Source organism: Marinobacter sp. V34 (assembly GCF_055524115.1).
Genome location: NZ_JBUPZY010000001.1, coordinates 112,922 through 170,592 on the forward strand (window position 1 = coordinate 112,922; position 57,671 = coordinate 170,592).

A 57,671-nucleotide genomic window follows, 5' to 3' on the forward strand; every position below is an offset into this window, starting at 1 on the left:
GAGTAACGGTTTGACTGTCGCCATCGAAACCCACGGTGGAAGCGCGGTGGAGCGCATCCGCAAAGAGCAGCCGGACCTGGTCGTGCTTGACCTGATGTTGCCAGGTGAGGATGGGCTGTCTATCTGCAGGCGTGCGCGACCTTTTTATCCGGGGCCCATTATCATGCTCACCGCCCGTACGGACGATCTGGACCAGGTGCTCGGCCTGGAAATGGGTGCCGACGATTACATCGGTAAGCCGGTTCAGCCAAGGGTGCTGCTGGCGAGAATTCGCGCCTTGCTGAGGCGGGTGACCGAGAATGGCTCGGTGGCTGCCGAAGAGGGTAGCGGTGAAGAACCGGTCAGACTGCAGTTCAACAATCTGGTGGTGGACAGGTCAATGCGCGAGGCGTGGTTGAGCGACGAAAGTATTGATCTCACCAGCGCTGAATTCGACCTGCTTTGGCTATTGGCGAGTAATGCCGGTCGCGTGCTCAGTCGTGAGGAAATCTTCACCGCCCTGAGAGGGATCGAATACGACGGTCAGGACCGCTCGATCGATGTCCGGGTTTCAAGGATACGTCCAAAAATTGGCGACGATCCCATCCACCCGAGGCGCATTAAAACCGTACGCAGCAAAGGCTACCTGTTCGTAAAGGAAGCCTGACTGTTCAGTCTCTGGCGCTGGCCCGGCGGGGCCGGCGTTCATTGCCAGGGTTATAGCAATGCCCCTCAAGTTTTTTCTCAAGCTTTACGCCCGGCTGATTGGTCTTACCTTTCTGATTCTCCTGTTTTGCGCCGCGTTGTTCCTGGGTGTGAATTCCGTCAGGGAGCAGTATTGGCAGGAGCGTTTTTCCGAACCGCTGTTACGTTGGCTCGTTGCGACACCCTATCCTCAGCAGCAGTACCCCTGGCTTGAGTCTTTCTACGATTTTCGGGTGACGCCGCCCGGTAACCTGTCGGTATCCGATGTCATCATGGAGCGTCTTTCCTACGGGCAGGTAGTGTCGATGGACACCAGTATCGGCCAGCAGGTTATGGTCCAGAACGATAGCGGTGGGATCATCGATTTGCGATTCCGGGACATCTACAGTGATGTGGCCGAAGCAACCGCTCTCATCGCGCGCCTGCATCTTGATAGCATGTCTTCTGACGGTCGGGAAGGTGCCATGTCGCAGCTTTCCGATACGCTCGGGGTAGAGCTGATGCCGGTTCGGGATCAGGCTGAACTCCCGGATTCCGAGGTTCTGGAACGGGTCTCCGAGCGGGGTATCTCGCTGTACCATCATCCCTCCCGGGATCGTGCCCAGGTGTTGATCCGCCTGGAAGACGGCACTCTCGTGGACATGGCCATGCCTTCGCTCTTCAATCCCTGGGCGTGGCCGGTAATGCTGCTACTGCTCGTTGTCGCGGGAAGTGTGCTCGCACTGGCTCTCTATCTGGCGCTAAGGGATGTGGACAGCAATCTCCGGGCCGTGGAGTCGGTGGCAATCCGTATTGCCCGGGGCGAGATGGGCGCGCGGGTGGATGCCGGCGACAGTCGCCTTGTGTCCCGGCTGGCGGCCGCCTTCAATAGTATGGCGGAGCATATCCAGCGTCTTGTGGGAGTTCAGCGGGAAATGATCCACGCGGTTTCTCATGAATTGAGAACACCGGTCGCCCGTATTCGATTCGGTGTCCAGATGATCGAAAGCGCCAACTCTCCGGAGGCGCTCCAGAAGCAGCTCGACGGCATTGACGGCGACATCCAGGAGCTCGATGAGCTGATCGATGAAATCCTTACCTACGCCCGGTTGGAACAGGGTGGCCCCGTATTTGCGCTTCAGGAGCAATCGGTGAGTGATATCGTTCGTCAGGTTGTGAGCGAACAACAGATGATCCGCCCGGATCACATCATCGCGGCAGGCATTGACGATGAGTCCGAGCGCTGGTCGCTGTCTGACGTGGAGCCGCGATATCTGCATCGGGCGGTTCAGAATCTGGTAGGAAATGCCGCCCGTTACGCGGCCGGGCGCGTGAATGTCCACTGCCAGTTTGATGAGGATAATTGCCGCATCGATGTGGAGGACGACGGTCCTGGTATACCCGAAGAGGATTGGGAAAAAGTGTTTACCGCCTTTGCCCGCCTTGACGACAGTCGTACCCGAACTTCGGGCGGTTATGGTCTCGGCCTCTCTATTGTCAGAAGAATCCTCTACTGGCATGGCGGGCAGGCGTTTGTCAGCCGCAGCGACGAGCTAGGTGGAGCCCGCTTCAGTCTGGTCTGGCCGCGTAAGAAGCCGGTGGAGCACACTCTGTGAGCGGTTTTGTGACGCGACTCTCAGCCCCTAACCTGATGTAACAAATGCGCAACACAACCTCAACTGAAGGCCTGGCAATCTGAGCCGATACTAAGAGTGTAAGGGATGACTTTAGAGGTTGTAGTTCTTACGAACTTTCCTTGTTTCATTCGTCATTTGAGGGCCGGTTTTCCGGCCCTTTTTTTATGCCCGGCTTTTGCCATAGCGTTCTTACCAATCCTTTGAGAAGATTGCAGCATTGAATAGAACAATGCTGAAGCACCTGAAAGGACGCCCCATGACCCAGCACCTGCTCGCCATCGATCAGGGGACCACCAGTTCCCGCGCGATCATTTTCAATGCCTCAGGCCAATCTATCGCCACGGCGCAACAGGAGTTCCACCAGTACTTTCCGAAAGATGGCCAGGTGGAACACGAGGCCGACGAAATCTGGCAGAGTACATTGGCGGTGTGCCGGGAAGTCCTCGAGTCGTCAGGGCTGGATGCTTCAACCCTGGCAGGTATCGGCATTACCAATCAGCGGGAAACCACGGTGATCTGGGACCGGAAAACCGGAGAGCCAATTCACCGCGCGATTGTCTGGCAGGACCGGCGCACGGCGTCTGTTTGCACCAAGCTCAAATCCGATGGTCATGAAGGCACAGTGGTTGAACGCACGGGCCTCTTGATCGACCCGTATTTCTCCGCCACCAAGATTGCCTGGATACTCGACCATGTCGACGGTGCCCGCCGGAGGGCGGAAGCCGGCGAGCTTGCCTTCGGTACTGTGGACTGCTGGCTGCTCTGGAATCTGACCGACGGACGCTCCCATAAGACCGATGCCACCAATGCCTCGCGCACGGCGTTGTTCAATATCCATAATCAGCAATGGGACGACGAATTGCTGGCTCTGTTCCGGGTTCCTCGGGCTCTGTTACCGGAGGTGCTCGATTCCGCAGCGGACTTCGGTACCACCGACAAGCAATGGCTGGGAGCCCCGGTGCAGATCGCCGGTATTGCGGGCGACCAGCATGCGGCACTGATCGGACAGGCCTGTTTTGAGCCCGGCATGGCGAAAAGCACCTATGGCACTGGTTGTTTTCTGATGCTGAACACCGGCGAAAAGGCGCTGCGCTCCGAAAACCGGTTGTTGACAACCATGGCCTATCGTTTGAACGGAAAGCCGTGCTACGCCATGGAAGGCAGCATCTTTGTCGCCGGCGCCGCCATGCAATGGCTCAGGGACGGGTTGAAGCTTATCAGCCACGCCAGTGAATCCTCAGATTATGCATCGGAGGTGGGGGCGGAGAACCCTGTTTACCTGGTGCCGGCCTTTACCGGGCTGGGTGCTCCACACTGGGACCCCCATGCCCGTGGGGCAATTCTCGGCCTTACCCGGGATACAGGAATCGGCGAGATTGTCACGGCCGGCCTACAATCTGTGTGCTATCAGACCAAGGACCTGATCCGCGCCATCCAAAACGATGGTGCGTCCCTGCAGGCACTGCGGGTAGATGGTGGCATGGTGGTCAACGATTGGGTGATGCAATTCCTGGCGGACATCCTCAACGTGCCGGTGGATCGCCCGCAAGTGATTGAGACCACGGCACTGGGCGCGGCCTATCTGGCTGGTTTGCAGACCGGTGTTTACCAGGGGCTGGATGAGATAGCGCAACTTTGGGAGCGTGAGTATCGCTTCGAGCCCGCCATGAAGCCGGCATTGCGGGAAACCCTATATGCCGGTTGGCTGGATTCCGTGGAACGGGTTTGTAATAACTGAAGTTCTGGTGTCAGGTTCTCTCGAAGGCGATCAGGTGGTCTGCCTCCACCCGGACTGGCACATGTTCACCCAGATGAAAGTCCAGATGGCTCCGGAACAGAGCTTCGAACTCGGTGTCTTCCGAGCAGCGAAAGCGATAGAGTGTGGAGGTGCCGGCAAAGGTCTTTTCCACCACCTTTGGCTTGAGCTCAGAGCTGGCATCGTAAACGATGTCGTCTGGCCGGATCAGCACGTCGACCAGTGTGCCGGGTTGCCAGGTGTAGGCGCGGTTGCCGCGGATAACCCCCAGCTCGGACTCAATCGTGTCCGGCCCCAGCGCTTTTCCTGGGACGAACCCTCCCTGGCCTACAAAGCCCGCAACAAAGCGGTTGGCGGGTTCGTGGTAGAGGTTGTAGGGCACGTCCCATTGCTGTATTCCGCCATCTTTCAAAACCGCCACCTGGTCACACATGGCGAAGGCTTCCTGTTGATCATGAGTGACCAGGATGGCGCTGATGCCGAGTGTCTTGAGGATTTCCCGCACATCCAGGCTGAGTCGGCGACGCAGGTCTGCGTCGAGATTTGAGAACGGCTCGTCCAGCAGTATTAACGTGGGTTCCGGTGCCAGGGCACGGGCAAGCGCCACCCTTTGTTGCTGTCCACCCGACAGCTCATGGGGGTAGTTGTCGGCGAGGTCCTGCAAGTGAACCACCTTAAGCAACTCGGTGACTTTCTGATGTTTTTCCTCGCGATCCTCTCTGCGCAAGCCGAAGCCGACATTTTCGGCAATCGTCAGGTGTGGAAACAGGGCGTAGTCCTGAAACACCATGCCGATTCTGCGCTTCTCGGGGGCGAGAGTACGGCCGGGCAGGCTGATGGAGCTGGACTGCAGGCAGATTTCACCGGTATTGATGGGAAGAAACCCTGCCAATGCCCGGAGGATAGTGCTTTTTCCGCAACCGCTGGGGCCCAGCAGGCAGCCGATATCGCCGTGGCTAAGAGCAAAGTTGACGTTCCTGACCACTGAGCCATCGCCATACCCGCAGGACAGGTTGTTTACTTCCAGCAGCCAGTCAGCAGGCTGAACCAGGCTATCGGTCATTCGGTCAGTCCAGTCGATTGAGGATCAGGAATTCCAGCAGCGCTTTCTGGGCGTGTAAGCGGTTTTCGGCTTCGTCCCAGACTACAGAGCGCGGGTGGTCCATCATGTCTGCGGATATTTCCTCGCCACGGTGCGCGGGCAGGCAGTGCATGAAGAGGGCGTCCTTGTCCGCCATCTTCATCAGTGAGGGATTGATCTGGTAGTTCTGGAAGGCTCTTTGACGGGCTTTCTGTTCATCTTCCTGCCCCATGGAAGCCCAGACATCCGTGACCAGGAGATCGGCGCCTCTGGCAGCTTCAGCCGGATCATGAACCACAGACACCCGTTCCTGGTGGGCTTTCAGCAATTCGCTGTCAGGTTCGTAACCCTCCGGGCAGGCAACGCGGAGCTTAAAGTCGAACTGGGTTGCTGCATTGATGTAGGACTGGCACATGTTGTTGCCATCGCCAATCCAGGCAACGGTGCCGCCGCGAATGCTGCCGCGATGCTCCCGGTACGTTTGCATATCGGCCAGTAGTTGGCACGGGTGGAAGTCATCTGTCAGGGCGTTGATAACGGGTACCCTGGAGGCCGCCGCGAATGCCTCGACCGTATCGTGAGAAAACGTCCGGATCATGACAGCGTCCACCATACTGGAAATCACGATGGCGGAGTCTTCAATAGGCTCTCCTCGTCCGAGTTGGGTATCACGAGGAGAGAGGAACAGGGCAGCGCCACCGAGCTGGGTCATGCCAGCCTCGAAGGACACCCGTGTACGGGTTGACGACTTCTCGAAGATCATTGCCAGGACACGATTCTTCAGGGTTTCGCGCACTGCGCCCTGGCGCCAATCGTTGCGTAGTTTAGTGCCGTGGTCGACCAGACTTTCAAGCTCGTCGGAGCTTAAGTCATTGAGTGTGAGAAAATGTCTTACTGCCATGGGGTGGCCCTTAATTAATCGATAACCCTATCCATGAAATCCGGGATCTATTCGTGGTTACAACCGGCCCGTGGTGGTCATTGTCCTGAAACGGCAATACGCCAGCGCGCGGTGAGGGCCGCACTGGCGGGAAATACGGAAACGGAGGTTGCCTGATTGCCTGAAAGGCAGGGGCTCAAGTCTAGCCCGTCAAGGGGCGGAAGACAACGCCAGAGCATGCGCAGGTGCCAGGTGGTGTTTGGTGAGCGTCCCGGGACGTGTACAATAGTGCCAGGTATGTCGCAACCGGGCGACCCCGTTTCCAATGAGAGGTGAGAGTTCATGGACATCAACGAAACCATCAAGAGCCAGCTTGAGGAAAACGCCATCATCCTCTATATGAAAGGCACTCCACAGGCTCCGCAGTGCGGTTTCTCAGCGAAAACCGTTCAGGCACTAATGGCATGCGGCGAGCGGTTCGCTTTCGTGAACATTCTTGATAATCAGGAATTGCGTGAAGGCCTCAAGGTCTATTCCAGCTGGCCCACTTACCCGCAGCTTTATATCAAAGGTGAGCTGGTGGGCGGCTGCGACATCATTCTTGAAATGTCAGAAAGTGGTGAGCTGACCGAGCAGGTCAAGGCCGCTGCGAAACAGGCAGAAGCCTGAGTTAACTGCGTTTAAAGTCGTTCCGGGGCGAAAATGAGTTCGACCCGGAACTGCTTCCTTCCTGAGTATTCTTTCGGTGGTTTTGGGTAAGGGCTGGCTAAAAGGGCAGCCTGATAAATCGCTCGGTCTATGTCGTTGAAACCCGTCGATTTGGTGACCTTGGCGCCAGTAAGTGCTCCACTTGGCAATAGTCTCAGATCGAGCTGACTGATCACCGGCTCGGTAACACTGCGGCTGGAAGGAACCGGTCGTTTGCCGAGTTCCTCGCCAATGTGTGCGGCCAAACTTGCCATATACGGGTCCACATCTCGTGGAGACGGTGTTGTCCGAGTGATCCTTTCCGGCGTGTTTTCCACCGGTTGCTCCGGGCTACCTGCGGTAGTAGCGACCGAGTCCCGCGAGGGCGTTGAGCGTACAGTTGGTTCTTTGTTCCGGGGATGACTGGTATCAATTTGAGGTGATTCCACAGCCACGGAGTCACTCTGGTTGCTGATAGGCGATGGTGCAGTCGGGATGGTGTTGCGGTCAGGAGCGCTCTTGCGAGTCGGCGATGTAACGCTGGCGACGGATTCGGGCAAGGGAGCACTGCCAGGGCTAACCAGTTCCACTTTCACGGTCTGACGATGGCTTTCCACGTCTGGAGCCGTAAAAGGAATGCTGGCCATTATCAGGGTATGAAGCAGCAGGGCAACCGATATCGCCAGGGTGATTCGGTATTTGTCCGGGAGGCCGGTAACGCTGCCATACTCCAGCATTGTTGCTCAGGCGCTCCCGGTGCTTATCCTGCCTTGGTTCGCAGGCTGCCCACAACGGCGTCCAGCGCCCGGTCAATCAGAGCTCCCTGCTCAAGGACGGTCAAGCGGCCGCGCCGCATCTCATGGGCCAGATCGGTGCGGGTTTTCTCGATCACCTTGAGCCCCATGCGATTCACGAACACAAAGCAGTCTGCTTCCTCAATGATGGCGGACAGCTTGCAGCGGAAGCTGGCGCCATTGACCAGATTGAACTCCACCCAGTTGCCGATTTCAATAGCATCAATCTGTGCCACGTATTCGGCGATGGCGGCGTCCTCAAGCTCCTGTTGACGCTCGATGGCGGTCTGATGGGCTGTGGGGATGTCTTCTTCAGGCTCCGGTTCGGGAGCGTCTTCCATGGCCTCGGCCAGCGCGTTGGCCCGGAAAGCTTCCGTTAACTCGTGTTTGAGATCCGCCATCATCTCATCCAGCTTGGATGAATTGTAGGAAACCTCTTCAAGCCCGGCCCGGAGTGACTTCAGCAGGCCGGGAACCACGCGAACCCACTGATCCCGCTCTTCATCTTCCTGATGCGGATGTAGGCACCAAATGAGGTCGTCCACTACACGGACGGTCTGTAGCCAGCGGTGTTCCACATCGTCCCTCAGGTAGGCCAGGAACATCACTCGGCTCCAGCCGTTGATCAGAATGTTCCGAACCGGTTCCTGAAGCTTGTATCGGGCCAGCTTTTTCTGCAGCAGCTGATCGACGGTTTCCTGAGCCTTTTGCGACTTGATGCGTCCGCGCTCGGATTCCCGGGTGCGCTGCTCCACCAGGGAGGACTTGCGGTTTTCCCTTGCCAGGAACTGTTCGAACTCCTCGCCCAGGGTCTCAAAGAGTGTTACGTCGCCATCGAATTCGTTCAGTATGCGAACGACTATGGCGTGGATCTGTTCGTACAGCTTGTCGCGGGTTTTCTCGTCACTCTCGCTCCAGCCAATGCCAGCTCGTGCCAGGGAGTTCAGCAGGCGGCGGGCTGGGTGAGTTGCTTTGCTGAAGAATGACTTGTCCTTGATAACCACCTTGAGGATGGGGATCTGCAATCGGCTGATCAGGACCTGCACGGGCGCCGACAGGTTGTAATCGTCGAGAATGAATTCAAACAGCATGGACACGAGGTTGATCAGGTCCTCGTCCATTTCCGCCAGTGCCGGTTTTTTGCCATCGCTGGTCGTTCCAGCCTGTGCCAACAACTGTTGGACAACCTGGTGCAGGTCAACCATCACCGGCTCGCCGGCACTCAGGTTGCCGCTGATCTGTTCACCGGGGGGCTGTTGGGGAAGTGAGCCGAGCATGCTTGCCAGTTCCGCTCCTCCAACGACATGAATATTGGGGTCGGATGCCCGCGGCGGAATACCTGCGTTGGCGCGCTGGAGAGCCAGCATCTGCCGAATCTGGTCAAACATGGCACCTTCGTGGTGCCCTTGCTGACTTTCTGCAGCAGAGGGTTCGATGGTCGCTCCGGCGTCCCCTGTTTCGTCAGAGTGGGTGCCGGGTGCTGTCTTGCTCTGCTGCTTGCCAGCCTTACCGTGGTAGCGGAAATTCGGAATCACGCCAGCCTGGATGAGAATTCGGTTGGCTTCGTCCAGCAACATGCCCAGGTTGGAAACAACGTACCGATCAAATTGCTTGAGCAGGATCAGGCGCTCGCGAATCTGGATTTCCAGAGCCTGGATGGCTTCCACAAAGGCGCCGCAGAGATGCTCTGGCGCCATGGGATTAACCGGTGCCTCATCACTGGCGCCCGGATAAACCACGCTGAAGCGGGTCTGAAGTTGCAGCAGGGGGCCCTGAAAGTGCACCTTGGACTTGGTGATCATGGCATTGAGGGCAACCTGTTCTTCCAGGTCATCGTCGCCAACCAGCGACAGACTGTCTGAATTGGTCTGGCTGGCAAGGCTTTCATCGGCTGCCACGCTGCCGCTTTGAGGTGGATCGGCAAACAGTTGTGCTACCGCATTCTGAAAATGGCGCTCTACACCCTTCCGCTTGATGCGGATTTCGCGCATAGCCTCGAAATAGCGGTTCTGCTCGTTGTTGCTCCTGGCATTGTTTGCCAGTTCGAACAGCGAGTCATCAACTGCATCAAATGCACCCTGCAACAAATCCCCCAGTCCAGCAACGACAGTGTCGCGAATGCGGACCACCTGCGCAGGTACGGGATTTGAGCTCCCTGCCTCCCGGTGCTCGCGGAGATAATGTATGCCGGACTGCTTATTCATGGCCGACTCCTGTGTACGCCTCAACCGGATACATGACCGAGCTTACAGCTGTATTTTTTCTTTATACGTTAAACTTACCGCATTTTAACACACGGTAACATGACCAAACGCTAACAAAACCCACTAAAGTTCCAAAGCACCCTAAGGAACGGCGGATCGTATGCCTTCCGGCATGTCGTTATTTTTTCGCGTGACTTCAGTCTTGGGTGGAACCGCATTTCGGTCAAGAGAAATATTAAAATTTGATCTTTCTAAACAGTCAGGCGTTATAGCCAGATGATCTAGCTCGTAGCGCGCTTTTTCTTCTTTTTAGGATGAACGATTGCAGCCTTGACCACATTGTCCTTGATTTGGAGCACCTCGACGCGGTGCCCACCTACTTTCAGGCACACGTTGGTGTCCGGGATGTTTTCCAGTGTTTCGGTGATAAGGCCGTTGAGTGTTTTGGGTCCGTCAATGGGCAATTTCCAGCCAAGGGTTTTGTTAATGGTCCGTACGGCGGACGTGCCATCGATTATGTACGTACCATCGTCCTGGGGAATGATGTCGGGGCTGGTGGCGGCGTAATCGGTGGTGAATTCGCCAACGATTTCCTCAAGGATGTCTTCCAATGTCGCCAGGCCGAGCACCTCTCCGTATTCATCAACAACGATACCGAAGCGTCGTTTCTCCTTCTGGAAATTGATCAGCTGGGTGTTGAGGGGGGTGCTTTCCGGAATGAAATAGGGCTCACGGCACAGCTGCATTAGCATGGCCTTGTTGATTTCATCGTGAAGCAGGAGTTTTGAGGCGTTGCGCAGGTGAAGTACACCCTGGATGTTGTTAATGTCCCCCTTGAACACCGGCAGACGGGTATGCTGGCTGCTTCGCAGTTGGCGCAGGATGGTGTCCAAATCATCGTCCAGATCGATGCCGACCACCTCATTGCGTGGCACCATGATGTCGTTCACGGTCACTTTTTCAAGATCCAGGATGCTGACCAACATATCTTTGTGTTTTGCTGGGATAAGCGCACCCGCTTCATTAACGAGGGTTCTCAGTTCTTCGCGGCTGAGGTGCTCGTTGGCGGCATCGTCGGCGGACACGCCGATGATCTTCAGGATGGCGCCCGTAAACAGATTGACCGCCCAAACTACGGGATAGAGTATTTTGAGTAGCGGCCCGAGTACGTGACTGGCTGGAAAGGCAATCTTTTCGGGAAACAGCGCAGCGAGGGTTTTGGGCGTGACTTCCGCAAAGATCAGGATGACGATGGTCAGCAGGACGGTGGCGATGGCAATTCCGGCGTCGCCCCATATGCGGATGGCAATCACCGTGGCGATGGCTGAGGCAAAGATGTTAACAAAGTTGTTGCCGATCAGGATGACGCCGATGAGCTGATCGGTTCGATTTAGGAGAGACTGCGCTCTCCGGGCACCTCTATGGCCAGTCTTGGCCATGTGCTTCAGTCGGTACCGGTTCAGTGACATCATCCCGGTTTCAGAACTGGAGAAAAAGGCGGAAAGCAGGATAAGCCCTGCCAGGATAATGAACAGCGCGGTAAGCGATGTTTCGTTCAAGACTGAATGTCCTTATGTTGCCGGCAAGTTGGGAAAATAGGCGGTTGAAAGTCGGGGTGTCAAGTTGGCGTCTGTCTGGGGCTGATTCTTGGTAGCGTCAGCCGCCCCGGTGAAAAATCAGTTCCAGTACGAACTTGCTGCCATAGAAGGCGAGCATCAATAGGGCGCAGCCGGCCAGTGTCCAGCGGCTGGCGGTAATGCCGCGCCAGCCCTTTGTGTAGCGCCCGATCAGTAATGCGATGAAGACGATGAGTGACAGCAGCGAAAACAGCGTTTTGTGGGCCAGGTCCTGGGCGAACAGATCGTTAATGAACAGAGCGCCGGTCACAATGGCCAGAATCAGCATGACCACACCTGCCCACACCAGCTCGAACAGCAGTGACTCCATGGTCTGGAGCGGTGGCAGGTTGCGAATCAGGACGCTGTTATAGTTTTGTTTGAGCTGGCGGTTCTGTAGGTAGAGCAGCACCGCCTGTATGGCGGCCAGCGTAAACAGACTGTAGGCTGTCACCGACAGTGCTATATGGGAGAGCATGCCGTAGCTGTCTTCTGGCACCAGCCGGGAAGAGGAATGTGTGATCAGGCTCATGATGATCGTCAGTGCTGCCAGCGGGTAAACACCGAGGAAAAGGCTTTGTACCGGTTTGCGAAGGTTGAGGGCAAGCAACAAAAAGGCGATCAGCCAGGAGATAAGGACAGAGCTCTGGAAGAAGCCGAAATCGAAACCGCCTTCGCGATGGACGGTCTGTGCAATCAGCAGGCCATGTGCTGTCAGGGCCAGCAAGCCGATAAGGGTGGTGATGGCAATGCTGGTGTGTACCCGTCCCCGGAAGCTGAGAGCCTGGAGGGCGGTACCTACGCTGTAAAGTAATAACGAAGTGACCGCGAGGATCAGCGTTCCCATGACGTCCTTTTTATAACCACTTTCTGACTCGAGATCGGCGAGGTTCCACACCGATTTGACCGGGCTGGTCGTTTCAGGGCGATAGTCTGGTTATAATGTCGCGATTATGCAACAGGAATCAAGGAGCCCGATCGGGTTCCGGTATTTCATGCAACCAATTTATTCGGGTACGGAAGAGCAACATGTTTGAAAACCTCCAGGACCGACTTTCCGGCAGTCTGCGCAAGATTTCTGGGCAGGCGCAGCTGACCGACGACAATATAAAGGAAACGCTGCGTGAAGTGCGCATGGCGCTGTTGGAGGCGGACGTTGCCCTGCCTGTGGTCAAGGCATTCATTGAGGGTGTGCGTCAGCGGGCAATCGGGCAGGAAGTTCAGCGTAGTCTGAGCCCTGGCCAGGTATTCGTAAAGGTTGTCCAGCAGGAGCTCGAGCGGGTGATGGGGGATGGCAATGAGTCCCTCAATCTGGCGGTGCAGCCACCAGCGGTGATTATGATGGCCGGTTTGCAGGGCGCCGGTAAGACCACGACTGTTGCCAAGCTCTCCCGTTTCCTTAAGGAAAGGGAGAAAAAGTCCGTTCTGGTGGTGAGTGCCGACGTGTATCGCCCAGCGGCAATTCGTCAGTTGGAAACACTGGCCGGTGAAGTGGGCGTGGAGTTCTTTCCAAGTTCTGAGGACCAGGATCCCGTTGATATCGCCAATGGCGCCATGGACGCAGCTCGCAAGAAACATATCGATGTGGTGATCCTGGATACTGCCGGCCGCCTGCACGTTGATGAGCAGATGATGGGCGAGATTGGTCGCCTCCATAAAGCGGTCAACCCGGTTGAAACCCTGTTTGTGGTCGACGCCATGACCGGCCAGGATGCGGCCAATACGGCCAAGGCCTTTAACGATGCCCTGCCGCTGACGGGCGTTGTCTTGACCAAGACTGATGGCGACGCTCGTGGTGGTGCCGCGCTGTCGGTGCGTCACATTACCGGCAAGCCGATCAAGTTTCTGGGTGTGGGTGAGAAGTCCGATGCCCTGGAGCCGTTCCATCCTGACAGGGTGGCGTCTCGGATTCTGGGTATGGGGGATGTGCTCTCCCTTATAGAAGAAGCCGAGCGCAAGATTGATCAGAAGAAAGCCCAGAAACTGACAAAGAAGATCAAGAAAGGTAAGAGCTTTGATCTTGAAGACTTCCGTGATCAGCTTCAGCAGATGAAAAACATGGGTGGCATCGGCGGCCTGATGGATAAGCTGCCCGGCATGGGGCAGATGGCCCAGATGGCTCAGCAGCAGGTCAACGACAAGTCCATGGGGCAGATGGAAGCCATCATTTGCTCGATGACGGCAAAGGAGCGCCGCTACCCGGATGTGATCAATAACTCCCGCAAGCGCCGCATTGCGACGGGGTCTGGTACGCAGATTCAGGATGTGAATCGTTTGCTGAAACAACACAAGCAAATGCAGAAAATGATGAAGAAATTCGGTAAGAAGGGCGGAATGGCTAACATGATGCGCGGTCTTGGCGGTATGATGCCGCCGGGTGGTGCAGGCGGTGGTATGCCCCCGCGTGGACGTATGTAGAAACCGGGATGTTTTCCCTGTTTTCTTTGGCGTTCATTTAGCATAGAATAGCGCCCCTTTCGAGTATGGGTCTTCGCGCCAGCCAGTGATTTCTGAAGCTTGGCGGGTGTGAATCGTACAAAGTTCGTACAACAGAACAGGATATTGGTCGAAATGGTAATAATCCGTTTGGCTCGTGGTGGCTCCAAGAAGCGCCCGTTCTACCATCTGACAGTGACAGATAGCCGCAAATCCCGCGACGGTCGTTTTATCGAGCGTGTTGGTTTCTTCAACCCGGTTGCCCGTGGCCAGGAAGAGCGTCTGCGTATTGATCGTGATCGCATCGATCATTGGCTGGGTCAAGGCGCCCAGACCAGCGAGCGCGTTGCACAGCTGCTGAAAGGCGCTGCTGCAGAGTAATTGAAAGAACGTTTCACCACCGGGGTTAGGGTATGGCTCAACATTCGCAGGAAACTGTGATTGGTCAGATTACCTCGGTGTTTGGGGTTAAGGGGTGGCTCAAAGTCTACTCCTACACTGACCCCAAGGACGGAATACTGAACTACCGGGACTGGACCTTGGTTCACAACGGCAAGCGTATCCCGGCCAGGCTTGAGGAAGGTCGCCGGCAAGGCCAGGGGATCGTCGTCAGGCTCAAAGGTATTGATGATCGTGAAGTGGCCCGCAGTTACTGCGGAGCCGACGTTATTGTGTCTACCGAGGAACTGCCGCAGCTTCCTGAAGGGGAGTATTACTGGCATCAATTGGAAGGGCTTGACGTTTTCACGATAGAGGATGAGTACCTGGGTAAGGTGCATCATCTGATAGAAACAGGCTCCAACGACGTCCTGGTGGTGCGGGCAACCGACGCTTCCATTGACCAGCGCGAGCGGCTGATTCCCTATCTTCCGGACCAAGTAGTCCGGAGTGTGGATCTGGCCGGCTCGCGTTTGGTGGCCGATTGGGATCCGGAGTTCTGACGGGTGTGGATTGGCGCGGTCAGTCTGTTCCCGGAAATGTACGCTGCGGTGACGGATTACGGGATTACCGGAAGGGCAGTACGTGATGGTCTGTTGACGTTCACGGCCTGGAATCCTCGGGAATTCACCCATGATCGTCATCGCACGGTAGACGACCGGCCCTACGGTGGTGGTCCCGGCATGCTGATGAAAATTCAGCCCTTGCGGGATGCCATTCATGCGGCGAGGGAGTCTGCGCCCGGTCACGCTTGCGTGATTTATCTGTCTCCTCAGGGAGAACCGATGAATCAGGGCGTGGTTGAATCGCTAGCGGCGGAAGAGAGTCTTATTCTTGTCGCTGGTCGATACGAGGGTGTTGATGAGCGCCTGATATCGGCGGAAGTCGATCGGGAAGTGTCACTGGGGGACTTTGTTCTGTCCGGTGGCGAGTTGGCGGCCATGGCTGTCATTGATGCGGTTACACGCCTCATCCCCGGAGCGCTGGGTCATGCGCAGTCGGCAGAGCAGGATTCCTTTGCTGACGGTTTGCTGGATTGTCCGCACTACACCCGGCCGGAGGTTTACGAAGGTCAGGCTGTGCCGGATGTTTTGTTAGGCGGTCACCATGATCAGATCCGGCGTTGGCGGCTGAAACAGTCGTTGAGGCGAACCCGGGAGCGACGCCCCGACCTGCTGGAAAAGCGGGTGTTTACGGACGAAGAGCGTGAGCTGCTGGAAGAGATTTTGAACGAACCGGGTGCCTCTGAATCATCAGGGCATTAAAAGATTGGGTATCAGGAGCACATACGATGAGCGGCAAGAACAACATCATCAGTCAGATTGAATCAGAGCAGATGACCAAGGAAATCCCTGCCTTTGCGCCGGGTGATACCGTGGTTATCCAGGTTCGCGTTACCGAGGGCAACCGTGAGCGTCTGCAGGCGTTCGAAGGCGTTGTGATTGGCAAGCGCAATCGTGGCATGAACTCTTCCTTCACCGTGCGGAAAGTGTCCTACGGTGTGGGTGTTGAGCGTACCTTCCAGACCTTCTCCAAGCTGATCGACAGCATCAGCGTGAAGCGTCGTGGTGACGTTCGCCAGGCCAAGCTTTACTACCTGCGCGACCTGTCCGGCAAGGCAGCTCGTATCAAGGAAAAGCTGGGCTGATCAGCACGGGTTGCTGGTTACAGTTCGTCAGAAAAAGGCAGCCCAAGGCTGCCTTTTTCGTATCCGGTTACCGGAACTTTTCGTGTTTGTTTCGTTTCGAGTAGGCCACCATGCCCCGGAAATCCACCTCCAGAGTTGAGCTTCGGTCGCAGGATGAAGCGGTCATTGCGCGCTTCACCGATGCCATCTGGCTTGAAGATGGGTTGGGTGAGAAAACGCGGCAGGCCTACCGGAGTGACCTTGAGCGGTTGGCCGCCTGGTTGTGGGATCAGCCGGGCAAACCCCTGCTGACAGAGGTGCGCCGTACCGATTTGCTGGGCTGGATATCCCGTGGGCTGTCTGACGGTTTCAAGACCTCTACGGCTGCTCGTCGGCTTTCCGGTTTGCGTCGTTTTTTTCGCTACCTTTTGCGGGAAGGCGTGATCGCAGAAGACCCCACGCTACGAATAGATAGCCCCCGCCTTCCCCGACGGTTACCAGACTCGCTGTCAGAAGAGGACGTGGAAAACCTGTTGTCGGAACCCGACCCTGAAGTGTCTATTGAGCTTCGCGACAAGGCGATGATGGAAATCCTGTACGGCTGCGGTTTGCGGGTTTCGGAACTGGTGGCGTTGACGGTGGATGAAGTGAATCTGCGCCAGGGGGTAATCCGGATCGTTGGCAAGGGAAACAAGGAGCGCCTGGTTCCGCTTGGCGAGGAAGCGGTTGATTGGCTGGTGCGTTACATGAGGGAGGGGCGAGGCGAGCTTCTCAGGGGGCGGGCCTGCAACGCCCTGTTTCCGGGTAATCGCCCTGCCGCGATGACTCGGCAGACCTTCTGGCACCGGATAAAGCATTACGCGCTCCGGGCTGGGATTCACAAGCATCTGTCACCCCACACCCTTCGGCATGCCTTTGCAACGCATCTGTTGAATCATGGTGCGGATTTGCGTGTGGTCCAGATGCTGCTTGGGCATTCGGACTTGTCGACAACCCAAATATACACCCATGTGGCACGTCAGCGATTGCAGTCGCTACATCAGGCTCACCATCCGCGAGGTTAGGGTGTCGTAAGATCCCGGGTTAGTCGGCAGCCATGGCGCTTGGTACACTGAACTTTTTTGTGGGCAGCGGTGTCACACAAACTCGGCGAAGTTCGCCGTCTGACAGGCTATATACCTTCGTGATTCTGGAAAACTGGAAACCAATATGCTGATCAAGAACTTGTTTAAACCCATGCTGCCACTGGCGCTCGCGGCCCTGGCGGTTGGTGCTCACACCGTTCATGCGGGCGAGGTTGAGGATGCGATTGCCGATAAACTCACCGCAGCGATTCCAGGGCTGAAGATATCCGATGTTCGCAAGTCGGACGCTGAGGGTTTGTACGAGGTGTACAGTAATAACGGTGATACCATTTTCACCACGGCCGATGGCCAGTACCTCCTGACCGGCGACCTGCTGAAGGTGACCGCTAACGGTATTGCCAACATCTCGGAACAGGGAAGGGCGTCCCAGCGTGCTCAAACCATGGATGAGTTCGGTGATAAGGGGCTGATCAGTTTCCCGGCCGAGGGCACCGAAAAGGCTTCTATTGCGGTGTTCACAGATATCGATTGTCCCTATTGTCGCAAACTGCATGACGAGGTTCCGCGCCTGAACGAATTGGGCATCACGGTCAATTACTATGGCTTCCCCCGTTCCGGGCCCAATACGCCCTCTTTTCGCAAGTACATCTCTGTGTGGTGTTCCGACGATCCGCAGGCAGCCATGAATGCGGCCAAGCAGGGGCGGTCCGTGGATGAGCAAAGTTGCGAGAACCCGGTCAGAGAACAATTCGAGCTGGGTAGTCGCGTTGGTGTGACAGGCACCCCGGCGATTGTATTGGAAGACGGTAATATGGTGCGTGGTTACGTGCCGTCCGAAAAACTGGCTGAAGGCCTGGGGCTGCTCTGATAGGCTACGGGATGCCGCCCTGCCCGTTGATCAGGCAGGGCTTATTCGGGCGCCCGTTAACCGTTATACTATCGCTCCCCACAGCAACCCATCGGGAACAGAGGTGAAAGCTTGAAAGACGTCAATGTCGGAATCTGCGGACTGGGAACAGTCGGTGGTGGTACGTTCAACGTACTGACCCGTAATGCCAGCCTGATCACAGGTCGGACAGGTTTCAATCTCCGTATTGCCCGGGTGGCGACACGCACCCCGCGCAATGAGTTTGATCTGGGGGATATCCCGTTCAGTACCGACATTTTTGACGTGGTGAACGACCCGTCTGTGGATGTTGTGGTCGAGTTGATTGGTGGTTACGACACCGCTCGGGAGTTGGTGCTGGCTGCCATCCGAAATGGCAAGCACGTAGTCACCGCCAACAAGGCGTTGATTGCGGTTCATGGCAACGAGATTTTCGAGGCAGCGGCGAAGCAGAATGTGATCGTTTCCTACGAGGCTGGCGTTGCCGGTGGCATTCCTGTCATCAAGGCCGTTCGCGAAGGTATGGCGGCTAACCGGGTCGACTGGATTGCCGGCATCATCAACGGCACCGGTAACTATATTCTCACCGAGATGCGCGCCGGTCGTGAGTTCGCGGAAGTGCTGAAAGAAGCTCAGGATCTGGGCTACGCCGAGGCAGACCCAACCTTCGACGTGGAAGGTATCGACGCTGCCCATAAGCTGACCATCCTCGCCTCAGCCGGCTTTGGCGTGCCGCTTCAGTTTGAAAAGGCCTACACCGAGGGGATTTCAGAGATTACGCCCTACGACATCGCTCATGCGGAAATTCTCGGCTATCGCATCAAGCACCTGGGAATTGCTCGCCGCCGTGATGAGGGTATTGAGTTGCGGGTGCATCCCACGCTAGTTCCCCGTAGCCACCTGATTGCGCAGGTAGACGGGGTATTGAATGCCGTGCTGGTGGACGGTGATGCCGTCGGCCAGACCATGTACTACGGCCCGGGCGCCGGCGATGAAGCCACGGCGTCAGCGGTCATTGCCGATATCATCGACGCGGCCCGTTCGGTGGCCGCCAAGAGCAATCAGCGGGTGCCTTATCTCGGCTTTGAGCCGTCGGCGATGGAAGATCTGCCGGTGTTGCCAATGGAAGATGTCCAGTCCGCCTATTACCTGCGGATACAGGCCCTGGACCGCCCAGGTGTGCTGGCGAAAGTCGCTTCTATTCTCAGTGAACACGGCATCAACATTGAGTCCATCATGCAGAAGGAATCGGAGCTGAAAGATGGCCGCATCCCGGTGATCATCCTGACCCATACGGTCCAGGAGCGACAGATCAACCGCGCCATTGAAGAGCTGGAAGCCCTGAGCGATATCGACGAGAAAGTCGTCCGTATCCGCGCCGAAAACTTTAACTGACAGGAACGCAAGGTGAGATACATCAGTACACGGGGCGAAGCTCCCGCCCTGGGCTTTGAAGAAGTCCTGCTAACAGGTCTGGCTACCGATGGTGGCCTGTATGTCCCGGAATCGCTGCCGCATTTCAGCCTGGAGGAAATCCGCAGCTGGCGTGGTCTTACCTACAGTGAGCTTGCTTTTAAGGTGATGCACCCGTTTGTCGACGACGCGATTCCAGCGGAGGATTTCCGCAGGATGCTGGACGATACCTACGGCGATGTATTTGCCCATAAAGCGGTGGCACCATTGGTTCAGTTGGACACCAATGAGTGGGTTATGGAGCTGTTCCGTGGCCCCACTCTGGCGTTCAAGGATTTTGCCCTGCAACTGTTGGGGCGCCTGTTGGATTATGTTCTGGAGAAACGCAAGCAGCACGTGGTGATTATGGGGGCAACGTCCGGTGATACCGGCTCTGCTGCCATTGAGGGGTGCCGTCGGTGCGAACACGTCGACATATTTATCCTGCATCCCCATGAGCGGGTATCTGAAGTACAGCGCCGCCAGATGACCACCGTGAAGGGTGAGAATATCCATAACATTGCGGTGCGCGGCAACTTTGATGATTGCCAGCGCATGGTGAAGGCGAGCTTTGGTGACCAGTCGTTCCTCGGTGGTCAAACCCAGCTTGCAGCGGTGAATTCCATCAACTGGGCCCGTATCATGGCTCAGATCGTCTACTACTTTCATGCTTCCCTGGCGCTCGGCGGGCCGGATCGGAGCATGGCGTTCTCGGTGCCTACGGGTAACTTCGGCGACATTTTTGCTGGCTACCTGGCCAAAAAGATGGGGCTGCCGATCTCCCAGCTGGTGATCGCCACCAACCGTAACGACATTCTGCATCGCTTTATGAGCGGCAACCGCTACGAGCAGCTCCAGCTTGAGCATACCCTGTCACCAAGTATGGATATCATGGTGTCCAGCAATTTCGAACGCCTGCTGTTTGACCTGCACGGTCGTGACGGGGTCGCGGTAAAAGATCTGCTGGAGAATGCCGCCAAAGGCCCTGTCAGCATCGAAGACTACCGTTGGAAACACGCCCGAAAACTGTTTGACAGTGACGCAGTGAGTGACGAGAGCACCACGGACACTATTCGTGAAGTGTTTGATCAGAACGAGTACCTGCTTGACCCCCATACCGCCATCGGTGTGCGTGCGGCCCGCAACTGTCGCCGCGACCCGGCGGTGCCGATGATTACCTTGGGTACTGCGCATCCGGCCAAGTTCCCGGATGCCGTGTTGCGTTCAGGCGTCAAGGCCGAACCGTCCCTGCCGGTACATATGTCGGACCTGTTTGAGCGGGAAGAACAATACACCGTGCTGGATAATGACCTGCCCGCCGTGCAGGACTTTATCGCCAAACATTGGAAAAATACCTGAGTGGTATGACGCCCAAAAAAATCCTTCGTCGCCCCGGCCCGGATACCACCCCGGACTGGGGCCAGAATCTGCCCCCACTGCTTCGCCGTCTTTACGCCGCCCGTGGCGTGACTTCCGATGAAGAACTCACCTACACGCTGAAACACCTGGCGTCTCCCATGGACTTGAGGGGTGTCGACCGCGCCGTGGCTCTCCTGGCGGAGGCAATTACCAGCCAGCAGCGCGTTCTGGTGTTGGGAGACTTTGATGCCGACGGCGCCACCAGCACGGCGGTCGCCATGCTGGGCCTGGGGATGCTGGGGCTGAACGACATCGACTTCCGCGTACCCAGCCGGTTTTCCGACGGCTACGGTTTGACACCCGGCATTATCCATCGCCTGAGTGATGAGGGTTCACTGCCGGATCTGCTGGTGACCGTGGACAATGGTATTTCTGCCGTGGAAGGGGTTCGTGCCGCCCGAGAACTGGGCATTAAAGTGGTTGTGACGGATCATCACCTGGCCGGCGAAACGCTACCCGACGCGGACGCCATCGTGAACCCCAACCAGCCCGGCTGCCCCTTCCTTAGCAAGAACGCGGCGGGAGTGGGTGTGATGTTCTACGTGCTGACGGCCCTGCGCAAACACCTCCGCGAACAGGGACTGCTGCCCGACCCGCAGCCCAACCTCGGCAATCTTCTGGACCTTGTCGCGCTCGGCACTGTGGCAGACGTGGTCCCCCTGGACCACAATAACCGTATCTTCGTGGAGCAGGGCCTGCGCCGAATCCGCCAGGGCGAAGCCCGCCCCGGTATTCTGGCGCTGCTGGAAGTGGCCGGTCGCGACCACAGCGAAATCAGCTCCACGGACCTTGGGTTTGTGGTTGGCCCCAGATTGAACGCCGCCGGTCGCCTCGACGACATGAGCGTGGGCATTGCCTGCCTGCTGGCTGACAGCCGTGACGAAGCCCAGCGTCTGGCCCGCGAACTGGATACCTTCAACCGTGAACGGCGCACCATAGAAAAAGACATGAAAACCCAGGCCCAGGATCTGCTGGCCTCCATGTCTCTGGACATTGAGGGCTTGCCCTGGGGCCTGGCCCTGTTTGACACCGACTGGCACCAGGGTGTGATTGGCATACTGGCGGCCCGCATCCGCGAACAGACCCACCGCCCGACGATTGCGTTCGCCCCCGACGACAACGGCGAGGACATCAAGGGTTCCGCCCGTTCCATCCCTGGCCTGCATATTCGCGACGTGCTGGCCGTGGTTGATGCCAGGCACCCGGGGATGATGAAAAAATTCGGCGGCCATGCCATGGCGGCAGGCATGACTCTCTCCCGCGGTGATCTGGATGCGTTCAGCGACGCGTTCGACCGGGCGGTCCGCGATACCCTGCGGGCTGAAGATCTCGAAGCTGCGATTACCACCGATGGGCCTTTGAGCCTGGACGAGCTCCATTTGGATACGGCTACGTTGCTAAAGCGGGCTGGGCCCTGGGGGCAGCACTTTCCAGAGCCTTTGTTTGATGGCAACTTCCGAGTGATCAGTCAGCGCATTGTTGGCGAGAATCACCTGAAGCTGGTACTCCAGCCAGAAGAGGGCGGGGCCATCATTGATGGCATCGCCTTCAACACCGGGCCGGAAGTGCCCGACTACACCAAGACGGGTGCGCGGGTGGTTTATAAACCTGATGCAAATACCTTTCGTGGGCGTACCAATTTGCAGCTTCTGGTGGACTATCTCGAGCCGCTGGTCTGAGTATGGAGATCTAGGAGTCTGGCACAGGGGTGGGTACTCTTTTCTTCTGGGAAAAGAACTCGCTTTGCTCAGACACCTTTTCCCGGCAGAAAAGAGTACCCACCCCCATGCCGATCAAACCTCGAAGATAACGCCGTATTAGTGCGTTTGTGGCGATAACTCGTAATTTTGGCATTGGTCGGTGAGGTCCTTCCAGGATCGTCAAAAACATGGATGTTTTTGTCGAGCGTACAGGGACGTATTCACCGCGTATCCTGGAAGGACCTCACCGACCAATGCATGCACCCAGTCAAAAACCCACCGGCTGATTTAAAAACAGATTTCCGGTAGAATCTCGCGTCTGATTTTGATCGCATTCATTTTCCGAGCGAGAGTAAGGATTTCATGGAAATCAATCCCATTGTTACGAAGATAAAAGACCTTCGTGAGCGCACTGAAGCGCTCAGGGGGTATCTTTGACTACGATCAACGTAGTGAAAGACTGACCGAAGTTGAACGTGAGCTGGAAGTGCCCTCTGTATGGGAAGATCCCGAACGGGCGCAGGCGCTGGGCAAGGAACGCTCCGATCTTGAATTGATTGTACGGACCATCGACAACCTCACCTCCGGCCTTGAAGACGCTGAGGGTCTGCTCGAAATTGCGGACGAGGAAGAGGACGAGGGCACGGCCGCGGAGATCGAAGCCGATTTGGCCGGGCTCGATAAAGAGCTCGAGAAACTCGAATTCCGCCGCATGTTCTCCGGAGAGATGGACGCCAACAACGCCTACCTGGACATTCAGGCCGGCTCCGGCGGTACTGAGGCCCAGGACTGGGGCAATATGCTGTTGCGCATGTACCTGCGCTGGGCCGAGCGCCGTGGCTTCAAGGCCGAGATCGTCGAATTGCAGGAAGGCGATGTGGCTGGCATCAAGAGTGCGACCATCCACATCCAGGGCGACTATGCGTTTGGTTGGTTGCGCACGGAAACCGGTGTGCATCGTCTGGTGCGAAAATCGCCGTTTGATTCCGGCAACCGCCGTCACACGTCCTTCTCATCCGTCTTTGTCTCACCGGAAGTGGACGACAGCTTCGAGATTGAAATCAACCCGGCGGACCTCCGCGTTGACGTCTACCGTGCCTCGGGTGCGGGTGGTCAGCACGTTAACCGGACAGAGTCCGCTGTGCGTCTGACCCACAATCCCACCGGTATTGTCGTGGCCTGTCAGGCTGGCCGAAGCCAGCACCAGAACAAAGATCAGGCCATGAAGCAGCTGAAGGCCAAGCTGTTTGAGCGTGAGATGCAGGAGCGTAACGCCGAGAAACAGAAGGCAGAGGATGCCAAGGCGGATATTGGCTGGGGCAGCCAGATCCGCTCCTACGTGCTGGACGACAGCCGTATCAAGGACTTGCGCACCAAGGTGGAAACCAGCAATACCCAGTCGGTGCTGGACGGTGACATCGACAAGTTCATTGAAGCCAGCCTGAAGATGGCGCTGTAAACAGCGCCTTCGCCATGCTAACCCGGACAACTCCCGATTTTGCGAGCCAACATGACTGAACACACCCCGAATGCACAGCCAGAGGACAACAAGCTGATTGCCGAGCGCCGCGCCAAATTGGCGGATATGCGTGATCAGGGCAATGCCTTTCCCAATAACTTCCGTCGTGATGCCACTGCGGTCGAGCTTCAGGCCAAATACGGTGACAAGAGCAAGGAAGAACTGGCTGAGATGGGCATTCAGGTGGCCGTTGCCGGTCGCATGATGCTCGATCGCAAAGCGTTCAAAGTGGTCCAGGACATGACGGGCCGCATTCAGATTTACGCCTCGAAGGATGTCCAGAAAGACACCAAGCACTGGGACCTGGGCGATATCGTGGGGGTGCGGGGTATTCTGTGCAAGTCAGGCAAGGGTGACCTTTATGTGAGCATGGACGAGTACACGCTGTTGACCAAATCGCTGCGCCCGCTGCCGGAGAAGCACAAGGGGCTGACCGACACCGAAGCTCGGTACCGTCACCGCTACGTTGACCTGATGGTGAACGAAGACAGTCGCCGCGTGTTCTATGCGCGCTCGAAGATTATCAGCGTCATGCGTCAGTACTTCACTGACCGGGACTTCATGGAAGTCGAAACCCCGATGCTGCAGGTGATTCCTGGTGGTGCCACGGCGCGCCCGTTCGTGACCCACCACAACGCCTTGGGTATCGACATGTACCTGCGTATTGCTCCAGAGTTGTTCCTCAAGCGCCTGGTGGTCGGTGGTTTCGAGCGGGTATTCGAAATCAACCGCAACTTCCGTAATGAAGGGCTTTCCACCCGTCATAACCCGGAATTCACCATGGTGGAGTTCTATCAGGCCTATGCCGATTACAATGACCTGATGGACCTGACCGAAGACATGCTGCGCACCATCGCCCAGAAAGTGCTCGGCACTACCACGGTGATGAACACTCGTACCCTTTCCGATGGGGAAGAAGAAACCATCGAGTACGATTTCGGCAAGCCTTTCGAGCGCCTGACCGTGGTGGACGCCATCCTTCGATACAATCCGGATATCAAAGCCGAACAACTAGCCGATGAAACCAGTGCCCGACAGGTGGCGAAGGATCTGGGCATTCACCTTAAAGAAGGCTGGGGATTGGGCAAGGTGCAGATCGAAATCTTTGAAGCGACCGCTGAACATCGCCTGATGCAGCCGACGTTCATTACCGATTACCCGAAAGAAGTGTCACCGCTGGCCCGCTGCAAGGACAACGACACGTTCGTCACCGAGCGTTTCGAGTTCTTCGTGGGTGGCCGCGAGATCGCCAACGGATTCTCCGAGCTTAACGACGCGGAAGACCAGGCCGAGCGTTTCCAGGATCAGGTGGCCGAGAAAGACGCCGGCGACGACGAAGCCATGTTCTACGACGAAGACTACGTCATGGCGCTGGAATACGGACTGCCACCGACCGCAGGTGAAGGCATCGGCATCGACCGCCTGGCCATGCTGCTGACGGATTCCGCCTCGATTCGCGACGTCATCCTGTTTCCCGCCATGCGCCCGGAACACAAGGCTGAATCGAAGAAAGACGAGGGCTGAACATGCAGCCGGTGGAGATACTGGCAAGCCAGCTAAAATCGGGTCGAGGTTGGACGGAGCACCTTGGTGATGAATTCCGTCAGCCCTACATGCAGCAGCTGGCTGAATTCCTTGCGGCGGAAGAGCAGGCGGGAAAGACCTTGTTCCCCGCCAGCCAGCATTGCTTCAACGCCCTGAACAGCACACCGCTGGATAAGGTGCGCGTCGTTATCCTCGGCCAGGACCCCTACCACGGCCCTGGCCAGGCCCACGGCCTGTGCTTCTCCGTGCGCCCGCACGTGGCCACGCCGCCGTCGCTGGTTAACATCTTCAAGGAAATCCACGCCGACCTCGGCATCCAGCCCCCAGACCACGGCTGCCTGCAACCCTGGGCCGAGCAGGGCGTGCTCCTTCTTAACAGCGTCCTCACCGTCGTCCAGAGCCAGGCCGGCGCCCACCAGGGCAAAGGCTGGGAAACCTTCACCGACCGCGTCATCGAAACCATCAACCGCGAGCGTGAAGGGGTGGTGTTTCTACTCTGGGGAAGCTACGCCAAGAAAAAAGGCCAACACATCGACCGCAGCAAACACCTGGTACTGGACGGCCCGCACCCATCGCCGCTAAGCGCCTACCGCGGCTTCTTCGGCTGCAAGCATTTTTCCCGGGCTAACGAGTGGTTACAGCAGAAGGGCCTGCCGACCGTTGATTGGTCTTTGCCGAACAAATCGCAGCTACTGGAACAATACGGTAAGAGCCAATCCTGAAAAATGAAGCGGCCCGAAAGAGCGGCCCCCTGGCCAGCCCCCAAAAGAACTACTGAAGAAGCGCCATAGCAGCCTCCATCTGCGCATTCAGGTCCTCTTCCTCGCTCATATCCACCTCCGGATCCAGCCCAAGACGATCAAACGCCGAAATCGTCTTCCAGTCCACCTCCGTCCAGGGATGATCCGTCCCGGCAATCAACTGCAGATTGGCAATCATCACCAAATCCGCATAATCCGCCGCAGGCACCTCACGATGAATGTTCGCGTATTCCAGAGGCACATTCTGAAGCTCCTTCGGGAAATCCCACTTCTGCAGAATCGTCGCCCCGATGCGTGGATGAATCTCATCGATCACATTGTCCAGCATGATGCTGCTGATCTGGATATCCCGGTCTTCCACATAGCGCAGAATCGGCAACACCCCGATCAAGTGAACCAGCCCGGCCAGGGTAGCCTGGTCTGCCTTCAGATTGGTGTAATGCTGTGCGAGCACGTGGCAAACCCCGGCCACCTCAGTGCTCTTCTGCCAGGTGGCACGCAGGCGCTTGTCGATCATGTCCGACGTGGCCTGGAACATCTGCTCCATGGCAAGGCCCATCGCCAAATTGCTGGTATAGGCCATGCCCAGGCGACTGACTGCCATATTCAAATTCTCAATCGCCCGGCTGCCGCGAAATAGTGGGCTGTTGCAGACTCGAATAATACGGGCTGACAGGGCCGTGTCGTTGCTGATGACCTTCACCAGGTCAATAATGGCCGAGTCTTCGTTCTCTGCGATGTCACGTACCTGGAGCGCAACTTCCGGAAGTGTCGGAAGTACCAGTTTGTCATTTTCAATGGCGTCGGTCAGGTCGGTTTTTATAGTTTCTACAATGTTGGACATAGTCAGTTTAAATCCGCCTGTTGAGTGTCACCTAGCCGGCAGGAAGATCCGGATAGGCTAATATGTTCATATATATGACGTACTTTATAGCAAATTATCGGGATTCTTCCTGTCAACTTATGTATCAGGCGTGTCGGTTTTTTCACGCTCCGGAACCAAATACGGCAGGGGGCGCAGTGACAGCGTCGCGCCAGGGGCGCTCTCGGGCACCAATGAGTTCTCCGCCGCGTTATGGCGGACAACGGCCAGAATCTCTGAGTGTTCGTCGGAGAAGCGAACAGAATTCACGACATTTCCTACTGACCGATCTCCGTCCAGCAGCGCCTCACCGGGGGCTGGCAGAGTGCCGGCTTCGTCGCATGTGTACCGGAAAAGGCTTTTCTTAAGTTGCCCCAGAAAGTGCATGCGGGCAATCACCTCCTGCCCGGTGTAGCAGCCTTTCTTGAAGTGAATGCCGCCAACATGCTGCCAGTTCAGCATTTGCGGCACAAAGCTCTCCGTGGTGGTAGCAGTGAGCGACGCTACTCCGGCGGCAATTTCGGAAGCCTGCCAATCTGCGAGAGGGCCCTTGGGAGTGTCTTTCAGTGCCTGTTGCAGTGACGCATCCAAATCACCCGTTTGCCAGAGCTCGTAGCGAGCCATGCCTTCAGCTGTGTCCATCGTGCGTATCAGGTGGCCTCCGTCGATTTTCATGGAATCGCCTGCGATCGCGAGTGCCCCGGTGTTTCCGGGCAACAGCTTTTCCGCCGCTGCTTCGCCCAGCAGCCCGACGATCCGGGCATCCGGTTCCACCTCCATCGACGTGCCACGGAACAGCATCAGGTACTTGCGAAAATGAGTCACGGTGCCGTCGGAAAGGCCGGCCGGCAGTTCCATCAATACGTCATCACCGTCCCTCACCAGCCGAGTCAGGCAATAGGCGCGCCCCTTGGGCGTACAGGCTGCCGCTCTTGGTGAAAAGCCCTGGGTGACGTCGTCAATCTGCTGGCTGAACTGCCCCTGCAGGAACTTGTCGGTGCCGGGCCCGGCTACTCGAACAATGACCCGGTCAGAGACGGAAACGCAGCAGGGCTGGCGAAGTGGATGACTGGCCAACGGGCTTTCGGTGTCTGACATGAAGCACTCCAGATTCAGTGGATTTCCTGCGTTTGGCGATCAGGTGCCTTGCTGCCAGAAGTCGGGCCCAGGCGAAGCCAGACCCGCAAGCGGCGGAAGGCATCGAAAGGTGTGTTGCGAAATCGCGGCGTGATAGCAACCAGAACAACAGGATATGTACGGGATATGGTGCCGGAGTACCGCAGTTTCAAGATCGTAAAATGGGCACCCAAACGACTTTCGCCCGCAAGGAGGACGGCGCGGTCCTGGCCTGAGCGAAAGCTCGCGTATAATTGCTGGCCCTCAACCCGTAGTCCGGTTACGGCATCCGGACCGACCAGCAGGCCTGTTCGGCGGTACTGGAAAACCGCGCCCCACAGTGAGAGGACACCTAATGCCAGAATAAGGGAGCCAAGCTCACTGGCCGCGGCGACCGTGAATAGAGTCAGGGCCAACCAGGGCAGGGCGCATAGTAACCCGACGGCGTGGGATGGAATAAGTGTCAGTTCAATCTGGTTGGACACGGTTCAGGATGAGATCAACGATGCGTTGCAGGTCGGGATCTTCCGGGCGGCTGCGCTGCATAAACCACTCGAAGATATCGGTGTCCTCGCAGTCGATCAGCTTTTGATACCGTGCCTGGTCCTCTGCGGGAAGATCACGGTAGGCCTCTTCCAGGAACGGGATCAACAGTACGTCCAGTTCCAGCATGCCACGGCGGCTATGCCAGTAGAGGCGGTTAAATTCGGTGTTGTCAGACATTGATTCTCTCTATTAACCAGTGGGCATTGGGTCGGACCGGGCCACCCCCTTCAGGGTGACGACCGTCTGTAAGTGGTGGGCGTCAGTATGGTATCCCTTGCCTCGTGCAATAGTCCGGGGAAATCCAGTGTGTAGTGCAGGCCTCGGCTTTCCCGGCGCTGCAGCGCGGAGCAGATAATCAGGTCCGCCACGGTCACCAGGTTGCGCAGCTCCAGCAGGTCGTTCGAAACCCGGTAGTTGCTGTAGAACTCGCCGATTTCCCGTTCCAGAAGATCAATCCGGTGCTTGGCTCTCTGCAGGCGTTTGGTGGTACGAACGATGCCGACATAGTCCCACATGAAATGCCGCAATTCGTCCCAGTTGTGGGAGATTACCACGTCTTCGTCGGAATCCCTTACCTGGCTTTCGTCCCAGCCCGGTGCCTGCGGAGGTTCGGGGATATCAGACTCCCGTCGTGCGATGTCTGCGGCGGCTGCCCGGCCGTACACGAGGCATTCGAGCAAGGAGTTGCTGGCCATTCGATTAGCGCCATGGAGGCCGGTAAAGGCAGCCTCACCCACCACGTAAAGCTGGTTAATATCGGTGCGGGCGCGTTCATCACTGAGGATGCCGCCACAGGTGTAGTGCGCCGCCGGCACCACCGGGATCGGCTCTTTGGTGATATCGATGCCGAACGTCAGGCATTTTTCGTGAATGGTCGGGAAGTGCTGTTTGATGAACTCGGCCGGTTTATGGCTGATATCCAGATACAGGTGATCGGCGCCCAGCCGTTTCATTTCATGGTCGATCGCGCGGGCAACGATATCCCGGGGGGCCAGTTCGCCCCGCTCATCGAAGCGATCCATAAAGCGGGAACCGTCAGGAAGCTTCAGCACGCCGCCTTCGCCTCTCACTGCTTCGGTAATCAGGAACGACTTGGCATGCGGGTGGTACAGGCACGTGGGGTGGAATTGGTTGAATTCCATGTTGCCGACACGGCATCCGGCGCGCCAGGCCATGGCAATACCGTCCCCAGAGGCTCCATCCGGATTGGTGGTATAACGATACGCCTTGCTGGCGCCGCCGGTGGCGAGGATGGTGAAACGGGCCCTGAACAGTTCGACATGATTGTCTTCCAGGTTCAATATGTACGCGCCTACGCACGCGTTTCCAGGCAACGCCAGCTTGCGATTGGTGATCAGGTCCACGGCAACTCGACGGGACATCAGGGTAATGTTGGGTCGAGCCAGGGCCTGGGACGTCAAGGTGGTGGAAACAGCGTGACCGGTGGCATCGGCTGCGTGGATAATGCGGCGGTGGCTATGCCCGCCCTCTCGTGTCAGGTGGTACTGGGACTGGTCATCGCGGGTAAAGGTAACCCCGCTGTCGATCAGCCAGTTGATGCTCTCGCGGCCATGCTCGACCGTAAACCGGACAGCGTCCTCATGGCAGAGACCGCCCCCGGCGTTGAGGGTGTCGCTGACGTGATTCTCAAGGGAGTCTTCGTCGCCCAATACGGCTGCAATGCCGCCCTGGGCCCAGAGCGTTGCGCCGCTGCTGATATCGGCCTTGCTGATGACGGCGATCCGCAAGTGCTCGGGCAAGTTCAGGGCAGCAGTGAGACCGGCAGCACCGCTGCCGACAATCAGGACATCGAATTCGTAGGACTGTGGCATCGGGTCGTAATCGCGGGCCATAATGTGGATGTGTATTGAACTAAACTTTGCGCTCGCTGTCTATTTGGCCTGACGGGGTGCTCCCGGATAAACGGGAGCTTTGTAGACTCATCGGATGCCGGACAGCAGCATGATTCCATTAAATAGCAGGCAAGTGGGCCAGACGGTCAAACGCTATGGCAACTCCGGCACTCCGTCCATGAATGCGGATACAGATAGGCACAAGGAAGACAACAGCGAAAGCCAGACCGACCTTCAACTGGTAAAAAAGGTCCGTCATGGTGATCGGCCTGCGTTTGATCTTCTGGTCGTCAAATATCAGTCCCGGGTCGCGTCGATTATCAGTCGCTATGTCTACGACAGCCAGGAGGTGATGGACCTTACCCAGGAAACCTTCGTCAAGGCGTACCGGGCGATTGACCGTTTTCGGGGAGACAGCGCGTTCTACACCTGGCTTTACCGGATCGCCGTGAATACGGCCAAGAATTTCCTGGAGTCACGGGGGCGTCGTCCGCAGGGCAGTGCCGATGCGGGTGAGGCCGAGAACTATGACGACGGTTCGAGGCTCAGGGACAATGCGTCTCCAGAGAAGCTGTTGCAGCGGGACCAGTTGCAGAGCGCGCTCGGAGTGGCAATATCAAACCTGCCTGAGGAGCTCCGATCTGCATTTTTGCTCAGGGAGTACGATGGGCTGAGCTACGAAGACATCGCCGGTATTCTCGAATGCCCCATCGGCACAGTAAGGTCACGAATATTCAGGGCACGGGATGCAGTGGATCGCCACCTGGGCCCCTTATTAAATGATTCCCGGACGTAGTGAGGTTGCATCCTATGGATGATCGTCTCAAAGAAACGCTGTCGGCAATGATGGATGACGAGGCAGATGAGTTGTCGGTTCGCAGGCTGCTGTCACACGCTGAGCAGGATCAGGTTCGTTCGCAGTGGCAACGTTGGCAGCAGGTGCGGGATCTGATGCATCAGGGCGGTGTGGCACCAGAGGCTGTGGATGTCAGCGCCGGTGTCAGGGATGTTCTGGATGGCAGCGGTGCCGTGCCGCCTGCTGCGACAGTCGGATCTATTTCCCGCCGGGACAAAAACTGGCACTGGCCAGCGGTTGCCATGGTCACATTGGCGGCGGTGATTGGTTTTGGCGCCGGTGCTGGTTGGGAGTCCACCGACGACGATGGAACGATTGCAGCAGCGGGCGTTTCGGAAGAACAGGAAATGCAGGAGTCGGCGGTCGAGCCTGTGCCGGAGGTGGCATTGCAAGGATTGGATGAGGAACAGTGGGAACACCTTAGCCGCTATCTTCTTGAGCATGCCCAACACAACAGTGTAGGAGCTGGCCGGGGCTCGGTTGGTTATGCGCGGGTTGTTAGTGCCTCCGGGCCAGGGTATTGACGCTTCATGATCGCAGGACACTGGCTGGAGTTGAACGGCTGATGGGCAGAATCGCTATGGCAATCCGGAGTCGATTCCCTGGAACCAGGTACGGGCTGGTCATGTTGACGTTGCTCGCCGTTCTGATGGGGCAGGTGTCTGCCGATACGGTGGAGAATGCCGGGAAGAATGAAGAGCGCGCCGAATATTGGCTAGATCGCCTTGGTCCTTCTCTCAATATGACGTCTTATCGCGGCGTCTTTGTGTATGCCCGGGGCGATCAGGTCAGTTCGATGCAGATTGCGCATCGATATCGGGATGGCATGGTGGAAGAGCGGCTGGTCCTGCAGGACGGAGCCAGCGGCGAAATTGTACGAAAGGGAATGCGGGTTGTCTGTGTGCTTCCTGACCATGGACGTATCCAGTTGGATCAGGTTATTCCGTCGGGCCCTTTTGCTGAGGCGTTTTCCAACCAGTTGATGCCGGTCAGTCAATGGTATCAGCCGGAGCTGGTGGGTGATGATCGTATCGCTGGTTACGACGTGGTCAAGCTTGGGCTCAGGGCAAGGGATGATCTTCGATACAGTCACCAGTTGTGGCTGGAAAAGTCCACCGGTCTGTTGGTGAAAAGTCATGTGCGTTCCGTCAGTGGTGAGGTGCTGGAGCACTTCCAGTTTACCAGCCTTGAAATAACGGACTCCCTCCCGGATAGCGAATTTATCGTGCGAACAGAGGGTGAGGCCATCGAGCGGAAGCTGGACCCGGAGCATACCTCGTCTCCCGCGGCGCGGATGGATGGCTGGACGCTTAAGTGGCGCCCGGATGGCTTTGTGCCCGCCGCTGCGCCGCGATCAGGCAAAGGGCAGGCGGTGGCGTTCTCGGATGGGCTGGCAGCCTTTTCGGTGTTTGTGGAACCAGCACGGAAGATGGCAATGCCCACCGGCGCTTCGCGAATTGGTGCCACCACGGTGTATATGAAACAGCTCAGTGTGGATAATGTCGCTTTTTTCGTGACCGTGGTTGGGGAAATTCCGCCGACGACTGCCCGTAAGGTGGCCGAGTCGGTGGCGGTTGACGACACCCTGGCATTCGGCGGGGGCCGGAAATGATTACGGAAATCGGTAGGGTAGTCGGTGTTGCGGGCGACCGGGTGTGGGTTCAGACCATTCGCACCAGCGCCTGTGAAAGCTGTTCGGCACGCCACGGTTGTGGTCAGCGTGCACTGGCGGGTGTCTCAGGCGGCAGGGCCAATCAGGTTCTGGTGGCCAACAGCCTTGGCGCCAGGGTGGGTGATGAGGTGACGGTGGCCATTGATGAGTCTGCGCTACTTGGTGCCTCCCTGCTGGTTTACGCCGTGCCATTGGTGTTGATGGTGGTCGGAGCTGTTCTGGGGCACCAGTTATCGGTGGGTCATGCAGCCAATGAAATCGTCGCCATGATCGGCGCTGCACTGGGGCTTGCACTTGGGTTTCTGGCGGCTCGCCGAGGGCAGTCGCGCACAGCGGGAGCTTGGGAGCCGACGCTGATGGATGTCAGGCAGGCATCAGTTGCTTCCCCGGAATGATGCTCCTGCAGGCTCTGTTGAAATTGCCGGCTTTGACCGCACATTGAGTTTACAACGTCCGCTGAACAGGGGGTCTTTAATGCCTGAAGTAAAGAACGATCAAGACATACAGTGCCGGCCTCAACATCGGGGTTCCATGGCGTTTACCTTGTATCTGTTGTGTCTTCTTGTGCCGTTGTCGCTGGCACAGTCAGCCGCAGCGCGCAGCCTCCCGGACTTTACCGAGCTGGTCGAAGAAAACTCCAATGCGGTCGTGAACATCAGCACTACCACGGAGGCAAAGTCGGCCGGACGTGGTGGCTCAAACGGTCTTCCCTTCAATGATCGACAGCTTGAGCAGTTGCCTGAGTTTTTCCAGGACTTCTTCCGCGGTCCTCAGTCACCATTTGGCGGCAGCCCTGGCGGATCAGCCCCGCGTCAGTCAATGGGATCCGGGTTTATTGTTTCCAATGACGGCTATGTGTTGACCAATAATCATGTGGTGGAAGGGGCCGACGAAATCATCGTGCGCCTCAATGACCGTCGTGAGTTGCCCGCCAAACTGGTTGGCACTGATCCACGTTCGGACATGGCGGTCCTCAAGATTGAGGGCGGCGGCGACTTGCCCGTGGTTCGGGTCGGGCGTTCCAATGACCTGAAAGTGGGTGAGTGGGTCTTGGCTATCGGCTCGCCCTTTGGCTTTGATTACACGGTAACAGCTGGCATTGTCAGCGCCCTGGGCCGCTCACTGCCATCGGAAAACTACGTTCCGTTTATCCAGACCGATGTCGCTATCAACCCGGGTAATTCTGGCGGACCGTTGTTCAACCTGGACGGCGAGGTTGTGGGTATTAACTCCCAGATCTACACCCGCTCGGGTGGTTTCATGGGTGTGTCCTTCGCCATCCCCATAGACGATGCCATGAATGTGTTTCGGCAGATCAGGGACAACGGATCGGTGTCCCGTGGTTGGTTGGGTGTGCTGATACAGGAAGTTAATCGTGATCTGGCGGAATCATTTGGCCTGAAGCGCCCTCGTGGTGCCCTGGTTGCAGAGGTGATGGCGGGCTCACCAGCCGAGAAAGCTGGACTGCAGGCGGGTGATATTGTGCTCGAATACGAGGGCGAAGACGTCACACTGTCTTCGGATCTTCCGCCGATGGTAGGGCGCACTCCGGTCGGTGAAACGGCCACCATGGAAGTCATGAGGGAAAGCCGACAGATTACACTGGACGTTGAAATTGGCAAGTTGCCGGAAGAAGGTTCGGAACAGGCATCCGCTGCGGCTCCCGGCAATAATGGCCCGTCATCGGCGCCCCTGGGGATGGCTGTTGAGCCCCTGCCGGCTGAACTCCAGGATTCACTGGGGGTATCCGGAGGTGTGCTTGTGACAGATGTTGCCCGCGGGCCGGCACTTGATGCGGGTATCCGTCCACGGGACGTGATCACCGAACTGAACCGCCGCAAGGTCACCTCCGTCGAGGATTTTCGTGAGGCGGTGTCATCTTTGCCGAACGACAGTGCCGTATCGGTGCGGGTTGTTCGCCAGGGGCGGGCCACTTATCTGGTCATGAAGCCCTGACGGTTGATCCGCCGGCCCGGATCGGCGGACACAAAATGGTACAAAACTGAGAGCCCTGCTGGGGGTCGTTTAAACGACAGCCAGTGGGGCTTTTGTTATACTTGCCAAAATAATCAGATTACTGGCCACGGATCGGACCTGCACGAAAATGATGAACAGAAAGGAACTTCCCCTCCGGAAACTGCTCCAGCTCCGCTATTCGTGGGCCGCTTGGCTGGTGCTGATTGCCTCTCTCGCTGTCACGGCTCTGTTGTGGCAAGTTTCTATTCGCCTGGTCGAAGATCGCACCGAAGCTCGCTTCAAAACACAGTCTCTACAGCTACGAACCGCCATTGAAGAGCGCCTGCTGAACTATGAGCAGGTATTGGCGGGCAGTGCGGGCCTGTTTGCCGTTGCCGGTGAAGTGGATAGGGACGACTGGCGGGAATATGTCAACAACGTGGATATCAACCGGTATTACCCGGGGATCCAGGGCATCGGCTACGTGAAGAGGATTGGTGTCCGACAGATGGCGGATCATATCGCGTCGGTCCGGAAGGACGGTGTCCTCAATTACCTCGTGACGCCTCTTGGTACAGGGCCGGATTACTACCCCATGGTGTATCTGGAGCCCGGAACCGAGAGGAATCGCAAGGCACTTGGTTACGACGCCTTCAGTGATCCGGTGCACCGGCACGCCATGGCGCGGGCACGGGACAGTGCCAAACCCAAAGTGACGGGTAAAGTCGTGTTGGTTCAGGAGGAAGTGGCGGAGGATCAGGCCAGTTTCCTGATGTATTACCCGGTTTATCAAGGTAGGGAAGTACCTGAAAGTCGTGTTGAGCGGCAGATGATGCTCGCCGGCTATGTGTTCAGTGCCTTTCGGATGAACACTCTGCTCGATGGCATCGTCGGCCTGATTTCGCCATTCCTGGATGTGAAGATATACGACAACGGGGAGGTTTCTCGGGATACCCAGATGTATGGGTCAAACCTGGGCTCCCTGGATGAGGATTTCAGTTTTGAAATGAGCCAGACCATCACCCACGGTGGGCGTGACTGGCTGTTGCAGACTCGTTCCACCCCAGCGTTTGACTACCTTGCTTCTGATCCGCGGCCGCCCATCGTTCTTGGTTCCGGCATTGTTATCAGTTTGCTGATGTTCCTGTTCGTATTAACCATGATTCGCGGCCGAATCATGGCGCAGATCGGTGCCGGCCGCTACCGGGCTATTACCGAAGGTGCCGCCAACGTGACTCTTGTGCTGGATAGTGATGGCACGCCGCGTTACGCCAGTCCGTCCAGCTATGACATTTTGGGCTTCGACCCCGATAAGGTTTATGGCCTGGAGTTGGCGTCCCTTGTGCATGCCGATGACTGGCTGCAGTTAAAGTCAGGGTTTGATGAAGCGGTCAAATCGCCTGGGAAGCAAATGCCGGTGATCCGTGGCCGTATACGCGATTCGCAAGGCCAATGGCGGGATATGGAAGGTACGTTCACCGCCATGCTGACCGTGCCTGGCGTAAATGGGGTGGTGTTGAGCCTTCGTGACCTGACTCAGTTGAAAGCCGCACAGACGGAACTGCACCGCTTGGCGTTCTACGATCCGTTGACCGGGCTTGCCAATCGCCAGCTGTTCCGTGACCGACTGAACCACGTGGTGCGCAGAAGTCGTCGCAGTGAAGAGCCGGCCGCCTTGATGTTCCTGGATCTTGACGGTTTCAAGCGTATCAACGATACCCTCGGCCACGATAGTGGCGACGAGTTGTTGAAGCAGGTATCCCAGTGGTTGACCGGTTGCGTGCGGGAGGAGGATTCAGTAGCCCGTTTGGGTGGCGACGAGTTCGTGGTGCTATTGTCACGGATTAATGGTCCCGATGCCGCTGGCAAGGTGGCCGAAGCCATTCTGCGGAGGCTGTGCCAGCGGATTCGTCTCAACGATCACGAAGTAGGGGTTACTGTCAGTATCGGTATTACCATGATTCCTCATGACAGCGAGGACCCCGGTACGCTGATGAAGTACGCCGACCTGGCTATGTACCGGGCCAAGGAGATGGGGCGTAACACCTACCAATTCTTTACCCCGGCCATGAACATCAAGGCCGCCAGACGTCTGCTTCAGCAGGAAGAACTGGCAACGGCGCTGGAAGGCGATCGGTTTGTGCTGCATTACCAGCCCAAGGTGGATCTTGAGAGCGAGCGGGTGATCGGCGTAGAGGCCTTCCTGCGCTGGCATCACCCCGAGAAGGGGCTGGTCAGCGCCCAGCAGTTCATTACTCTGGCCGAGGAAACGGGCCTGATTATACGCTTGGGCGAATTGGCGCTGAGGCAGGCGTGTATTCAGGTTCAGGCCCTTGAACGGGCCGGTTTTGAGTCACTGAAAATGGCGGTCAACCTGTCCGTGCGCCAACTGATGGATTCCGGATTTCTGGATATGATGCGCAAGGTGATTACCGAAACGGGCGTGTCACCAGAACGGCTTGAGCTTGAAATGCCGGCGGAGCTCCTGAATGAAGACCCGCGCATGCTGAGAGAGCTCCTCATGTCCCTGCACGACATGGGGGTCTGCCTTATCCTGGATGATTTTGGCACCGGTTCCTGTTCACTGGTGGCGCTCCAGCAGCTGCCGCTGGACGTTATCAAGATTGATCATCGTTTCATTCGCGACATCCCCTACAACGTCAGTGCAACCGATGTCGCCTCGGCGGTGGTTGCCCTGGCCAGAAAATTGCACTTGACCGTTGTTGCCGAGGGCGTGGAAACACCGCAGCAGTTGAGCTTCCTCAAAAGCGTTGGTTGCGCCCAGTGCCAGGGCAACCTGTTCAGTTACCCGCTGGACGAAGATGCGCTTATCGGCTTCCTTATTAGGCAATATGAGCGGCCGCTGATCTCCTGATCATGGCAATAGCGGCCGGTAACCGGTAAAATCACGCCGTCGCCGGACTCCGGCAACGGCCCTTCCGGGCTCAATCCTTCGTCTTTTGCGAGTATTCATTGTCTGTGACTGAACTGAGCCGAATCCGAAATTTTTCGATTATCGCCCACATTGACCATGGTAAATCCACTCTGGCGGACCGCTTTATCCAGATCTGTGGTGGCCTGACAGAACGTGAGATGGCTGAGCAGGTCCTTGATTCCATGGACCTTGAGCGTGAGCGTGGTATTACCATCAAGGCCCAGAGTGTGACACTGAACTACAAGGCTCGGGACGGCATCGAATACAAGCTTAACTTCATCGATACACCCGGCCACGTCGACTTTTCCTATGAAGTGTCTCGCTCTCTCTACGCCTGTGAAGGTGCTTTGCTGGTAGTGGATGCCGGCCAAGGTGTTGAGGCCCAGTCCGTCGCCAACTGTTACACCGCCATTGAACAGGGTTTGGAAGTGGTTCCGGTGCTTAACAAGATGGACCTGCCGCAGGCAGAGCCGGACCGCGTAGCCCAGGAAATCGAGGACATCATCGGCATCGAAGCTACGGACGCTGTTCGATGCAGCGCCAAGAGTGGCCTGGGTGTCGAGGATGTCCTTGAGGATCTGATCAAGAAAATTCCTCCTCCCAAAGGTGACCGCAGTGCGCCGTTACAGGCGTTGATTATTGACTCCTGGTTCGACAACTACCTGGGGGTCGTGTCGCTGGTCAGGGTGACCGAAGGCACCCTCAAGAAAGGTGACAAGATCGTCATGAAGTCGACGGGCAAGGCCTGGAATGCTGACAAGGTCGGTATCTTCAATCCCAAACCCAAAGACACGGATATTCTGGAATCCGGGGACGTTGGCTTTGTGGTGGCCGGCATAAAGGACATTCATGGTGCTCCGGTGGGTGACACCATCGTTCAGCAGAAAGGCTCGGAAGACATTCCGATGTTGCCCGGCTTCAAGAGAGTTAAACCCCAAGTCTACGCTGGCCTGTTTCCAGTCAGTTCAGATGACTATAACGATTTCCGGGATGCCCTTGAAAAGCTGACTCTGAACGACGCCTCACTGTTTTTCGAGCCAGAGAGTTCGGACGCCCTCGGGTTCGGTTTCCGTTGTGGTTTCCTGGGGATGCTCCACATGGAGATCATCCAGGAGCGGCTGGAGCGCGAATACGACATCGACCTGATTACGACCGCCCCGACGGTTATCTATGAAGTCGTTACCAAGCAGGGTGAGACCCTGTCGGTGGACAACCCATCCAGTCTTCCGGATATTGGGTCTATCGAAGAAATGCGTGAGCCAATCGTGGAGGCGAGCATTCTGGTGCCCCAGGAACACCTCGGCAACGTGATTGCCCTGTGTGAGGAGAAGCGTGGCATTCAGAAAAACATGCACTTTATGTCCACCCAGGTTCAGGTGACTTACGAGTTGCCGATGGCCGAGGTGGTGCTGGACTTTTTCGACCGGATCAAGTCCGCCAGTCGCGGGTTCGCATCACTGGACTATCAGTTTGTGCGGTTCCAGGCGGCCAATCTGGTGCGCCTGGATGTGCTGATCAATGGCGAGCGAGTGGACGCCCTGGCGTTGATTGTCCATAAGGATCAGTCCCACTATCGGGGGCGCGCCCTGATTGACAAGATGAAAGAGCTGATCCCACGCCAGATGTTCGACATCGCCATCCAGGCGGCGATCGGGAATCAGGTGGTAGCGCGGGTGACCGTCAAGGCGCTTCGCAAGAACGTCACCGCCAAGTGTTACGGTGGCGACGTCAGCCGGAAGAAGAAACTGCTGCAGAAGCAGAAAGAAGGCAAGAAGCGCATGAAGCAACTGGGCAATGTTGAGGTGCCTCAGGAAGCATTCCTTGCCGTATTGAAAGTGGATAACTAAAAGGCACCTGAATGGATATTGATTTTCCCCTGGTTCTGGTTGTTTTGACGTTTGCAACGGGGCTGATCTGGTTGTTGGACGTTGTATTTCTGCGCAAACGCAGGCTCGCGGTCGCAGAAGGCGCCAGCGGGGAGGTTGAGGCTGAGGAAGAGCCGAAGGAACCCTACCTCGTCGATCTTAGCCGTTCATTCTTCCCGGTGCTGGCGGTAGTGCTGGTCCTGCGCTCGTTTCTGGTGGAGCCTTTCCAGATCCCGTCCGGCTCCATGTTGCCTACCCTGGAGGTCGGAGACTTCATCCTCGTTAACAAATACGCCTACGGGCTTCGCTTGCCGGTAGCTGGTACCAAGGTCCTCTCGGTGGATGACCCCCAGCGTGGTGACATCATGGTGTTCCGCTATCCGGAAGATGGCAGCACCAATTACATCAAACGGGTGGTTGGGCTGCCGGGCGACCGTATTCGATATGAAAATCGGGAGCTGTTTATCAACGGCGATAAAGTGGAGGCACGCTTTGTCGCCCGTCTGCCACCGGTGGAGCTGAGGCGTGAAGACTTGGGCGAAGTTGAGCACGACATCTTCCTGACCCTGGGGCGCACGGGGCGCTCTGGAGAAGGCGAGTGGGTGGTGCCGGAAGGCGAGTATTTCGTGATGGGTGATAATCGGGACAACAGTAATGACAGTCGTTATTGGGGCTTTGTTCCGGACGAAATGGTCGTTGGCAAGGCGTTCGCGATCTGGATGCACTGGCAATCGCTCACCAGTCTGCCATCCTTTGACCGTGTGGGCGGTTTGGAATAAGTGCGTTGTTATTCAGGGGTGTATCTAACATGAAGAAGAACAGTCTTTCCTCCATGCACAGGCAGTCGGGTGCATCGGCGCTCGTTATCATGATTATGGTGCTCTTTTTCGGTGGCTTGCTGACGCTGGCCATCAAGTTGGGGCCTGCGTATCTTGATGACATTACCATTCAGGAAGCGCTTGAGAGTCTGGAAGGGACAGAGGATCTTTCCACGATGGGCCCCGCGCAGGTGAGAAGTCTGATTAACAAGCGCCTGAGCGTGAATAATGTTCGCGGTTTTGATGAAAAGAATATCACCGTCCAGAAAGACGGCGATCTGGTTATCATCAATGTGGATTACGAAGTCCGCAATAACCTGTTCCGTAATGTGGATACCATTATCCACTTTCAACATGAGTATGAGATGAAGGGCAAGTGAGTTCGCAACCGGATCTCGAGCAGTTACAGCGACGCATTGGCTATCAGTTCAAGACGCCTGAGCGGCTGTTGCTGGCGCTGACCCATAGAAGTTTTGGCAACCAGAACAACGAGCGCCTTGAATTCCTGGGCGATTCCATCGTTAACATGGTTATTGCTGAATATCTGTACCTGCATTTTGAAAAAGCCCGGGAAGGCCAGTTAAGTCGTCTTCGGGCCCGTATGGTCAAGGGTGTCACCCTGGCTGAAATTGGTCGTGAATTCGAGTTGGGCAAGTATCTCAGGCTGGGTTCCGGTGAAATGAAGAGTGGTGGTTTCCGTCGTGAATCCATCCTTGCCGACGCTGTTGAATCCATCATCGGTGCCATATACCTGGACAGTGATTTTCACACCTGTCGGGAACAGATTTTGCGCTGGTTTGAGGTGCGCCTTCAGAAGCTGGATCTGCAGGATACCCAGAAAGATCCCAAAACCCGGCTTCAGGAGTACTTGCAGTCACGGCAGTTTCCGCTGCCACGCTATGACGTCATTTCCGTGGACGGTGAAGCCCACGCCCAGACGTTCCATGTTTCCTGTGCCCTGCCATCGCTGGACCGAAAAACGACCGGCACTGGCAATAGCCGTCGAATTGCCGAGCAGCAGGCCGCCCGCAATGCCCTTAAGCAACTGGGTGTGGAGAATGACTGATGAATGATGTGACCCGCCCGGAAAATCCGGACAGCCGTTGTGGTTTTGTGGCGATAGTCGGCCGGCCCAATGTGGGCAAGTCCACATTGCTGAACCACATTCTTGGCCAGAAACTCAGTATCACGTCCCGTAAGCCCCAGACTACACGCCATCAGGTATTGGGTATCAAGACCGAAGGCCCGGTTCAGGCAATCTACGTGGATACACCGGGCATGCACGAGGAAGAGCCCCGTGCCATTAACCGGTATATGAACAAGGCGGCGACATCGGCCCTCAAGGATGTCGATGTCGCTGTGTTTGTTGTCGACCAGATGGCGTGGACGACGGCGGATGAAATGGTTCTGGAAAAACTCAGTAGTCTGAAGTGTCCTGTGATCCTGGCGGTGAACAAGGTCGATCGTATTGAGAATCGCGAGGCGCTATTGCCCCATCTGGATATGCTGTCCCGAAAGCGCGAGTTTGCCGAAATCATTCCTTTGTCGGCACTGAAGGAGATGAATCTGGATCCTCTGGAGGCTGCGGTCAGTCGGTTCCTGCCGGAAAGTGTGCACTTTTACCCGGATGACCAGATCACGGATCGCAGCGAACGCTTTATGGCCTCCGAAATGGTGCGGGAGAAGATTACCCGGCAATTGGGGGCAGAGCTGCCGTACTCCGTGGCGGTCGAAATCGAAGAGTTTCGCAAGGATGGTAAAACCCTTCACATTTCTGCGCTGATACTGGTAGAACGTGAAGGCCAGAAAAAGATCATTATTGGCGACAAGGGCGAACGCCTGCGCCGCATCGGTCAGGAAGCCAGAACGGATATGGAGCGCCTGTTCGATAGTAAAGTCATGCTGAGGCTCTGGGTCAAGGTCAAGCGGGGTTGGGCGGACAGTGACCGGGCATTGAAAAGCCTGGGTATGAACGACTTCTGAGGCGTCTATGACGGGGCCAATGCAACAGGAGCCCGCGTATGTCCTTCACCGCCGGCCCTGGCGCGAAACCAGTCTGATGGTGGATGTGTTTTCCCTCAACGCGGGTCGGGTAACGGTGGTCGCCCGTGGTGGCAACAGTGCAAAGAGCCCGCTCAAAGCACAGTTGCAGCCTTTCCAGCCTCTGCTGCTGGACTGGACTGGGCGCAGCGACCTGAAGACGCTGACCCAGGCGGACGTTCGCTGCGGCCCCTCCCTGAAACGCACTCTCTCCCTATACAGTGGCCTTTACGTCAACGAGCTATTGCAGCGACTGCTGCCGATGGCCGATCCTCATCCCCAGCTGTTCGCTTCGTACATTGACGTGATTGCCGAGTTGTCGGAAGCCAATGATGTTGAGCCGGTCCTGCGTCGTTTTGAACAATCCTTTGCCGCCGAACTGGGCTATGATTTCGCCTGGGACGAGACCACGGATACCGGGCAGCCAGTCGAGGCCGCGGGACTTTATTGCTATGATCCGGAGCAGGGGATTCTGGCTGCCCCCTCTCCAGGTGCCAGGCTCCAGAACCTGCCAGGCGGCACACTGTTGGCGTTGGCCTCCGGCGATCTTGAGGCTGCTGAATGCCGGCGCGTTGCCAAGCGGGTAACGAGAGTGCTTGTAGATTATCTGTTGCAGGGCAAGGTGCTCCATAGCCGAAGTCTGTTCAGTCATCATCGAGGAGATCGCAATGACCTCTAGCGCAATGAAGCCCAGAGTTTTGCTGGGTGTGAATATTGACCATGTTGCTACCTTGCGTCAGGCCAGGGGGACCCGGTATCCGGATCCGGTACAGGCGGCGATTCTGGCGGAAGAGGCGGGCGCCGATGGTATCACCATCCATCCTCGCGAAGATCGCAGGCATATCCAGGATCGTGACGTGCTTTTGCTGAAGGAAATCCTCACTACCAAGATGAACCTGGAAATGGCGGTCACTGATGCCATGCTGGCATTTGCCGAGCAGGTGCGGCCGGAATGTGTATGCCTGGTGCCGGAGAAGCGCGAAGAATTGACGACTGAGGGCGGCCTGGATGTGGACGGCCAGGAGGCGCGGGTGGCCAAAGCCTGTGACCGGTTGGCAAAGGTTGGTGCCGAGGTCTCATTGTTTATCGACCCGGATGTGACGCAGATTGATGCGGCAGTCCGTTGCGGTGCGCCGGTGGTGGAACTGCACACGGGGGAATACGCGGAAGCGACAGATCCTCAAATTGTCGAGACAGCTTTTAACACCTTGCTCGCGGCGGTGACCTACGCCCGCAAGAAAGGGTTGGTGGTCAACGCCGGCCACGGGCTGCACTACCACAACACTGAGCGCGTTGCCGCCATCGCGGGTATCAACGAACTGAACATTGGCCATGCCATTATTGCCAGGGCGGTGTTTACCGGGCTTAAAGAGGCGGTAAAGGATATGAAAGCAATCCTCGAAAGCGCCCGAGCCTAAGGCGCTGATCGTCCTTCAGTCCACGGTTGCCTGCTGAGGGTTCTGCTGCCGGAACAACTGCTGCCAGTCAGTCTGTTCGCTCCAGGTCTGCAAGCGCTCCATGGCCACTAGCAATTGATCTTTCTGGTATTCCATGTCTGGCGCTGCGCATTTCAAGGCGGTTTCCAATTGGTTTGCAGCAGCGCGTAATTCCGGCACACCACAGTAACGCGTTGCACCATGCAGTTTGTGGACGCACTCCAGAAGCTCATCCATGTCGCCTTTGCTCCAGAGTGCAGGCACTTGGTCGATATCGGTATGGATCTGTTCGACCAGCATGCTGAACAGTTCCTCAGCCAGATCTGCTTTTCCGGCGGCCAGCTGTATGCTTTCGGCCACGCTGACACAGTCAGGCTGTTTCTTCCTGGTCGATGGGCGAACCGAGCGGCGTGTATCGCGTACTTCGGGTACCGGCAGGTGTCCACCATCCGGGTCGGGGCGGCAGGTATAGCCAGTGTAGTCGTGAATAATGTCGATCAGCTGGCTGTTGCTGATGGGTTTGGCCAGGTAGCCATCGAATCCCTGCTGGATCAGGCGGTCCTGCTCCTCAGCAAGGGCATGGGCTGTGAGCGCAATGATCGGAGTACGATGGCTGGTGCCATCCAGGCTTCGCAATCTCTCCGTGGTTTCCACCCCATCCATTCCGGGCATCTGCAGATCCATGAATACCAGGTCGAACGAGTGTTGGCGGGCCTTGCTCAGAGCTTCAAAGCCGCTGGTTGCGCCCTCCGCCACAACGCCGCAGTCGTTGAGCAGGGTCATTACCAGCTTCAGGTTGGCATCGTTATCGTCCACCGCCAGCACCCTGGGCACGCGTGTTGATTGGGCCGGCAGCTCACGGCTAATGGCAGGGGAATGGTCCGGTAACGGGCGTTGCCGGTTGCTGATACCGTGCACCAGCAACAACAATTCGTCATACAGGGAATCGCGGCAGACTGGCTTGGTCAGGTGACCACTGGCCAGCCCCGACAGTGGTGTATCGTGGGTTTCAAGGGTGGGGGTCAACAGCAGTGTACGGCAATCCCGCTCCAGCTCCAGGGATCTCACCAACGAACAATACTGGCTTGAATTCAGCAAGTGACGGGTGATGCCAACAACCGCAACGGCGTAGCCGGACTGCTCTTTTTGGGCTTCCTCGATCTGTTCCTGCATGGCACCTGGTGATGATACCCGGTCTACCGTCATGCCCCATTCCCGGAGCATGTGTTCCACCGCCAGGCCGGTGGTTTTCTGTTGATCCAGATAGATGGCCCTTTCACCATGAAGCGCGTCTTTGGGCGCGATGGCTTCGCCGGTGGAAGACAGTTCCGAGGTCAGAGTAAACCAGAATGTGGATCCTTTGCCCAGCTCACTCTCAAGCCCGATTTTACCGCCCATTTCCTCAACCAGGCGCTTGGAGATCGCAAGCCCCAACCCGGTCCCCCCGTACTGGCGAGCAGTGGAAGCGTCGGCTTGGCTGAAGGCGTTGAACAGGGATTGCTGCTGAGCGCGTGAGAGCCCAACACCGGAATCGGTAATGCTGAGCCTCAGGGTGATCCGGTTGCTTTCTTTATCTTCTTCTTCAAGGCTGGCACGCAGAACCACTTCACCGGTCTGGGTGAACTTGATGGCATTGTTGACCAGGTTGGTGATCACCTGCTTTACCCGCAGTGGATCACCCATGATGTTGTCAGGTACATCGTTGTAGACCAGTGGCACCAGGTCCAGGTTCTTGCTATGGGCTGCCGGGGCCAGCATGACCATGACTTCTTCTACGATGTCCCGGAGCTGGAAGGGAATACGGTCGAGGATGAGTTTGCCGGCCTCGATCTTGGAGAAATCCAGAATGTCGTTGATGATGGTTAGCAGGATTTCAGACGATTTGCGGATAGTGCTCAGGTGATCCCGCTGCTGCCGCGGTAGCGGGCTTTTCAGCAGTAACTCGGTAAAGCCGATGATGCCATTCAGAGGAGTACGGATCTCGTGGGACATGTTGGCCAGAAATTCCGACTTGATGCGGCTGGCTTCCAGGGCTTCCTTGCGGGCGAAATCCAGTTCGATGTTCTGGATTTCGATGGTTTCCAGGGTTTCCCTCAGGTCTTCCGTGGCCTGGTCAATGTTCTGCTGCATCTCTGCCTGGGCTTTGCTCAGTTCTCCCGCCATGGCGTTCAGGCCGGATTCCAGTTGCTCAAATTCCGGGCCGGCGCGGGTATAGACGCGGGTGTCCAACTTGCCTTCCTTGAGTTTGGCCACCGCCTCATTGAGTTCAAAGACCGGATCGGTAAATGAGCGGCTCATGCGCAGCGCGATCATCAGGCTGAGCAGTACGCCGCCTAACACGAGCAACAGGGAAATCAGCAGTGCTTTATAAGTCTCCTTCTCGGTGCGTATGTGGGACATCTCCACGGTTACCCAGCCGATCGGTTTCTTACCCGCGCCCACGTTCTGGCGGGAATCCGGGTCCAGCATGCTTTCGATCATCAGGTCCTGAAGATAGACGGGTGTCACGAAAACGGTACTGTCGGAGCGGGTAACCCGTGCCGCTTCTTCGCCCGTCAACGCGTCCTTGCTAATATCATCGGAGCTACCTGGGCCTGTATGCAGCAGTCGGTTATGCTCGCTGTCGAAGAAGGTAATAGAGCGCACATCCTGCTCTTCAAGGAGGGCGTTGGATAAGCTGCTGAGCAGGCTTCGGTTGGCGGTGAACAGGCCGTATTCCGAGCCGGCCGACAACTGCCGTGAAAGTGACTCGCCACGGTCCTGCAGGAGGCTCTCAATGTTGTTGACCCAGCTGTAGGTGAAGAAAAGCCCCAGCATCAAAGTGGTCAGAAGGGTGGGGACGAGTGTCACCACCAGTACTTTTTTGCGTATGCCCCAGCGCCGCATAGTGAGTTCCCGATTGACGTCGCCGGCCTGATGTCCGGCATTCTTCCCTGTCAGAATAGTTGATTCCACGCAGTCTGGCCGTAATGGCGTCCCCGGATATAGCCCACAGTCATGGATATAGCGAGAAGCTGTATTGGGAGACTGCGGCTATTCCGCGTATCATGCGAATCCGGAGTGTATCACAGGCTTGTATCGTCGGCGTTACCGGCTGGCGGCGGGTTCCGGAAGAATTGAGGAAGATTACAACATGCATTTCCCGACCATCGAAGATTATGTAGGGCATACGCCTCTTGTGCGTCTGCAGCGGCTTCCGGGCGAAACCAGCAATGTCATTCTGGCCAAGCTTGAGGGTAACAACCCCGCCGGCTCGGTGAAAGACCGTCCTGCCATCAGCATGATCCAGGAAGCGGAACGCCGGGGGGAGATCAAACCGGGCGACACCCTGATCGAGGCCACCAGTGGAAATACCGGAATTGCTCTGGCGATGGCGGCAGCCATCAAGGGCTACCGTATGGTGCTGATCATGCCAGCAAATATGAGCGAGGAGCGTCGGGCATCGATGCGCGCCTATGGGGCGGAAATTGTCACCGTCACCAAAGAAGAAGGCATGGAAACCGCTCGCGACCTGGCCCAACAGATGGAAGCGGAAGGCAAGGGCAAAGTACTGGATCAGTTCGCCAACCAGGACAACCCTCTGGCTCATTACCGCACCACCGGCCCGGAAATCTGGGAGCAGACGGCAGGGCGGGTCACGCATTTTGTCAGCTCCATGGGTACTACCGGGACCATCATGGGCGTGTCCAGGTACTTCAAGGAACGGAATCCCGATATCCAGATTGTTGGCCTGCAGCCCCAGGAAGGGGCGTCCATCCCAGGCATCCGGCGCTGGCCGGAGCCGTACCTGCCGAAAATTTTTGATGCCACCCGTGTGGATACGGTCATGGACATCGGCCAGCAGGAAGCTGAGGACACCATGCGTGCCTTGGCCAGTGAGGAAGGCATTTTCTGTGGTGTTTCGTCAGGTGGCTCCATCGCTGCAGCCCTCAAACTGTCGGCACAGGTTGAAAACGCGGTAATCGTGGCCATTATTTGTGACCGGGGTGACCGCTACCTGTCCACCGGCGTTTTCCCTGTTGCCTGAACCCGATAAAAGGTGCCTGAAACCGGCAAATCCTGAATCCAGTTAAGAGACTTTCTATGAGTAGAAGACGCAGGAAGGCCCTGCCAATCGAACCAGTGCGTTGTGTGGTGGAAACCCTCAGTCACGATGGCCGGGGCATCGCCAGGGACAACGGTAAGGCACAGTTCGTCGATGGCGCCCTGCCTGGCGAGACGGTCATGGCCAAATTTATCACTACACGCAGCAAGTTCGATGAATTGCGGGCTGTGGAAGTGCTTGAAGCCGACGACGCCCGTATGACACCGCCCTGCGATTTTGCCGACCTTTGTGGTGGGTGTAGTCTCCAGCACATGAGTGGCGATGCCCAGATCCGCTTCAAGGAAGATACCTTGCGGGAACACTTTGCCCATTTTGGGGGCATAGAACCGGAAGAGTGGGTGGCGCCCATGCGTTCCCCGGCCCTGGGGTATCGTCGAAAGGCGCGGCTGGGTGTGAAATACGTGCCAGCACGGGAATCGGTGCTGGTCGGGTTCCGGGAAAAGCGCAACAGTTTCCTGACTGATATTGATCGCTGCGTAGTGTTGGATTCTCGTATCGGCGACCGCATCACTCCGCTACGTGAACTGCTCCATGGTATGGAAGCCTATCGGCGCATACCGCAGGTGGAAGTCGCCTGCGGCGACGATTCGGCGGCGATGATATTTCGCAACATGGACCCGCTGAGCGACTCCGATATGCAGTCGTTGATTGGCTTCGGCCAGGCCCATGAATTGCATATCTATCTGCAACCGAAAGGGCCGAATACCGTCCACAGAATCTGGCCTGAATCCGGCGAGGAGCGTCTGTCCTACGGGATGAAAGAATTCGACCTGACTATGAAGTTCCATCCCATGGACTTTACCCAAGTCAATGTGGACATCAATCGCAACATGGTACACCGGGCCGTTGAGTGGCTGGATATTCAGCCTGATGAGCGGGTGCTGGACCTTTTCTGCGGACTGGGGAATTTCACCCTGCCGCTGGCCCGCCGCGCCGGGCAGGTGGTTGGGGTGGAAGGTGACGACGCCATGGTGGTTCGCGGACGGGAAAATGCGGAACTCAACGGGTTATCGAATGTCGCATTCCACGGCGCTGACTTGCAGGCGGATTTCACGGCACAACCGTGGGCAGCGGAAGGGTTTGACAAAATCCTGATTGATCCGCCGCGTTCCGGAGCCCAGGAAGTGTGCGAATACCTGACGGCTTTTGGTGCGAAGCGAATTGTTTATGTCTCCTGTAACCCGGCCACACTGGCCAGGGACGCAGGGGTAATGGTGCGAAATGGCTACCGGCTGGTGAGGGCGGGCGTTATGGACATGTTCCCCCACACCACTCATGTTGAATCCATGGCGATGTTCGAGCGCGTGGATAATTGATGCCTCTCGGGACCGGTCACGGATGGCTGGATAAGCGACCAGGAAGAACAAGAGCGATATGGTAAAAGTTCGCGAAGACTATGCAGTGACGGGTGACGGCCAAGTTGATATCGAACGTTGGGTCCGTCAGATTGAGTCACAGACGCATCTTGAGAATGCTGAACAGTTCCGGCGGGCCTGTGAAATGGCCGCCGCCATTGATGTCCAGGCGGTGCGCGAAGACAGGGTTTGGGCCCCGGGTGCCAGCAGCTTCCGCACCGGTATAGAAATGGCTCAGGTATTGGTGGAACTGCACCTCGACCAGACCAGCCTGGTGGCTGCCATACTGTACCGGGCCGTGCGTGAAGAGCGCATTCCCCTGGACAAAATCCGCAAGGAATTTGGCGATGAAGTGGCCGGGCTGATCGACGGCGTTCAGCAGATGGCGGCGATATCGTCCATCCATCATCCGCTCAAGGGCAATGTGCTGGGCCAGACCGAGGGCCAGCTCGACAACGTTCGCAAGATGCTGGTCACCATGATCGATGACGTCCGGGTGGCGCTGATCAAGCTTGCAGAGCGCACCTGTGCCATTCGTGCGGTGAAAAACGCGCCTGAAGAAAAGCGCATGCGTGTGGCCCGCGAAGTGTTTGATATCTATGCGCCGCTGGCGCATCGACTGGGTATCGGTCACATCAAGTGGGAACTGGAAGATCTCTCGTTCCGCTACCTGCATGAAACCGCTTACAAAAAGATCGCCAAGCTGCTCGATGAAAAACGGCTTGACCGCGAAAGCTACATTAAGCGTGTGATCACCACCATCAGGGACGAACTGGTTGCTTCTGGAATAGAAGGTGAGCTTTCAGGGCGTGCGAAGCACATCTACAGTATCTGGCGGAAGATGCGGCGCAAGGGCATCGACTTTTCCCAGGTGTACGATGTACGGGCCGTCCGTATCCTGGTGCCGGAGGTCCGTGACTGTTACGCCGCGCTTGGTATCGTGCACACACTCTGGCGCCATATTCCCAACGAGTTCGACGATTACGTCGCCAACCCCAAGGAAAACGGATATCAGTCTCTGCATACGGCAGTCATCGGCCCTGAAGGCAAGGTGATGGAAGTGCAGATCCGTACCCAGGCCATGCATGAGGAAGCCGAGCTCGGCGTATGCGCGCACTGGCTCTACAAAGGCATGGACAAGGGCAACCGGTCTGTCGGCTATGACGCCAAGATCAACTGGCTGCGACAGGTGCTGGAATGGCAGGAAGAACTCGGCGACCTGTCCGGGCTGGCGGATCATCTCAAGTCTGATGTTGCCTCCGACCGGGTCTACGTGTTTACACCGGAAGGCCATGTGGTAGACCTCCCTCAGGGTGCGACACCGGTGGACTTCGCCTATCGCGTGCACACGGAAATCGGCCATGCCTGTCGCGGGGCCAAGGTTAATAGCCGCATTGTACCGCTGACCTACCCGCTGAAGACCGGTGACCAGATATCCATTCTCACGTCCAATAACCAGGCGCCCAGCCGTGACTGGCTTAACCCTAGCCTGGGGTATATCCAGACTTCCCGTGCCCGGGCCAAGGTTACCCACTGGTTCAAACAGCAGGACCGCGATCGCAACATTGTCGATGGTCGGGCCATTCTGGAAGACGAATTCAAGCGCCTGTCACTGTACGAGGTGGACCTCAACGACCTGGCTCGTAAAGTGAACTACCAGGCCGCCGAGGACATGTTTGCTGCAGTGGGGGCTGGCGATCTCCGCCCCACCCACGTGGCCAACGTCGCCCAGCAGATGCTGGAGCCGAAATCCGAGCAGTTGGACCTCAAGCTCAGCACCCAGAGGCGCAAGCCCTACGACACCGAGTCGGATATCCAGATTCTGGGCGTTGGCAAACTCAAAACCCAGGTGGCGAAATGCTGCAAACCCCTGCCGGGTGACCCGATCGGCGGCTATATCACCGTCGGTCGTGGTGTCACCGTGCATCGGCAGGACTGCATTACCTTCCTGAATCTGAAGGAGTTCGAGCCCAATCGGATTATCGAGGTGAGTTGGGGCGGTCAGCCTGTGGCCGTGTATCCCGTTGATGTCGAAATTGAAGCCTACGACCGCTCCGGCTTGTTGCGGGATATCACCCAGGTGCTGTCGTCTTCCAAAAGTGACGTTCTGGCACTCAATACCCTGTCCAACAAGGATGAGAACACCGCCACGATGACCGTGACCCTGGAAATTTCCAGCCTTGATCAGTTGGCCAAGTTGCTCGCCCAGATTCGCAATCTCCCCAACATCATTAATGTCAGGCGAAAGCGATCATGAGCTATTCCATTGATGATCTCAAAACGTTGATGGCGCGACTGCGGGACCCCGAGTCAGGATGCCCGTGGGATACCCGGCAGAGTTACAAGACCATCGTGCCCCACACCATTGAAGAGGCCTACGAGGTTGCGGATGCCATCGACCGTGAAGACTACCCGCATCTGGAAGACGAACTGGGTGACCTGCTGTTCCAGGTGATCTTCTACAGCCAGATGGGGAAGGAAGATAACCACTTCGACTTCGACTCGGTGGTTGATAACCTCGTACGCAAGCTGGTCCGGCGACATCCCCACGTGTTTCCGGAAGGCACCCTGGAGAGCCGGATCGATCCGGACAACCGGCCCAGCGAGGCTGACATCAAGGCAAGTTGGGAACGTATCAAGGCAGAGGAGCGGGCAGCGAAGCCGAAGACCTCTGCGGAGGCAGAGCCATCAAGCAGGCTCGACGGAATAGCCCGAACACTCCCCGCCATGGTGCGTGCTGAGAAACTTCAGCGCAGGGCTGCTAATCACGGCTTTGACTGGCCAGAGGTTGAACCGGTCTTCGAGAAACTTCATGAAGAGATCGATGAGCTAAAGAAAGCCTGGTATGACGCATGCTCCGGCGATGGTCCGGCGGAGGCGGTGGAGGATGAGCTGGGTGACCTGTTATTTGTGTGCGTTAACCTGGCACGTTTTATGAAGGTTAATCCTGAGCAGGCCCTCAATAGCACCAATCACAAGTTTGAGGCACGATTCCGTGCTATTGAGGAGTACCTTAAACGCGAAGGCCGTGATTTTGACGGCGAATCGCTGGAGGCATTGGATGCCGTCTGGCAGGCTGTCAAAGGGGTTGAGAAGACTCGTAAAGCGTAACGGATAAGTACAATCCGTTACCAAGTTTTCCGCACCTGGTGCGGTCGCTTCGTCTACACTTCCGGTTAAGGGCGCACACATTTCGTGCACTCTGTGGGCCACCAAGAAGATGCAGGAGTGAAGGCACCATGAAAATCAAAGATCTGGTCAACTACTGGGACAAGCACGCACGTGGTCGGCTGACCCGTGATGCGTATTTTGCCGACCTCTCTGACCAGCATCACAAGCGACTGGAAAAACTGGCCGCATTGTATCCGATGAAGTCTTCCCAAGACCTGATGCGGGACCTGATTTCCGCTGCCCTGGATGAACTGGAAACCAGCTTTCCGTACGTTCAGGGGTCAAAGGTTGTTGCGTTCGATGAAGACGGCTTCGAAATCTATGAGGATCAGGGGATGACCCCGCGCTTCATCAGTCTCAGCCAGAAGCATATCCAGCGGCTGAAGGCGCGCCAGCTCGAATCGGTTGCCTGATCAGGCTAACGCCTGAGTGATCACGACGACCCTGCGATACCCGACGGGGTGGCTTCGCCACCCCGCAAAGAAGTGCCCTCGCTTTATTTGTCCTTGCTTTCCAGCTTGTCCTTCAACGGGCTCAGCCTGACCAAGTCGTCCAACGCGGCGCCAATCATGTCATTCAGTATGTCACTCTCTGAACGGTCCGGGTAAAGCTCGGCCAATGCCGCTATGCGTGCTGCGTCTTCCAGTGGCAAGCGGAGATTGTAGTCGTGGCTCCGCTCAACGGACTCTTTCTTGCTTTCCCAATGCTTGGGCAGATCAGTTACTTTCATGAATACTCCTTGCGGCCACAGGCTTTAATCGTTAGAAAGACTTTATGGGAGTAAACAGTATCGTTAGTTTACTTCGCCTCCGTCAATTTAAAAGGACGTCAATGTGACCGAGCTACACCCAGACCTTCGAGAAAATGTTCGCATGTTGGGTGAGTTGCTGGGCCAAAGCATCCAGCGCCACCCGGGACAGGACTGTTACGAGTTGATAGAAGAAGTGCGGGCGGCCGCCAAGGCTGACCGTCGTCAGGAAAGTGGATCGGGGCAGCGCCTCGTCAATCTGCTGGGCAAACTTCGTGATGACGAGTTACTGCCGGTAACCCGCGCCTTTAACCAGTTCCTGAACCTGGCCAACCTTGCGGAACAATATCACGGTATCCGCCGCAAGCGGGGCCACCAGTCGGACCTGATGGTGGAATCCCTCGAAGAAGTGTTTGGCCGCCTCAAAGACGGTGGCGTCAGTGCCGAAGAATTGCACAGGCGAGTTGCCGACCTTCGCATTGAGTACGTTCTGACAGCGCATCCCACGGAAGTGGCCCGCCGCACACTGATCATGAAGTATGACGAAATGTCCGATTGCCTGGCCCGCCTGGACCATGAGGACCTGTTGCCCGCGGAGCGTGATGAAATTGTCGGACGCCTGTCGCAACTGGTGACCGAAGCCTGGCACACGGACGAAATTCGGCATGAGCGCCCGACGGCGGTTGACGAAGCCAAGTGGGGGTTTGCCGTTATCGAAAACAGCCTGTGGCAGGCATTGCCGCGTTTTCTGAGAAGCCTCGATCTGTCGCTTTCAGATGCCACGGGGAATGGCCTGCCGTTGGACGCGTCGCCCATTCGAATCGCCTCCTGGATGGGCGGTGATCGCGATGGTAACCCCAATGTGACCCATAAAGTGACCCGCAAGGTGTTCCTGCTGGGCCGCTGGATGGCGGCCGACCTGTACCTGCGAGATATCCAGTCCCTGCGTGCGGAATTGTCCATGTGGCAGGCCAGTGACGAGCTGCAGGACATCGCCGGTGATACCCGGGAACCCTATCGCCAAGTGCTGGCCGGGCTGAGGGAAAAACTGATCAAAACCCGAGACTGGGCGGAAGCCAGCGTTGCCGGCGAGCCAGCCGACGCCTCAGGCATTCTGTTTGCCAACGAGGACTTCACGGGTCCATTGGAGCTTTGTTATCGGTCCCTGGTGGACTGCGGGCTGGAATCCATTGCTAATGGCCCACTGCTGGACACCATTCGCCGCGCTCACACCTTTGGTTTGCCTCTGATTCGCCTGGACATCCGCCAGGAGTCGACCCGTCATGCCGAGGCGGTTGCGGAAATGGTGGATTACCTGGGGCTTGGCGATTACCTGTCCTGGTCCGAACAGGAGCGCCAGGACTTCCTGGTGCGCGAACTCAAGGGGCGCCGACCACTCATCCCCAGGCACTGGAAGCCCTCAGAGGAAGTCGCCGAGGTGCTGGCCACCTGCGAAGTGGTGGCAGAGCAGACGCCAGAAGCACTGGGATCTTATGTCATCTCCATGGCAAGCAAACCGTCGGACGTGCTGAACGTGATTTTGCTGCTACGTGAAGCGGGAATGGAAAACCCGATGCGGGTGGTTCCCCTCTTTGAGACCCTGGACGACCTGCGCGGCGCCCCTGACAGCATGGCGGCGCTCTATAGCGTGGACTGGTACCGGGATTATTGCGAAGGCCGGCAGGAAGTCATGATTGGCTATTCCGATTCCTCCAAAGACGCTGGCCAGATGATGGCCGCCTGGGCTCAGTATCAGGCCCAGGAAAAACTCACCGAGGTAGCCAACCAGTATGGCGTGCACCTCACGTTGTTCCATGGCCGCGGTGGCACCGTTGGCCGTGGCGGCGGCCCGGCCAACCGCGCAATTCTGTCCCAACCGCCTGGTTCGGTGAACGGCAGTTTCCGGATCACCGAGCAGGGTGAAATGATCCGCTTCAAGTTTGGTCTCCCCCGCCTGGCGGAACAGAGCCTTACGCTGTACACCACTGCCGTGATCGAAGCTACCCTGGCACCACCGCGAGGGCCAGAACCGGAATGGCGGGAGGCTATGGACTGGCTCACCGAACGTTCTCTCAAAGCCTACCGTGATGTGGTCCGGGATAATCCGGATTTTGTTCCTTATTTCCGCCAGGTCACCCCGGAACAGGCGCTGGGCAAGCTGGCCCTCGGTAGCCGCCCGGCACGACGCAAACCCGGCGGAGGCGTGGAAAGCCTGCGGGCTATTCCCTGGATCTTCGCGTGGACCCAGATGCGGATGATGCTGCCCAGTTGGCTGGGCAGCGACGTCGCCCTGGAAGAGGCATTCCACAACGACCGCGTGCCGGTGTTGAGGGAAATGATGCAGCAATGGCCGTTCTTCAAAACCTACGTGGATATGCTGGAAATGGTACTGGCAAAATCTGACCTGCGAATTGCCAGCTACTACGAAAAGACGTTGGTCGATGATCCGAAACTGCTTGAGTTGGGGAAGAACCTGCGTGAGCGCCTGCAGGGCTGCGTCCGTCATTTACTGGAATTGAAGCAGCAGGACACGTTGCTGGAACAGGAACCTGTGTTTGCCCATTCCATGCGTGTACGTAATCCGTATACTGATCCGCTACACTATTTACAGGCGGAACTGCTCAAGCGTGACCGTGAGGGCGAGGGGAAGGGCGAAGTGCCCGAGATGGTGGAGCGCGCACTCAAAGTCACCATGGCCGGTATTGCGGCCGGAATGCGGAACACTGGCTAAAGCAGGTTCAGCGAACCATAGAAAACAGGAGTAACGCCGTGGCGTTAGCGGCAAGACTGGAACGCTTTTTAACCGGCAAGGGAATTGCCTATCGAGAACTTGAGATTGATCAGGTGCTTAGCTTTGATGCCGCGGTTATGGCGTCCGGGCGGCCTCAGGATGAGTTTATCCGGGCAACGCCCCTGATCGATATCAATGGCGTCGTCATGGCCGTTCACGGTTACAACACCAGTCTGGATATGGACCTGGTACACAAGCAGACCGGCCGACGTCTGCAGCCGTTAACGGCCCGCCAGTCCGCCCGGCTGTTTGCCGACTGTGATCCGGGCTTCCAGCCACCGGTTGGGGCCGCCTACGATCTGCCGGTGCTCGTCGATGAGGGTATCCTGGGATATCCCCGTGCCTTCATGTGCTGCGGAACCGACAACACGCTCCTCGAGCTGGACCGTACCTCTCTGGCAAGGGCTCTGGCAGACGCCACTCAGGGCCACCTGGCCATTCGCGGGCAAAACAACGACGAGCGCGATGCCCTGACGCTGGAAGAGGTGGCCGACAAGTTGCAGAAGCTCTACCGCTTGCCGCCCATGCCGGCGTTGGCGCTGCGCATTCTCCGTTTGACGGCGAATTCTGAGGCGACCGCTCGCGAGCTGGGAGAGTTGATTGAGTTTGATCCCAGCCTTACCGCACAGATCATGCGCTATGCCCGTTCTGCCCTGTTTAACTATCCCGGTCAGATCAACTCGGTACAGGAAGCGGTGACTCGGGTTCTTGGGTTCGATCGAGTGGCCCATATTGCGCTGGGTATCGCATCGGTGCGTGCTTTCGAAGTGCCCCGCCAGGGCATGTTGGGGATGGACCAGTTCTGGCGCCACTCCCTGTATAACGCGTTTGTTTGCCAGCGCTTGGCGCCAAAGTGTCATTCCGACAAAGGCCTGGCGTATCTGTGTGGCCTGCTGCACAACTTCGGCCTACTGCTGATCGGCCACCTGTTTCCCCAGGAGTTCGACGAGCTGAATTCGTTGCGTGAAGCCAATCCCGACGCCAGTATGCACTCACTGGAACAGCAGGTGTTTGGCGCGAGCAATGACCAACAGATGCTTGCGGTCGGCCACGGCGCTATTGGCGGTATCCTCCACCGGCTTTGGGAACTGCCTGGCCCGGTGGTCAAGGCTGCAGGAATGCACCAGCAGGATGGCTATCATGGCGAGCATGAACAGTATGTGCTTATGGTCCAGTTGGCCAACGCGCTGTTGAAAGAAAGGGGGATTGGCGATGAATTGAACCCCGATGATGTCGACTCCCTTGCGTCGTCCCTCGGGCTTTCGGAGGGGGAAGTCGCCCGCCTGAACGAGGAGATTGACAGCGTTTCTGGGGAGCTGGACGCGCTGGCGTTATCCCTGTCATCCTGACCACAGAGCAC

The 57,671-nt window shown here is 57.1% G+C and carries 50 protein-coding genes (1 of these 50 cut by a window edge); 37 read left to right on the forward strand and 13 right to left on the reverse strand.

The features are described from left to right. From AC0B60_RS00575 to glpK, 3 genes are all read left to right on the forward strand, one after another. On the forward strand, positions 1–646 hold the 3' portion of the coding sequence (locus AC0B60_RS00575; protein WP_465083209.1) for a response regulator. 92 nt of this gene lie to the left of the window's left edge; the window shows 646 of its 738 coding nt (coding positions 93–738); the start codon falls outside the window, past its left edge; the stop codon is at positions 644–646. A 58-nt stretch (positions 647–704) separates the two neighbouring features. Then, positions 705–2,279 carry an ATP-binding protein gene (locus AC0B60_RS00580; protein ID WP_465083211.1) on the forward strand — a complete coding sequence of 525 codons (1,575 nt, stop codon included), beginning with the start codon at positions 705–707 and terminating at the stop codon, positions 2,277–2,279. 277 nt (positions 2,280–2,556) lie between these two features. Beyond that, the gene (gene glpK / locus AC0B60_RS00585) at positions 2,557–4,038 is read left to right on the forward strand and encodes a glycerol kinase GlpK (RefSeq protein WP_465083212.1); all 1,482 of its coding nucleotides are present in this window, start codon (positions 2,557–2,559) and stop codon (positions 4,036–4,038) included. 10 nt (positions 4,039–4,048) lie between these two features. On the opposite strand, the gene AC0B60_RS00590 is transcribed toward glpK, so the two are convergent. Together AC0B60_RS00590 and argF are read right to left on the reverse strand one after the other, a co-directional pair. Beyond that, positions 4,049–5,119, reverse strand: a complete 1,071-nt coding sequence (locus tag AC0B60_RS00590) for an ABC transporter ATP-binding protein (RefSeq protein WP_465083214.1) — start codon at positions 5,117–5,119, stop codon at positions 4,049–4,051. A 4-nt stretch (positions 5,120–5,123) separates the two neighbouring features. Continuing rightward, positions 5,124–6,038, reverse strand: coding sequence for an ornithine carbamoyltransferase (argF, locus tag AC0B60_RS00595; protein ID WP_465083216.1), 915 nt, complete (start codon positions 6,036–6,038; stop codon positions 5,124–5,126). Positions 6,039–6,359: 321 nt separating this feature from the next. On the opposite strand from argF, the gene grxD reads away from it, so the two are divergent. After that, a complete protein-coding gene (gene grxD / locus AC0B60_RS00600; RefSeq protein WP_465083217.1) occupies positions 6,360–6,686 on the forward strand; it encodes a Grx4 family monothiol glutaredoxin in 327 nt (108 codons plus the stop codon). 11 nt (positions 6,687–6,697) lie between these two features. Here grxD and AC0B60_RS00605 read toward each other — a convergent pair whose 3' ends face one another. From AC0B60_RS00605 to AC0B60_RS00620, 4 genes are all read right to left on the reverse strand, one after another. Then, a complete protein-coding gene (locus AC0B60_RS00605) occupies positions 6,698–7,441 on the reverse strand; it encodes an energy transducer TonB family protein (protein WP_465083219.1) in 744 nt (247 codons plus the stop codon). 23 nt (positions 7,442–7,464) lie between these two features. Next, positions 7,465–9,702, reverse strand: coding sequence for a DUF1631 domain-containing protein (locus tag AC0B60_RS00610; RefSeq protein WP_465083220.1), 2,238 nt, complete (start codon positions 9,700–9,702; stop codon positions 7,465–7,467). Between the two features lie 281 nt (positions 9,703–9,983). Continuing rightward, positions 9,984–11,261 (reverse strand): HlyC/CorC family transporter, encoded by a 1,278-nt coding sequence (locus AC0B60_RS00615; protein ID WP_465083221.1) that lies wholly within the window; start codon positions 11,259–11,261, stop codon positions 9,984–9,986. Between the two features lie 97 nt (positions 11,262–11,358). Then, on the reverse strand, positions 11,359–12,165 hold the full coding sequence (locus AC0B60_RS00620; RefSeq protein WP_465083222.1) for a cytochrome C assembly family protein: 807 nt from the start codon (positions 12,163–12,165) through the stop codon (positions 11,359–11,361). Between the two features lie 182 nt (positions 12,166–12,347). On the opposite strand from AC0B60_RS00620, the gene ffh reads away from it, so the two are divergent. The 13 genes from ffh to ung all read left to right on the forward strand — a co-directional run bounded on the left by ffh (position 12,348) and on the right by ung (position 26,147). After that, positions 12,348–13,736 (forward strand): signal recognition particle protein, encoded by a 1,389-nt coding sequence (ffh, locus tag AC0B60_RS00625; protein ID WP_465083224.1) that lies wholly within the window; start codon positions 12,348–12,350, stop codon positions 13,734–13,736. 153 nt (positions 13,737–13,889) lie between these two features. Continuing rightward, positions 13,890–14,135 carry a 30S ribosomal protein S16 gene (gene rpsP, locus AC0B60_RS00630; protein ID WP_007154391.1) on the forward strand — a complete coding sequence of 82 codons (246 nt, stop codon included), beginning with the start codon at positions 13,890–13,892 and terminating at the stop codon, positions 14,133–14,135. A 32-nt stretch (positions 14,136–14,167) separates the two neighbouring features. Then, positions 14,168–14,695 carry a ribosome maturation factor RimM gene (rimM, locus tag AC0B60_RS00635; protein ID WP_465083225.1) on the forward strand — a complete coding sequence of 176 codons (528 nt, stop codon included), beginning with the start codon at positions 14,168–14,170 and terminating at the stop codon, positions 14,693–14,695. A 3-nt stretch (positions 14,696–14,698) separates the two neighbouring features. Next, entirely contained in the window at positions 14,699–15,457 is a 759-nt protein-coding gene (trmD, locus tag AC0B60_RS00640; protein ID WP_465083227.1) for a tRNA (guanosine(37)-N1)-methyltransferase TrmD, read from the forward strand. Positions 15,458–15,483: 26 nt separating this feature from the next. Then, the gene (gene rplS, locus AC0B60_RS00645; RefSeq protein ID WP_007154388.1) at positions 15,484–15,840 is read left to right on the forward strand and encodes a 50S ribosomal protein L19; all 357 of its coding nucleotides are present in this window, start codon (positions 15,484–15,486) and stop codon (positions 15,838–15,840) included. A gap of 110 nt (positions 15,841–15,950) precedes the next feature. Continuing rightward, the gene (gene xerD / locus AC0B60_RS00650) at positions 15,951–16,883 is read left to right on the forward strand and encodes a site-specific tyrosine recombinase XerD (RefSeq protein WP_465083229.1); all 933 of its coding nucleotides are present in this window, start codon (positions 15,951–15,953) and stop codon (positions 16,881–16,883) included. A 145-nt stretch (positions 16,884–17,028) separates the two neighbouring features. Next, the gene (locus tag AC0B60_RS00655) at positions 17,029–17,772 is read left to right on the forward strand and encodes a DsbC family protein (RefSeq protein WP_465083230.1); all 744 of its coding nucleotides are present in this window, start codon (positions 17,029–17,031) and stop codon (positions 17,770–17,772) included. Between the two features lie 111 nt (positions 17,773–17,883). Continuing rightward, positions 17,884–19,185 carry a homoserine dehydrogenase gene (locus tag AC0B60_RS00660; protein WP_465083232.1) on the forward strand — a complete coding sequence of 434 codons (1,302 nt, stop codon included), beginning with the start codon at positions 17,884–17,886 and terminating at the stop codon, positions 19,183–19,185. A gap of 12 nt (positions 19,186–19,197) precedes the next feature. Further along, entirely contained in the window at positions 19,198–20,601 is a 1,404-nt protein-coding gene (gene thrC / locus AC0B60_RS00665) for a threonine synthase (RefSeq protein WP_465083234.1), read from the forward strand. 5 nt (positions 20,602–20,606) lie between these two features. Next, positions 20,607–22,340 (forward strand): single-stranded-DNA-specific exonuclease RecJ, encoded by a 1,734-nt coding sequence (gene recJ / locus AC0B60_RS00670; protein WP_465083235.1) that lies wholly within the window; start codon positions 20,607–20,609, stop codon positions 22,338–22,340. 384 nt (positions 22,341–22,724) lie between these two features. Then, positions 22,725–23,820 (forward strand): peptide chain release factor 2 gene (gene prfB, locus AC0B60_RS00675; RefSeq protein WP_126810486.1). Its coding sequence is split into 2 segments (ribosomal slippage): positions 22,725–22,796 and positions 22,798–23,820, totalling 1,095 coding nucleotides; the frame shifts between segments, so codons are not numbered across the junction. 51 nt (positions 23,821–23,871) lie between these two features. Beyond that, the gene (lysS, locus tag AC0B60_RS00680) at positions 23,872–25,404 is read left to right on the forward strand and encodes a lysine--tRNA ligase (protein ID WP_465083236.1); all 1,533 of its coding nucleotides are present in this window, start codon (positions 23,872–23,874) and stop codon (positions 25,402–25,404) included. Positions 25,405–25,406: 2 nt separating this feature from the next. Further along, a complete protein-coding gene (ung, locus tag AC0B60_RS00685; RefSeq protein ID WP_036204167.1) occupies positions 25,407–26,147 on the forward strand; it encodes a uracil-DNA glycosylase in 741 nt (246 codons plus the stop codon). A 49-nt stretch (positions 26,148–26,196) separates the two neighbouring features. On the opposite strand, the gene AC0B60_RS00690 is transcribed toward ung, so the two are convergent. The 5 genes from AC0B60_RS00690 to nadB all read right to left on the reverse strand — a co-directional run bounded on the left by AC0B60_RS00690 (position 26,197) and on the right by nadB (position 30,542). Continuing rightward, the gene (locus AC0B60_RS00690; RefSeq protein WP_465083238.1) at positions 26,197–27,030 is read right to left on the reverse strand and encodes an HDOD domain-containing protein; all 834 of its coding nucleotides are present in this window, start codon (positions 27,028–27,030) and stop codon (positions 26,197–26,199) included. A 117-nt stretch (positions 27,031–27,147) separates the two neighbouring features. Continuing rightward, positions 27,148–28,146 carry a CAF17-like 4Fe-4S cluster assembly/insertion protein YgfZ gene (gene ygfZ, locus AC0B60_RS00695; protein WP_465083239.1) on the reverse strand — a complete coding sequence of 333 codons (999 nt, stop codon included), beginning with the start codon at positions 28,144–28,146 and terminating at the stop codon, positions 27,148–27,150. A 14-nt stretch (positions 28,147–28,160) separates the two neighbouring features. Continuing rightward, complete coding sequence (locus AC0B60_RS00700; RefSeq protein ID WP_465083241.1) at positions 28,161–28,649, reverse strand: hypothetical protein; 489 nt, start codon at positions 28,647–28,649, stop codon at positions 28,161–28,163. Next, on the reverse strand, positions 28,633–28,887 hold the full coding sequence (locus AC0B60_RS00705; protein ID WP_465083243.1) for an FAD assembly factor SdhE: 255 nt from the start codon (positions 28,885–28,887) through the stop codon (positions 28,633–28,635). Before AC0B60_RS00705 ends, AC0B60_RS00700 begins: the two co-directional genes overlap by 17 nt. Positions 28,888–28,937: 50 nt before the next feature. Then, complete coding sequence (gene nadB, locus AC0B60_RS00710) at positions 28,938–30,542, reverse strand: L-aspartate oxidase (protein ID WP_465083908.1); 1,605 nt, start codon at positions 30,540–30,542, stop codon at positions 28,938–28,940. A 130-nt stretch (positions 30,543–30,672) separates the two neighbouring features. Here nadB and rpoE point away from each other — a divergent pair, with 130 nt between their 5' ends. The 13 genes from rpoE (at position 30,673) to pdxJ (ending at position 44,123) form a co-directional block, all read left to right on the forward strand. After that, positions 30,673–31,359 carry an RNA polymerase sigma factor RpoE gene (gene rpoE / locus AC0B60_RS00715; RefSeq protein WP_465083245.1) on the forward strand — a complete coding sequence of 229 codons (687 nt, stop codon included), beginning with the start codon at positions 30,673–30,675 and terminating at the stop codon, positions 31,357–31,359. Positions 31,360–31,373: 14 nt separating this feature from the next. After that, positions 31,374–31,943: a sigma-E factor negative regulatory protein gene (locus tag AC0B60_RS00720; RefSeq protein WP_465083247.1), complete on the forward strand. Its 570-nt coding sequence runs from the start codon at positions 31,374–31,376 to the stop codon at positions 31,941–31,943. A 101-nt stretch (positions 31,944–32,044) separates the two neighbouring features. Next, complete coding sequence (locus tag AC0B60_RS00725; RefSeq protein ID WP_465083248.1) at positions 32,045–33,031, forward strand: MucB/RseB C-terminal domain-containing protein; 987 nt, start codon at positions 32,045–32,047, stop codon at positions 33,029–33,031. Then, complete coding sequence (locus AC0B60_RS00730; RefSeq protein WP_465083249.1) at positions 33,028–33,486, forward strand: SoxR reducing system RseC family protein; 459 nt, start codon at positions 33,028–33,030, stop codon at positions 33,484–33,486. Before AC0B60_RS00725 ends, AC0B60_RS00730 begins: the two co-directional genes overlap by 4 nt. Before the next feature lie 136 nt (positions 33,487–33,622). Further along, a complete protein-coding gene (locus tag AC0B60_RS00735) occupies positions 33,623–35,047 on the forward strand; it encodes a DegQ family serine endoprotease (RefSeq protein WP_465083910.1) in 1,425 nt (474 codons plus the stop codon). A gap of 148 nt (positions 35,048–35,195) precedes the next feature. After that, the gene (locus tag AC0B60_RS00740; RefSeq protein ID WP_465083251.1) at positions 35,196–37,922 is read left to right on the forward strand and encodes a bifunctional diguanylate cyclase/phosphodiesterase; all 2,727 of its coding nucleotides are present in this window, start codon (positions 35,196–35,198) and stop codon (positions 37,920–37,922) included. A gap of 104 nt (positions 37,923–38,026) precedes the next feature. After that, a complete protein-coding gene (gene lepA, locus AC0B60_RS00745; protein ID WP_465083253.1) occupies positions 38,027–39,829 on the forward strand; it encodes a translation elongation factor 4 in 1,803 nt (600 codons plus the stop codon). Between the two features lie 11 nt (positions 39,830–39,840). Further along, positions 39,841–40,626 carry a signal peptidase I gene (gene lepB, locus AC0B60_RS00750; RefSeq protein ID WP_465083255.1) on the forward strand — a complete coding sequence of 262 codons (786 nt, stop codon included), beginning with the start codon at positions 39,841–39,843 and terminating at the stop codon, positions 40,624–40,626. Between the two features lie 29 nt (positions 40,627–40,655). Beyond that, the gene (locus AC0B60_RS00755; RefSeq protein WP_465083257.1) at positions 40,656–41,045 is read left to right on the forward strand and encodes a DUF4845 domain-containing protein; all 390 of its coding nucleotides are present in this window, start codon (positions 40,656–40,658) and stop codon (positions 41,043–41,045) included. Beyond that, positions 41,042–41,731 (forward strand): ribonuclease III, encoded by a 690-nt coding sequence (gene rnc / locus AC0B60_RS00760; RefSeq protein WP_465083259.1) that lies wholly within the window; start codon positions 41,042–41,044, stop codon positions 41,729–41,731. Before AC0B60_RS00755 ends, rnc begins: the two co-directional genes overlap by 4 nt. Next, on the forward strand, positions 41,731–42,648 hold the full coding sequence (era, locus tag AC0B60_RS00765) for a GTPase Era (RefSeq protein WP_465083261.1): 918 nt from the start codon (positions 41,731–41,733) through the stop codon (positions 42,646–42,648). Before rnc ends, era begins: the two co-directional genes overlap by 1 nt. A gap of 7 nt (positions 42,649–42,655) precedes the next feature. Then, positions 42,656–43,384, forward strand: coding sequence for a DNA repair protein RecO (gene recO, locus AC0B60_RS00770; protein WP_465083263.1), 729 nt, complete (start codon positions 42,656–42,658; stop codon positions 43,382–43,384). 4 nt (positions 43,385–43,388) lie between these two features. After that, positions 43,389–44,123 (forward strand): pyridoxine 5'-phosphate synthase, encoded by a 735-nt coding sequence (gene pdxJ / locus AC0B60_RS00775; protein ID WP_465083912.1) that lies wholly within the window; start codon positions 43,389–43,391, stop codon positions 44,121–44,123. A gap of 15 nt (positions 44,124–44,138) precedes the next feature. Here pdxJ and AC0B60_RS00780 read toward each other — a convergent pair whose 3' ends face one another. After that, positions 44,139–47,027 (reverse strand): response regulator, encoded by a 2,889-nt coding sequence (locus AC0B60_RS00780; RefSeq protein ID WP_465083914.1) that lies wholly within the window; start codon positions 47,025–47,027, stop codon positions 44,139–44,141. A gap of 247 nt (positions 47,028–47,274) precedes the next feature. Here AC0B60_RS00780 and cysM point away from each other — a divergent pair, with 247 nt between their 5' ends. The 5 genes from cysM (at position 47,275) to AC0B60_RS00805 (ending at position 53,185) form a co-directional block, all read left to right on the forward strand. Continuing rightward, positions 47,275–48,168 (forward strand): cysteine synthase CysM, encoded by an 894-nt coding sequence (gene cysM / locus AC0B60_RS00785; protein ID WP_465083916.1) that lies wholly within the window; start codon positions 47,275–47,277, stop codon positions 48,166–48,168. Between the two features lie 56 nt (positions 48,169–48,224). Next, positions 48,225–49,562 (forward strand): 23S rRNA (uracil(1939)-C(5))-methyltransferase RlmD, encoded by a 1,338-nt coding sequence (gene rlmD, locus AC0B60_RS00790; protein WP_465083265.1) that lies wholly within the window; start codon positions 48,225–48,227, stop codon positions 49,560–49,562. Between the two features lie 58 nt (positions 49,563–49,620). Then, positions 49,621–51,858: a GTP diphosphokinase gene (gene relA, locus AC0B60_RS00795; protein WP_465083267.1), complete on the forward strand. Its 2,238-nt coding sequence runs from the start codon at positions 49,621–49,623 to the stop codon at positions 51,856–51,858. Continuing rightward, positions 51,855–52,712, forward strand: a complete 858-nt coding sequence (gene mazG / locus AC0B60_RS00800; RefSeq protein ID WP_465083269.1) for a nucleoside triphosphate pyrophosphohydrolase — start codon at positions 51,855–51,857, stop codon at positions 52,710–52,712. Before relA ends, mazG begins: the two co-directional genes overlap by 4 nt. 128 nt (positions 52,713–52,840) lie before the next feature. Next, positions 52,841–53,185, forward strand: a complete 345-nt coding sequence (locus tag AC0B60_RS00805; RefSeq protein WP_007152055.1) for a hypothetical protein — start codon at positions 52,841–52,843, stop codon at positions 53,183–53,185. A gap of 83 nt (positions 53,186–53,268) precedes the next feature. Here AC0B60_RS00805 and AC0B60_RS00810 read toward each other — a convergent pair whose 3' ends face one another. Continuing rightward, positions 53,269–53,502, reverse strand: coding sequence for a hypothetical protein (locus AC0B60_RS00810; protein WP_465083271.1), 234 nt, complete (start codon positions 53,500–53,502; stop codon positions 53,269–53,271). A 103-nt stretch (positions 53,503–53,605) separates the two neighbouring features. Between AC0B60_RS00810 and ppc the strand changes: the two genes are divergently transcribed. Continuing rightward, the gene (gene ppc, locus AC0B60_RS00815; protein WP_465083273.1) at positions 53,606–56,251 is read left to right on the forward strand and encodes a phosphoenolpyruvate carboxylase; all 2,646 of its coding nucleotides are present in this window, start codon (positions 53,606–53,608) and stop codon (positions 56,249–56,251) included. Positions 56,252–56,289: 38 nt separating this feature from the next. Further along, on the forward strand, positions 56,290–57,660 hold the full coding sequence (locus AC0B60_RS00820; protein ID WP_465083275.1) for an HDOD domain-containing protein: 1,371 nt from the start codon (positions 56,290–56,292) through the stop codon (positions 57,658–57,660). The last annotated feature ends 11 nt before the right edge of the window (positions 57,661–57,671 follow it).

Excerpts from the sequence above, each read along its gene's own strand:
- AC0B60_RS00735 (WP_465083910.1), top strand. The coding sequence starts at position 33,623 with ATGGCGTTTACCTTGTATCTGTTGTGTCTTCTTGTGCCGTTGTCGCTG.
- ygfZ (WP_465083239.1), bottom strand. The coding sequence starts at position 28,146 with ATGTCAGACACCGAAAGCCCGTTGGCCAGTCATCCACTTCGCCAGCCC.
- nadB (WP_465083908.1), bottom strand. The coding sequence starts at position 30,542 with ATGCCACAGTCCTACGAATTCGATGTCCTGATTGTCGGCAGCGGTGCT.
- glpK (WP_465083212.1), top strand. The coding sequence starts at position 2,557 with ATGACCCAGCACCTGCTCGCCATCGATCAGGGGACCACCAGTTCCCGC.
- relA (WP_465083267.1), top strand. The coding sequence starts at position 49,621 with ATGGTAAAAGTTCGCGAAGACTATGCAGTGACGGGTGACGGCCAAGTT.
- AC0B60_RS00610 (WP_465083220.1), bottom strand. The coding sequence starts at position 9,702 with ATGAATAAGCAGTCCGGCATACATTATCTCCGCGAGCACCGGGAGGCA.
- recO (WP_465083263.1), top strand. The coding sequence starts at position 42,656 with ATGACGGGGCCAATGCAACAGGAGCCCGCGTATGTCCTTCACCGCCGG.
- rpoE (WP_465083245.1), top strand. The coding sequence starts at position 30,673 with ATGATTCCATTAAATAGCAGGCAAGTGGGCCAGACGGTCAAACGCTAT.
- rplS (WP_007154388.1), top strand. The coding sequence starts at position 15,484 with ATGAGCGGCAAGAACAACATCATCAGTCAGATTGAATCAGAGCAGATG.
- rlmD (WP_465083265.1), top strand. The coding sequence starts at position 48,225 with ATGAGTAGAAGACGCAGGAAGGCCCTGCCAATCGAACCAGTGCGTTGT.
- AC0B60_RS00755 (WP_465083257.1), top strand. The coding sequence starts at position 40,656 with ATGAAGAAGAACAGTCTTTCCTCCATGCACAGGCAGTCGGGTGCATCG.
- lysS (WP_465083236.1), top strand. The coding sequence starts at position 23,872 with ATGACTGAACACACCCCGAATGCACAGCCAGAGGACAACAAGCTGATT.
- AC0B60_RS00580 (WP_465083211.1), top strand. The coding sequence starts at position 705 with ATGCCCCTCAAGTTTTTTCTCAAGCTTTACGCCCGGCTGATTGGTCTT.
- recJ (WP_465083235.1), top strand. The coding sequence starts at position 20,607 with ATGACGCCCAAAAAAATCCTTCGTCGCCCCGGCCCGGATACCACCCCG.
- rpsP (WP_007154391.1), top strand. The coding sequence starts at position 13,890 with ATGGTAATAATCCGTTTGGCTCGTGGTGGCTCCAAGAAGCGCCCGTTC.
- AC0B60_RS00590 (WP_465083214.1), bottom strand. The coding sequence starts at position 5,119 with ATGACCGATAGCCTGGTTCAGCCTGCTGACTGGCTGCTGGAAGTAAAC.
- AC0B60_RS00690 (WP_465083238.1), bottom strand. The coding sequence starts at position 27,030 with ATGTCCAACATTGTAGAAACTATAAAAACCGACCTGACCGACGCCATT.
- AC0B60_RS00805 (WP_007152055.1), top strand. The coding sequence starts at position 52,841 with ATGAAAATCAAAGATCTGGTCAACTACTGGGACAAGCACGCACGTGGT.
- ung (WP_036204167.1), top strand. The coding sequence starts at position 25,407 with ATGCAGCCGGTGGAGATACTGGCAAGCCAGCTAAAATCGGGTCGAGGT.
- AC0B60_RS00740 (WP_465083251.1), top strand. The coding sequence starts at position 35,196 with ATGATGAACAGAAAGGAACTTCCCCTCCGGAAACTGCTCCAGCTCCGC.
- AC0B60_RS00605 (WP_465083219.1), bottom strand. The coding sequence starts at position 7,441 with ATGCTGGAGTATGGCAGCGTTACCGGCCTCCCGGACAAATACCGAATC.
- argF (WP_465083216.1), bottom strand. The coding sequence starts at position 6,038 with ATGGCAGTAAGACATTTTCTCACACTCAATGACTTAAGCTCCGACGAG.
- AC0B60_RS00720 (WP_465083247.1), top strand. The coding sequence starts at position 31,374 with ATGGATGATCGTCTCAAAGAAACGCTGTCGGCAATGATGGATGACGAG.
- AC0B60_RS00655 (WP_465083230.1), top strand. The coding sequence starts at position 17,029 with ATGCTGATCAAGAACTTGTTTAAACCCATGCTGCCACTGGCGCTCGCG.
- xerD (WP_465083229.1), top strand. The coding sequence starts at position 15,951 with ATGCCCCGGAAATCCACCTCCAGAGTTGAGCTTCGGTCGCAGGATGAA.
- cysM (WP_465083916.1), top strand. The coding sequence starts at position 47,275 with ATGCATTTCCCGACCATCGAAGATTATGTAGGGCATACGCCTCTTGTG.
- AC0B60_RS00810 (WP_465083271.1), bottom strand. The coding sequence starts at position 53,502 with ATGAAAGTAACTGATCTGCCCAAGCATTGGGAAAGCAAGAAAGAGTCC.
- AC0B60_RS00705 (WP_465083243.1), bottom strand. The coding sequence starts at position 28,887 with ATGTCTGACAACACCGAATTTAACCGCCTCTACTGGCATAGCCGCCGT.
- mazG (WP_465083269.1), top strand. The coding sequence starts at position 51,855 with ATGAGCTATTCCATTGATGATCTCAAAACGTTGATGGCGCGACTGCGG.
- AC0B60_RS00730 (WP_465083249.1), top strand. The coding sequence starts at position 33,028 with ATGATTACGGAAATCGGTAGGGTAGTCGGTGTTGCGGGCGACCGGGTG.
- ffh (WP_465083224.1), top strand. The coding sequence starts at position 12,348 with ATGTTTGAAAACCTCCAGGACCGACTTTCCGGCAGTCTGCGCAAGATT.
- pdxJ (WP_465083912.1), top strand. The coding sequence starts at position 43,389 with ATGAAGCCCAGAGTTTTGCTGGGTGTGAATATTGACCATGTTGCTACC.
- grxD (WP_465083217.1), top strand. The coding sequence starts at position 6,360 with ATGGACATCAACGAAACCATCAAGAGCCAGCTTGAGGAAAACGCCATC.
- AC0B60_RS00780 (WP_465083914.1), bottom strand. The coding sequence starts at position 47,027 with ATGCGGCGCTGGGGCATACGCAAAAAAGTACTGGTGGTGACACTCGTC.
- AC0B60_RS00620 (WP_465083222.1), bottom strand. The coding sequence starts at position 12,165 with ATGGGAACGCTGATCCTCGCGGTCACTTCGTTATTACTTTACAGCGTA.
- lepB (WP_465083255.1), top strand. The coding sequence starts at position 39,841 with ATGGATATTGATTTTCCCCTGGTTCTGGTTGTTTTGACGTTTGCAACG.
- era (WP_465083261.1), top strand. The coding sequence starts at position 41,731 with ATGAATGATGTGACCCGCCCGGAAAATCCGGACAGCCGTTGTGGTTTT.
- rimM (WP_465083225.1), top strand. The coding sequence starts at position 14,168 with ATGGCTCAACATTCGCAGGAAACTGTGATTGGTCAGATTACCTCGGTG.
- AC0B60_RS00725 (WP_465083248.1), top strand. The coding sequence starts at position 32,045 with ATGTTGACGTTGCTCGCCGTTCTGATGGGGCAGGTGTCTGCCGATACG.